Annotated in this window: 60 protein-coding genes (2 of these 60 cut by a window edge); 21 read left to right on the plus strand and 39 right to left on the minus strand. The window is 41.2% G+C overall.

The features are described from left to right. Together NYE63_RS25860 and NYE63_RS25865 are read right to left on the minus strand one after the other, a co-directional pair. A protein-coding gene (locus NYE63_RS25860; protein WP_063234126.1) for a cell wall hydrolase crosses the window boundary here: on the minus strand, nt 1-77 show its start. 352 nt of this gene lie to the left of the window's left edge; 77 of the gene's 429 nt are visible here — the first part of the coding sequence; the start codon lies at nt 75-77; its stop codon lies off the left edge, out of view. 223 nt (nt 78-300) lie between these two features. Further along, complete coding sequence (locus NYE63_RS25865) at nt 301-570, minus strand: DUF1292 domain-containing protein (protein ID WP_034310405.1); 270 nt, start codon at nt 568-570, stop codon at nt 301-303. Nucleotides 571-885: 315 nt separating this feature from the next. On the opposite strand from NYE63_RS25865, the gene NYE63_RS25870 reads away from it, so the two are divergent. Continuing rightward, complete coding sequence (locus NYE63_RS25870) at nt 886-1,272, plus strand: VOC family protein (RefSeq protein ID WP_342603315.1); 387 nt, start codon at nt 886-888, stop codon at nt 1,270-1,272. Between the two features lie 196 nt (nt 1,273-1,468). Next, nucleotides 1,469-3,112, plus strand: coding sequence for an alkaline phosphatase (locus tag NYE63_RS25875; protein WP_342605872.1), 1,644 nt, complete (start codon nt 1,469-1,471; stop codon nt 3,110-3,112). A 141-nt stretch (nt 3,113-3,253) separates the two neighbouring features. Here NYE63_RS25875 and rpsN read toward each other — a convergent pair whose 3' ends face one another. The 9 genes from rpsN to purT form a co-directional block, all read right to left on the minus strand. Further along, a complete protein-coding gene (rpsN, locus tag NYE63_RS25880; protein WP_342603316.1) occupies nt 3,254-3,523 on the minus strand; it encodes a 30S ribosomal protein S14 in 270 nt (89 codons plus the stop codon). 334 nt (nt 3,524-3,857) lie between these two features. After that, nucleotides 3,858-4,007: a 50S ribosomal protein L33 gene (rpmG, locus tag NYE63_RS25885; protein WP_034310390.1), complete on the minus strand. Its 150-nt coding sequence runs from the start codon at nt 4,005-4,007 to the stop codon at nt 3,858-3,860. 21 nt (nt 4,008-4,028) lie between these two features. Next, nucleotides 4,029-5,222: a GTP-binding protein gene (locus tag NYE63_RS25890; protein WP_342603317.1), complete on the minus strand. Its 1,194-nt coding sequence runs from the start codon at nt 5,220-5,222 to the stop codon at nt 4,029-4,031. A 430-nt stretch (nt 5,223-5,652) separates the two neighbouring features. Further along, complete coding sequence (locus NYE63_RS25895) at nt 5,653-5,823, minus strand: hypothetical protein (RefSeq protein ID WP_155726482.1); 171 nt, start codon at nt 5,821-5,823, stop codon at nt 5,653-5,655. A gap of 168 nt (nt 5,824-5,991) precedes the next feature. Next, entirely contained in the window at nt 5,992-6,372 is a 381-nt protein-coding gene (locus NYE63_RS25900; protein WP_170946990.1) for a nucleotide excision repair endonuclease, read from the minus strand. Between the two features lie 206 nt (nt 6,373-6,578). Further along, nucleotides 6,579-6,731 carry a YpzG family protein gene (locus NYE63_RS25905; protein ID WP_076368068.1) on the minus strand — a complete coding sequence of 51 codons (153 nt, stop codon included), beginning with the start codon at nt 6,729-6,731 and terminating at the stop codon, nt 6,579-6,581. A 106-nt stretch (nt 6,732-6,837) separates the two neighbouring features. After that, nucleotides 6,838-7,485: a DUF4352 domain-containing protein gene (locus tag NYE63_RS25910; RefSeq protein ID WP_342603318.1), complete on the minus strand. Its 648-nt coding sequence runs from the start codon at nt 7,483-7,485 to the stop codon at nt 6,838-6,840. A gap of 21 nt (nt 7,486-7,506) precedes the next feature. Further along, a complete protein-coding gene (locus NYE63_RS25915; protein WP_342603319.1) occupies nt 7,507-8,874 on the minus strand; it encodes an alkaline phosphatase in 1,368 nt (455 codons plus the stop codon). Nucleotides 8,875-9,553: 679 nt separating this feature from the next. After that, nucleotides 9,554-10,711: a phosphoribosylglycinamide formyltransferase 2 gene (gene purT, locus NYE63_RS25920; RefSeq protein WP_342603320.1), complete on the minus strand. Its 1,158-nt coding sequence runs from the start codon at nt 10,709-10,711 to the stop codon at nt 9,554-9,556. Between the two features lie 275 nt (nt 10,712-10,986). Between purT and NYE63_RS25925 the strand changes: the two genes are divergently transcribed. Next, nucleotides 10,987-11,313 (plus strand): hypothetical protein, encoded by a 327-nt coding sequence (locus NYE63_RS25925; protein ID WP_342603321.1) that lies wholly within the window; start codon nt 10,987-10,989, stop codon nt 11,311-11,313. A 443-nt stretch (nt 11,314-11,756) separates the two neighbouring features. Here NYE63_RS25925 and NYE63_RS25930 read toward each other — a convergent pair whose 3' ends face one another. Together NYE63_RS25930 and katA are read right to left on the minus strand one after the other, a co-directional pair. Beyond that, a complete protein-coding gene (locus tag NYE63_RS25930; RefSeq protein ID WP_342603322.1) occupies nt 11,757-12,950 on the minus strand; it encodes a M14 family zinc carboxypeptidase in 1,194 nt (397 codons plus the stop codon). Between the two features lie 774 nt (nt 12,951-13,724). Beyond that, a complete protein-coding gene (gene katA / locus NYE63_RS25935; RefSeq protein ID WP_342605873.1) occupies nt 13,725-15,182 on the minus strand; it encodes a catalase KatA in 1,458 nt (485 codons plus the stop codon). 595 nt (nt 15,183-15,777) lie between these two features. Between katA and NYE63_RS25940 the strand changes: the two genes are divergently transcribed. From NYE63_RS25940 to NYE63_RS25950, 3 genes are all read left to right on the plus strand, one after another. Next, nucleotides 15,778-16,668, plus strand: coding sequence for a helix-turn-helix domain-containing protein (locus NYE63_RS25940; protein ID WP_342603323.1), 891 nt, complete (start codon nt 15,778-15,780; stop codon nt 16,666-16,668). A gap of 248 nt (nt 16,669-16,916) precedes the next feature. Then, complete coding sequence (locus tag NYE63_RS25945) at nt 16,917-17,264, plus strand: phage holin family protein (RefSeq protein ID WP_048685276.1); 348 nt, start codon at nt 16,917-16,919, stop codon at nt 17,262-17,264. 635 nt (nt 17,265-17,899) lie between these two features. Next, nucleotides 17,900-19,267 (plus strand): amino acid permease, encoded by a 1,368-nt coding sequence (locus NYE63_RS25950; protein ID WP_342603324.1) that lies wholly within the window; start codon nt 17,900-17,902, stop codon nt 19,265-19,267. A gap of 45 nt (nt 19,268-19,312) precedes the next feature. On the opposite strand, the gene NYE63_RS25955 is transcribed toward NYE63_RS25950, so the two are convergent. Continuing rightward, nucleotides 19,313-20,176 (minus strand): DUF4349 domain-containing protein, encoded by an 864-nt coding sequence (locus NYE63_RS25955; RefSeq protein WP_342603325.1) that lies wholly within the window; start codon nt 20,174-20,176, stop codon nt 19,313-19,315. Between the two features lie 141 nt (nt 20,177-20,317). Here NYE63_RS25955 and NYE63_RS25960 point away from each other — a divergent pair, with 141 nt between their 5' ends. Then, nucleotides 20,318-20,776 carry a TspO/MBR family protein gene (locus tag NYE63_RS25960; RefSeq protein ID WP_318291902.1) on the plus strand — a complete coding sequence of 153 codons (459 nt, stop codon included), beginning with the start codon at nt 20,318-20,320 and terminating at the stop codon, nt 20,774-20,776. A 109-nt stretch (nt 20,777-20,885) separates the two neighbouring features. Here NYE63_RS25960 and NYE63_RS25965 read toward each other — a convergent pair whose 3' ends face one another. The 4 genes from NYE63_RS25965 to NYE63_RS25980 all read right to left on the minus strand — a co-directional run bounded on the left by NYE63_RS25965 (nt 20,886) and on the right by NYE63_RS25980 (nt 26,927). Further along, the gene (locus NYE63_RS25965) at nt 20,886-24,704 is read right to left on the minus strand and encodes a bifunctional 2',3'-cyclic-nucleotide 2'-phosphodiesterase/3'-nucleotidase (protein ID WP_342603326.1); all 3,819 of its coding nucleotides are present in this window, start codon (nt 24,702-24,704) and stop codon (nt 20,886-20,888) included. A 317-nt stretch (nt 24,705-25,021) separates the two neighbouring features. Then, nucleotides 25,022-25,480, minus strand: coding sequence for a DinB family protein (locus NYE63_RS25970; RefSeq protein ID WP_342603327.1), 459 nt, complete (start codon nt 25,478-25,480; stop codon nt 25,022-25,024). Between the two features lie 41 nt (nt 25,481-25,521). Beyond that, the gene (locus tag NYE63_RS25975) at nt 25,522-26,349 is read right to left on the minus strand and encodes a GNAT family N-acetyltransferase (protein WP_342603328.1); all 828 of its coding nucleotides are present in this window, start codon (nt 26,347-26,349) and stop codon (nt 25,522-25,524) included. A gap of 413 nt (nt 26,350-26,762) precedes the next feature. Further along, complete coding sequence (locus tag NYE63_RS25980) at nt 26,763-26,927, minus strand: YvrJ family protein (protein WP_081088496.1); 165 nt, start codon at nt 26,925-26,927, stop codon at nt 26,763-26,765. Between the two features lie 156 nt (nt 26,928-27,083). Here NYE63_RS25980 and NYE63_RS25985 point away from each other — a divergent pair, with 156 nt between their 5' ends. Next, nucleotides 27,084-27,707: a sigma-70 family RNA polymerase sigma factor gene (locus NYE63_RS25985; protein ID WP_342603329.1), complete on the plus strand. Its 624-nt coding sequence runs from the start codon at nt 27,084-27,086 to the stop codon at nt 27,705-27,707. Then, entirely contained in the window at nt 27,700-27,918 is a 219-nt protein-coding gene (locus NYE63_RS25990) for a hypothetical protein (RefSeq protein ID WP_063234103.1), read from the plus strand. The genes NYE63_RS25985 and NYE63_RS25990 overlap by 8 nt, the downstream gene beginning before the upstream one ends. 53 nt (nt 27,919-27,971) lie before the next feature. On the opposite strand, the gene NYE63_RS25995 is transcribed toward NYE63_RS25990, so the two are convergent. The 3 genes from NYE63_RS25995 to NYE63_RS26005 all read right to left on the minus strand — a co-directional run bounded on the left by NYE63_RS25995 (nt 27,972) and on the right by NYE63_RS26005 (nt 32,125). After that, entirely contained in the window at nt 27,972-30,341 is a 2,370-nt protein-coding gene (locus NYE63_RS25995) for a penicillin acylase family protein (protein WP_342603330.1), read from the minus strand. Nucleotides 30,342-30,644: 303 nt separating this feature from the next. After that, a complete protein-coding gene (locus tag NYE63_RS26000; RefSeq protein WP_342603331.1) occupies nt 30,645-31,082 on the minus strand; it encodes a hypothetical protein in 438 nt (145 codons plus the stop codon). A gap of 179 nt (nt 31,083-31,261) precedes the next feature. Next, the gene (locus NYE63_RS26005) at nt 31,262-32,125 is read right to left on the minus strand and encodes an STAS domain-containing protein (protein ID WP_342603332.1); all 864 of its coding nucleotides are present in this window, start codon (nt 32,123-32,125) and stop codon (nt 31,262-31,264) included. Between the two features lie 145 nt (nt 32,126-32,270). Here NYE63_RS26005 and NYE63_RS26010 point away from each other — a divergent pair, with 145 nt between their 5' ends. After that, a complete protein-coding gene (locus tag NYE63_RS26010; protein WP_342603333.1) occupies nt 32,271-32,414 on the plus strand; it encodes a hypothetical protein in 144 nt (47 codons plus the stop codon). A 107-nt stretch (nt 32,415-32,521) separates the two neighbouring features. On the opposite strand, the gene NYE63_RS26015 is transcribed toward NYE63_RS26010, so the two are convergent. From NYE63_RS26015 to NYE63_RS26030, 4 genes are all read right to left on the minus strand, one after another. Then, on the minus strand, nt 32,522-32,851 hold the full coding sequence (locus NYE63_RS26015; protein WP_061465409.1) for a hypothetical protein: 330 nt from the start codon (nt 32,849-32,851) through the stop codon (nt 32,522-32,524). Between the two features lie 99 nt (nt 32,852-32,950). Beyond that, on the minus strand, nt 32,951-34,144 hold the full coding sequence (locus NYE63_RS26020) for an MFS transporter (protein ID WP_328166191.1): 1,194 nt from the start codon (nt 34,142-34,144) through the stop codon (nt 32,951-32,953). 149 nt (nt 34,145-34,293) lie between these two features. After that, a complete protein-coding gene (locus NYE63_RS26025) occupies nt 34,294-35,616 on the minus strand; it encodes an amino acid permease (protein ID WP_342603334.1) in 1,323 nt (440 codons plus the stop codon). 365 nt (nt 35,617-35,981) lie between these two features. Continuing rightward, on the minus strand, nt 35,982-36,809 hold the full coding sequence (locus NYE63_RS26030; protein ID WP_342603335.1) for an undecaprenyl-diphosphate phosphatase: 828 nt from the start codon (nt 36,807-36,809) through the stop codon (nt 35,982-35,984). 153 nt (nt 36,810-36,962) lie between these two features. On the opposite strand from NYE63_RS26030, the gene NYE63_RS26035 reads away from it, so the two are divergent. Beyond that, the gene (locus NYE63_RS26035) at nt 36,963-37,706 is read left to right on the plus strand and encodes a glycerophosphodiester phosphodiesterase (RefSeq protein ID WP_342603336.1); all 744 of its coding nucleotides are present in this window, start codon (nt 36,963-36,965) and stop codon (nt 37,704-37,706) included. 60 nt (nt 37,707-37,766) lie between these two features. Here the strand turns inward: NYE63_RS26035 and NYE63_RS26040 are convergent, their stop codons facing one another. Then, a complete protein-coding gene (locus NYE63_RS26040) occupies nt 37,767-37,970 on the minus strand; it encodes an alpha/beta-type small acid-soluble spore protein (protein ID WP_063234094.1) in 204 nt (67 codons plus the stop codon). A 165-nt stretch (nt 37,971-38,135) separates the two neighbouring features. Between NYE63_RS26040 and NYE63_RS26045 the strand changes: the two genes are divergently transcribed. After that, nucleotides 38,136-39,422: a glycoside hydrolase family 18 protein gene (locus NYE63_RS26045; protein ID WP_342603337.1), complete on the plus strand. Its 1,287-nt coding sequence runs from the start codon at nt 38,136-38,138 to the stop codon at nt 39,420-39,422. A gap of 250 nt (nt 39,423-39,672) precedes the next feature. Continuing rightward, nucleotides 39,673-40,665: a potassium channel family protein gene (locus NYE63_RS26050; protein WP_342603338.1), complete on the plus strand. Its 993-nt coding sequence runs from the start codon at nt 39,673-39,675 to the stop codon at nt 40,663-40,665. Here the strand turns inward: NYE63_RS26050 and NYE63_RS26055 are convergent. The 3 genes from NYE63_RS26055 to NYE63_RS26065 form a co-directional block, all read right to left on the minus strand. Beyond that, on the minus strand, nt 40,662-41,066 hold the full coding sequence (locus NYE63_RS26055; RefSeq protein ID WP_342603339.1) for a YugN-like family protein: 405 nt from the start codon (nt 41,064-41,066) through the stop codon (nt 40,662-40,664). The genes NYE63_RS26050 and NYE63_RS26055 overlap by 4 nt on opposite strands. A gap of 243 nt (nt 41,067-41,309) precedes the next feature. Next, entirely contained in the window at nt 41,310-42,656 is a 1,347-nt protein-coding gene (locus NYE63_RS26060; protein WP_098371427.1) for a glucose-6-phosphate isomerase, read from the minus strand. A gap of 147 nt (nt 42,657-42,803) precedes the next feature. Continuing rightward, nucleotides 42,804-43,967, minus strand: a complete 1,164-nt coding sequence (locus tag NYE63_RS26065) for an iron-containing alcohol dehydrogenase (protein WP_342603340.1) — start codon at nt 43,965-43,967, stop codon at nt 42,804-42,806. A 205-nt stretch (nt 43,968-44,172) separates the two neighbouring features. On the opposite strand from NYE63_RS26065, the gene NYE63_RS26070 reads away from it, so the two are divergent. Then, nucleotides 44,173-44,406 carry a DUF378 domain-containing protein gene (locus NYE63_RS26070; RefSeq protein WP_063234087.1) on the plus strand — a complete coding sequence of 78 codons (234 nt, stop codon included), beginning with the start codon at nt 44,173-44,175 and terminating at the stop codon, nt 44,404-44,406. A gap of 136 nt (nt 44,407-44,542) precedes the next feature. Here NYE63_RS26070 and yugI read toward each other — a convergent pair whose 3' ends face one another. Beyond that, nucleotides 44,543-44,947 (minus strand): S1 domain-containing post-transcriptional regulator GSP13, encoded by a 405-nt coding sequence (gene yugI / locus NYE63_RS26075; protein ID WP_063234086.1) that lies wholly within the window; start codon nt 44,945-44,947, stop codon nt 44,543-44,545. Nucleotides 44,948-45,293: 346 nt separating this feature from the next. On the opposite strand from yugI, the gene NYE63_RS26080 reads away from it, so the two are divergent. Together NYE63_RS26080 and NYE63_RS26085 are read left to right on the plus strand one after the other, a co-directional pair. Beyond that, nucleotides 45,294-46,637, plus strand: coding sequence for a sodium-dependent transporter (locus NYE63_RS26080; RefSeq protein WP_342603341.1), 1,344 nt, complete (start codon nt 45,294-45,296; stop codon nt 46,635-46,637). A 140-nt stretch (nt 46,638-46,777) separates the two neighbouring features. Continuing rightward, a complete protein-coding gene (locus NYE63_RS26085; protein ID WP_063234084.1) occupies nt 46,778-47,131 on the plus strand; it encodes a helix-turn-helix transcriptional regulator in 354 nt (117 codons plus the stop codon). Nucleotides 47,132-47,292: 161 nt separating this feature from the next. Here the strand turns inward: NYE63_RS26085 and NYE63_RS26090 are convergent, their stop codons facing one another. Both NYE63_RS26090 and NYE63_RS26095 read right to left on the minus strand, forming a co-directional pair. Beyond that, nucleotides 47,293-48,462 (minus strand): aminotransferase, encoded by a 1,170-nt coding sequence (locus NYE63_RS26090; RefSeq protein ID WP_342603342.1) that lies wholly within the window; start codon nt 48,460-48,462, stop codon nt 47,293-47,295. Continuing rightward, the gene (locus NYE63_RS26095) at nt 48,459-48,959 is read right to left on the minus strand and encodes an Lrp/AsnC family transcriptional regulator (RefSeq protein ID WP_144478031.1); all 501 of its coding nucleotides are present in this window, start codon (nt 48,957-48,959) and stop codon (nt 48,459-48,461) included. Before NYE63_RS26095 ends, NYE63_RS26090 begins: the two co-directional genes overlap by 4 nt. Before the next feature lie 305 nt (nt 48,960-49,264). Here NYE63_RS26095 and NYE63_RS26100 point away from each other — a divergent pair, with 305 nt between their 5' ends. Then, nucleotides 49,265-50,107, plus strand: coding sequence for an alpha/beta hydrolase (locus NYE63_RS26100; protein WP_144478032.1), 843 nt, complete (start codon nt 49,265-49,267; stop codon nt 50,105-50,107). Between the two features lie 36 nt (nt 50,108-50,143). Here the strand turns inward: NYE63_RS26100 and NYE63_RS26105 are convergent, their stop codons facing one another. Further along, complete coding sequence (locus NYE63_RS26105; RefSeq protein ID WP_342603343.1) at nt 50,144-50,404, minus strand: DUF1871 family protein; 261 nt, start codon at nt 50,402-50,404, stop codon at nt 50,144-50,146. A gap of 93 nt (nt 50,405-50,497) precedes the next feature. Here NYE63_RS26105 and NYE63_RS26110 point away from each other — a divergent pair, with 93 nt between their 5' ends. Continuing rightward, nucleotides 50,498-51,682 (plus strand): PatB family C-S lyase, encoded by a 1,185-nt coding sequence (locus tag NYE63_RS26110; protein WP_342603344.1) that lies wholly within the window; start codon nt 50,498-50,500, stop codon nt 51,680-51,682. Nucleotides 51,683-51,723: 41 nt separating this feature from the next. Here NYE63_RS26110 and NYE63_RS26115 read toward each other — a convergent pair whose 3' ends face one another. Beyond that, complete coding sequence (locus NYE63_RS26115; protein WP_342603345.1) at nt 51,724-52,479, minus strand: TraR/DksA C4-type zinc finger protein; 756 nt, start codon at nt 52,477-52,479, stop codon at nt 51,724-51,726. A 142-nt stretch (nt 52,480-52,621) separates the two neighbouring features. Between NYE63_RS26115 and NYE63_RS26120 the strand changes: the two genes are divergently transcribed. Continuing rightward, nucleotides 52,622-53,479 carry a manganese catalase family protein gene (locus NYE63_RS26120; protein WP_342603346.1) on the plus strand — a complete coding sequence of 286 codons (858 nt, stop codon included), beginning with the start codon at nt 52,622-52,624 and terminating at the stop codon, nt 53,477-53,479. 40 nt (nt 53,480-53,519) lie between these two features. On the opposite strand, the gene NYE63_RS26125 is transcribed toward NYE63_RS26120, so the two are convergent. The 4 genes from NYE63_RS26125 to NYE63_RS26140 all read right to left on the minus strand — a co-directional run bounded on the left by NYE63_RS26125 (nt 53,520) and on the right by NYE63_RS26140 (nt 55,770). Next, nucleotides 53,520-54,134, minus strand: a complete 615-nt coding sequence (locus NYE63_RS26125; protein WP_342603347.1) for a PH domain-containing protein — start codon at nt 54,132-54,134, stop codon at nt 53,520-53,522. A gap of 40 nt (nt 54,135-54,174) precedes the next feature. Next, a complete protein-coding gene (locus NYE63_RS26130) occupies nt 54,175-54,651 on the minus strand; it encodes a GNAT family N-acetyltransferase (RefSeq protein WP_342605874.1) in 477 nt (158 codons plus the stop codon). A 169-nt stretch (nt 54,652-54,820) separates the two neighbouring features. After that, nucleotides 54,821-55,045 carry a hypothetical protein gene (locus NYE63_RS26135; protein ID WP_063234074.1) on the minus strand — a complete coding sequence of 75 codons (225 nt, stop codon included), beginning with the start codon at nt 55,043-55,045 and terminating at the stop codon, nt 54,821-54,823. Between the two features lie 134 nt (nt 55,046-55,179). Continuing rightward, nucleotides 55,180-55,770 (minus strand): peptidylprolyl isomerase, encoded by a 591-nt coding sequence (locus tag NYE63_RS26140; protein WP_342603348.1) that lies wholly within the window; start codon nt 55,768-55,770, stop codon nt 55,180-55,182. Between the two features lie 178 nt (nt 55,771-55,948). Here NYE63_RS26140 and NYE63_RS26145 point away from each other — a divergent pair, with 178 nt between their 5' ends. Continuing rightward, nucleotides 55,949-56,335, plus strand: a complete 387-nt coding sequence (locus NYE63_RS26145; RefSeq protein ID WP_342603349.1) for a kinase-associated lipoprotein B — start codon at nt 55,949-55,951, stop codon at nt 56,333-56,335. Between the two features lie 40 nt (nt 56,336-56,375). Here NYE63_RS26145 and kapD read toward each other — a convergent pair whose 3' ends face one another. Beyond that, nucleotides 56,376-56,999: a 3'-5' exonuclease KapD gene (gene kapD, locus NYE63_RS26150; RefSeq protein ID WP_342603350.1), complete on the minus strand. Its 624-nt coding sequence runs from the start codon at nt 56,997-56,999 to the stop codon at nt 56,376-56,378. 279 nt (nt 57,000-57,278) lie between these two features. Here kapD and NYE63_RS26155 point away from each other — a divergent pair, with 279 nt between their 5' ends. After that, nucleotides 57,279-57,671 carry the start of a transglycosylase domain-containing protein gene (locus NYE63_RS26155; RefSeq protein WP_342603351.1) on the plus strand. The gene runs 1,359 nt beyond the window's last position, so the window shows 393 of its 1,752 coding nt (coding positions 1-393); it begins with the start codon at nt 57,279-57,281; the stop codon falls past the right edge of the window.

Consider the following 57,671-nt stretch of genomic DNA (forward strand, 5'->3'; position numbering starts at 1 on the left):
CCTTCACCTTCGCCTTCCGCTCTAAGCAATCTTGCCAATAAGGCAATATCGGCATCAGTGTGTTTTACAACGGCCATCCCATCACCTCCACTTTTTTTATCCTATGCCTCGGGGATGGAAAAAAACTCCGTTTATTAACAAAATCTTCATATGGAGTACACGTCCTATCAATAAAACAACCCTATACTTAAGTAAGGCTGGATAGCACGCGTGGCTATCATGGTATTTGGCGAAGGCGGGGCCAATACTTTCTTTATACATATAAAAAAGGCGGCACAAATTGTGCCGTCTTTTATCTTGTCATTCTTTTGCTTCAAATGCCGCTTCAAACGCCAATGATACCTTTTCGAACTCTTCATCCGATTCGATATCGAGCAGTTCACCTTCGCCTTCGACCCTGAAAAAGAAAATATCGATATCTTCATCTGTATCCTCTTCAATATCTTCAAGCAAACCTACTGCAACGTATTCCGTTCCTTCTACATCCAATGATCCTAAAACCTCAACTTCATGGCCTTCATCACTGTCATCAGTAAGGGTGAAAACCTCACCTTCACGAATTTTTCCCATACTACCTCTCCTCTCATATCCATTAATAATGGAGTTGTTTCCATAGTATATCGACTATTCGATTTATAAACAAATTTTAGCCCTGGAAAATTATAATACCATTCTTTCCAAGAAAAGAATCAATCATTATGGAAGAAAAGTATTATCCCATAAGCCATTACTCGTTTTTTCATTATTTACCAATCCCTTCCCTTTTTTAACATCATTTAAAAAATTATCTAAAAACGGCTATAAAAATGTAATTTAATTCCGAATAATCTTATATATACTAATATTAGCGTATTGCACCTGGATATAATGAAGGAGGAAGATTTCTTGGCTGCGAAAAGGGTCGATCACATTGGCGTTGTTGTAAAAGATCTTGAAAAATCCATAGCCTTTTATCAAGATGTGCTGGATTTAAAATTAAAAGCACGCATGACTCATACTAATGGGGTAATCGAACTGGCATTCCTAGGTTACGAAGAATCGGATGAAACAGAAATAGAATTGATTCAGGGATATAGTGACACACTGCCATCTGAAGCAACGATCCACCATTTTGCCATTACCGTGGATGATATCGAAGAAGAATATGCCCGGATCAAAAGCTTGGATAACACCGAGCTGATTGATGAAGAGATAGTCACCCTTCCAAATGGTTATCGCTATTTCTACGTATATGGACCGGAAAAAGAGTGGATTGAATTTTTCCAAAGGTAAAAAGCATACTAAAAAAAGCAGAGTCTTAGAGACTTCTGCTTTTTTAACGTTCACTCTACAGGCCGCTTCTTCAATGTTCAACAAAATTTACAGATAAAAAACTTTTCTTTACTTAACTGAAGTAATTTCTTAATACACTACATTTATCCTAATATGTAATAATTATATTTTTTTGGAGGTATGCATTTTGGGGAAAATGAGCAAAAAGGTAGCAGGAATTACGTTAGCGGGCGCGGTAGCCATATCATCACTAGGTATTTCAACAATGAAGAAAGATGTTCAGGCAAAAGACAAGAAAAAAGAACCAACAAACGTCATCATGATGGTGATGGATGGGACAAGTACAGGAGCCACAACCCTTTCAAGGTGGTATAAAGGCGGTAATCTAGCCATGGACGAAATGCTGTCTGGCGGCATGCGTACATACTCAGCTGAATCGGCCATTACAGACTCAGCTCCTGCAGCAACAGCGCTTGCGACAGGAAATAAATCCAATGATAAATTTGTCGGTGTCCTGCCATCCATCGTTAATTCTCCAGGGCTCGATCTGGTCAATCCGAAAAATGCCCATAAACCAGTCGCTAACGTTTTGGAGGGTGCGAAACAAGCGGGAAAAGCTACTGGCATCATCTCTACATCTGAAATCCAGCATGCTACACCCGCAGGCTTTTCCGCTCACGTGACACATCGAAGCAATTACGGTGATATTGCGGAACAGCAGGTTTATCAGGGGATTGACGTGGTTTTGGGAGGAGGGAAAGAATCCCTTTTACCAGGTAAAACAAAAAATGCAAGAATTGATGGAGAAAACCTTTTGGAAGTGCTTGATGAAGACAAATATGATTTTGTTGAAACCCGTGACGAGCTGTTAAAATCTAAATCGAATAAAATTTGGGGAAGCTTTGCACCAAGTGCCCTAGCATATGATTTAGATCGTGAAACAACAAAGCCAAGTGAGCCCACTTTAGCCGAAATGACTAATAAAGCCCTTAAAACCTTGAAAAAAGATAAAGATGGCTTCTTCCTATTTGTTGAAGGAAGCAAGATTGACTGGGCTGCTCACGGAAACGACACGATCGGAATGATTAGTGATACTTTAGCTTTTGATGATGCCGTGAATGAAGCCCTTAAGTTTGCCAAAAATGACGGAAATACAATGGTCATTGCAGTAACGGACCATGGGAACAGTGGAATTACAATGGGTAACGTAAACACGAACTCCTCCTACCCGGAAACACCTGTATCAGCTTATATCGATCCATTAAAGAAAGCGAAGATGACTGTTGAAGGAGCTTTAAGTAAATTGAAATCGGATAAATCCAATCTAAAAGAAGTAGCAGCCCTTTATGGACTTGTTGATCTGACAGTTGAAGAATCAGCAAAACTTACCTCCTCTAAAAACATAGGTGCTGAAATGACAAAGATGCTTGCTAACCGTGCCAACATTGGCTTTACAACAGGCGGTCATACAGGGGAAGACGTATTCCTGTATTCCTATGGCCCATCAAAACCGACAGGATTAGTGGAGAATACAGATCTCGCTAAAAAGATGGCCCAATTCATGGGGTTTGATTTACAAAAATTATCGAATAAACTATACATGAATGCTAAAGATTCCTTTGAGAAAAAGGGATATTCAACCCGTATTGATGTGTCTGACCCGAATAACCCGGTTTTCGTAGCAAAAAAGGGTAAGCAAAAAGTGGAGTTGCCAGCAAATAAGAATATCGTTATCAGCAAGACTCCTACATCCACTCAGCAAAAGAAAATAAATGCAATCACCGTTTACAATGGAAAAGACTTCTATATATCTGAACAAGCATTAAAGGCAGTCAAGTAAGCATCACTTCTTTATAATGATGAGTGAATAGGAAGGAGCCCCTGTTTAACAAGGGCTCCTTTTCTTATGAATGATCTTTTTAGTACTTGATCTATTCTAATGAAAGACTTTAACCCTCAAATCACCTTTCATCACCACGCTTCACCAGCTTGCCTTTTTGACACCCGGCAGTTGCCCTTTATGAGCTAGTTCCCTAAAAACGATACGTGACATGTTGAATTTGCGCATATATCCACGGGGCCTCCCCGTTACTCCACAACGATTGTGGACCCTTGTCGGTGAGGAATCACGAGGGAGTTTGGCTAATGCGGCATAATCCCCTTTCTCCTTCAACTCCTTTCTAAGTTCTGCATACTTTTCGACCATTGCCAACTGTTTTTCCGCTTTTATCACCTTGGATTTTTTCGCCATTTTAATTCTCCTTTTTTAAAGTTCTTGATTTTATACATTCAATAAACTATTCACAATTCGTTCCGCTGAACCGGAGTGACTGGCGTTTGCCAATCCTTCCCTGGCATTGATGACTTAAAGCCGGCCTCTAAAAGGATTGTCCCTCATCAGCGCTTTATGTAAGTCAGGTGGGATGGAGCCCTTATTACGTGCCTGGATAAGACTTAAGTAAAAATGCACCCATCGTCATACCTTGAATGCCTCCGCCAATAATGATCCTGTCCAACCTGGACTTACCTCCTTTTACAACCATTCTTTTTAATAAAACATAATCATTACGATTTAAACCTCAAGATTACTTCGTTTCACGGTGAAGCGTGTGTTTCTTTAATCGCGGGCAGTACTTTTTCAATTCGATCCTGTCTGGATTATTCCGCTTATTTTTCGTCGTGATATAATTTCGGTCCCCTGATTCTGTGCATGCTAAAGTAATGTTTACTCTCATTTTTTTTCCTCCTAAAGTTTTTTAATGAACGATTTCCGTAAATGCAGGCAATCGATCTTCATACAGAGACCAATCCTGCTGCAACTCAATTTCCGTCAATAAGCATTGATCTAATTCATTTTCGATATCCTTTTGATTCATTTGGATGCCAATCATCACCAGCTCCGTCATCCTGTCACCGTATACTGCATTCCACCGTTCCAATAATTCAGGTGCTTCCTTTAAAATTTGGCGCTGTTCTTCCTCAGGGTATGCCGCAATCCATTTACCGGCTGCTTGTAAAGTTAATGACGGTCCTGCCTGCGATAGCAAGCCTGCCGTATCATTTCTCGATGCCAGCCAAAGGAAGCCCTTTGCCCGCACCACTTGTACGGGCCAGTTTTCTAACCACGCCATCAGCCTCTCGGGATGAAAGGGTATTTTTCTTCTATAAACGAAGGATGAAATCCCGTACTCTTGGGTTTCCGGGATATGCTCTTCATTCAATTCCTTTATCCAGCCAGCTCCTTGGCTTGCCTGTTCAAAATCAAATAAATGCGTATTCAACACTTCCGTTAGCGGCACCTTGGAACGATTCGTTTCGATGATCCTAGCACCCGCATTCATCTTATGAAGAACCGCTGTCAATTCCTCCACGGCGTCAGCATCCATTAGATCGATTTTATTTAACAAGATAACATTGGCGAACTCTATCTGATCTATTAATAGATCGACCACTTCCCTGCCATCCGCGGCATCGGTTGCCTGCATCCTGTCGATAAGTGTTTCTCCGGAAGTGTAGTCTTGCCAAAAGTTATACCCATCAACAACGGTAACCATCGTATCAAGCCGGCAATATTCCGATAAATCAATTCCCATGCTTTCATCAACATAGGTGAAGGTTTGGGCTACAGGTACCGGTTCGCTTATCCCAGTCGATTCAATTACGATGTAATCAATATCCCCTTGTTTCGTCAATTTCTCCACTTCAATCATCAAATCCTCACGAAGCGTACAGCAAATGCAGCCATTCTGCATTTCCACCAGTTTTTCATCCGTCCGGGTAAACCCTCCCTGTTTGACCAGCGAGGCATCAATATTGATCTCACTCATATCATTAACGATGACGGCAACCTTCAGATCATTGCGATTTTCAAGAATATGATTCAAAAGCGTCGTCTTTCCCGCACCAAGGTATCCACTCAATACCGTAACCGGAATTTTCTTCATCTCCATCCTTCCCACTCCTTTGCCTAATTTCTTTGCTGTATATAAATCCAAATCATTACGATTTAAATACCAAGGCTATCACCCATGCAAAAACACTCTCTAATAATAAAACGTAATCATTACTATTTGCAAGTTTTTTTCAAAATTAACTCCGAATACTTTTCCCGAACGTATGTAATCACGATTGCTCCAATACTGCTGCATGGGCAATCACGGATAAATGAAAGGTGCTGAAATTCTTCATAAAACTAAAAACAAAAATTAAATGGAAGCCCAATCACACATAACATCACGTGTAATGAACCTCCATTGCAGTTTTATCATTTATTGTACTTCCATATTGACAAGCTACTGTTCATCAACAACGTTTCATTATCCAATACATTTTTCTTTTTCTTTGTTGCAAATCGAGAAAAAAAATTATTGGTTACTGTGCTTATTCCGCCATTTCCCACCCAGAAGATTTTACTGTCTCTTGTTCAAAAGTTTCAATCTCTCTCTGTTTCGCCAATTTAGAAGCTTGTGACACGGACCACGTTAAATTCCCAAAGGCAATCACTGTCCCGATCGAGATAACTAACACCTTTTTACAAAGTATTTTCTTCAATAGCTTCCTCCTGAGAATGTATTGGAATACTCTTAATATAAACCAACATTGTTAACCTAACATGGAGCAGCTGTAAATGTACGAAATTATTTTTGTACATATGTAAACTTAAGTTTGCACACAAAAAAGCTGAGTGCACATATGCAGTCAGCTTTTCATAGGTACTTCTTATTTATAAAACACTTTGTCGACGTTATATTTAGCATGAAGTTTATTGATCATGTACGTTTCATAGATCTCACGTTCCATAGCGTCTTCGACTAAAAGAATGTCAATTTTCTTGACTTCATTACGATGCTCTTTAATCGGAGAAACATTATCCTCGAAATGCTTCTTGACCCTTGGTCTTAATTTACGAGCTTTACCAACAAAAATCAGCTCATCGTTTTCATTGTAAAACAAGATGATGCCGCCTTTATCACGGGGAATCAAATGAAAATCGATAAACCCGTAAATTTCAGGAATGACAGCTTCGTCTCCTTCTATAACTTGCTTTCTTTGTTTGATGCTTATATCCGCTGCAGGGATTTCAATTTTAATCATTACAATTCACGTCCTCTATTTGTATAAAGTGAAACTTTCAATCGGAATCGAAACTCCAGTTTCACGCCAAGCTCATCACTTCAATCTTAAAGGTAAATGGTATCATAATTATGAGTGAAAAGCCATGTATGCCTTGATCGGTTTAGATGATTTTGGATTAAATATAAAGAAGAAGACTCACTGGGAGCCTCCTTCTTTGTCTGAAATATCCTTTACCACCTGTGAGCCTTTGCATTGCTTCTTAGTATAATGTTTGTTTGTGATTCTTGCGTGTGGCCATTAACTTGAGAATTTGAACGCTTAGGTCTTGTCCAATTATGGTGAAACTTTTGAGAATGTGGATCTAATTGATCTTTATAGCTCATTCTGTGTCACCTCATCATTAGGATTTGGATATTCCGTTCAGTGATAGAAATCCCTATCACTTGTTCTAGTATTTGATTTTTATAAGGCATTCATACGCCATATCCTTTAAAAAGCGAATTCAGCTGACTTTCCTTTTGCAAGGACTTCCCCTTCTTCATCCAACGCATCACTTGTCATAAGGGATATGCCCTTTATGTCTCCATCATTTAGAATGAAACCAATGTTTCCGCTTTTTGAACCGTTTCCTTCTATTTCACCAGTAAGTTCTTCTAAGTAGATGTCATCTTCCCATGTCAGATGTTCTCCGCTGTCCGTTTCAAGAAAAGCAACTGGGGAAAACTTAATTTTTTCATCCGTATTATTTTTGATTTCCACGTTCACTTTTACGATATCGAAATCTTCATCATGCGTATAGCCGTGAAAGAAATCGATCATGCTGTAATCCGGAGTGGCATGCATTACTTTCATTTCTTTGACTTTAACCTCGATTGGGCCAACATTCAACGTTTCATTCACTTTTTTATAGGCCTTCAAAGTTAATTCGCCTTTTGCATCGGAAACGTTCTGACCGATCTGGTTCAAGTTTATATCATCAGGAAGCTGTGGATTCGGAACATAGACATCCTTTTTTACCAGTGGTCGTGCAACTTCCTCTGTTTTTTCTTTAGCTGTCGTTTCTTCTTCGTAAGCTGGTTGGGTATTAAGAGCACCAAATGCCGTCAATAACAGGGCACCAATCATCAGTCTGTTCATTGAATCCCTCCTGAAGTGTTATTACTTCTTTAATAGATCAAAGATGATTTTGGCATGATCCGTGTTATCGACCTGCCCGGCAAAGCGTTCTTTATATGGCCCGTATGCGTAGACCGGAACATCTTCACCCGTATGTCCCCCGGTAGTCCATGCAGTATTGGTCCGATTGTCGAATATGGCTTCAATGGCATTATCGACGTTTGTCACATTTTTTGATTTGGCAGATTCTGTTACCGTTTTGATTTCATCATCAGTTAGTTTCACTTCATTTTGGTTAATATATTGCTTTAAAGTCTTTTCAACATCGGCCCCTTTGACGATGGCATCCGCCATGAAGTCAGGGGTGCGTTTGGCTGCCTTGATCGGTTCACCATACCAGTTATATATTCCTTTGGCTCCGATCGAGAATCCTCCTGTAGAATGATCCGCAGTAGCCACCACTAAGGTATGTTTGTCTTTTTTCGCGAATTCCATAGCCGCTTTGTATGCTTTTTCAAAGTCTTCCATTTCACTCATTGCACCTACGATATCATTATCATGTCCTGCCCAATCAACCTGGCTTCCCTCGACCATAAGGAAGAATCCATCTTTGTCTTTATTCAAGCGCTGGATCGCCGAACTTGTCATGTCTGACAAAGAAGGCGTTTCACTTGGGCGGTCAATCATTTTCGGAAGTCCTTCAGAAGCGAATAAACCAAGGACCTGTTCATTTTTGTCCTTAAGCATTTGATTTTTATCAGTCACATAACTGTAACCATCTTTTTCGAAGGCTTTCGCCAAATTGACATCCGGTCGGACAAAATTGGATTTCCCACCGCCCAATAGGACGTCAATTTTATGTTTGCCCTTGATTAAGTCATTATAATAATCGTCTGCGATTGAATTCATGTTTTTCCGATTTTCATCATGGGCGCCAAAAGATGCAGGTGTAGCATGGGTGATTTCTGAAGTGGCAACCAATCCCGTCGCTTTTCCTTTTTCCTTTGCTGCTTCCAATACGGTTTTGACTTCAGATTTATCATTATCCACTGCAATGGCAGCATTATAAGTCTTCACCCCGGAAGACATTGCCGTTGCGGCCGAAGCTGAATCCGTTATATTTTGTGCAGAGTCTTCTGGGTAAGTCATCTGCTGGCCAACCAAGTATTTATCAAACTCAGTCCGTTCTGCCACCTTCGTACCAGGGTTATCTTTTAAATACCGGTAAGCGGAGGTATAGGAAACACCCATGCCGTCACCGATCAGAAAAATCACGTTCTTGATTTCTGGTTCTTTTTTTGAATTCCCCTTTGCCGAAACACGATCCGCAGCGGACCATGATAAACTTCCAAATGCTAATGCAGAAACGAGCGTGATGGGTAAAACCTTTTTACTCCATGTGCGATTCAAATGAATGACCTCCCATTAATGTTTTCTCTTTAATTAAACTATAGGTGAAGAAAATGAACCCAATGTCAAGGCTATGTAAAAATGCAGTAGGATAATTGTTAAGACCAGGTAAAGGCAGCATGCCTCGGAATTGTATGCCACTTTTATGAAGTTGTTGGTTATTCAGGAGAATCATCAGTAGTGGGTTCATTTTACAGGCTTTAGAGGAATGAAAAAGATTTGGTTAACACCAGCGGGGTAAGTGACCTTGAACAAAGTTCTTTTCATTTAACGTCTTCTAATCGGGGTGATTTGCTAGGAGTTTGAAAGTGCTAAAGAATTAATGGAGAAAAGAAAAAAAGTTCCGGTTGTTTTCAGAAATCCGCTCCCTTTCCGCCGACTGTCTGCCATGCCTCCTCGACGCAAGCGTCTGCGGGGTCTTGGCTAGCCAGTTATTCGGCAGGATTGTCACAAATTTCTTCAAACTATTGAGGGTTTCATAAAACAAGAAAAAACCATAAAGTCCACCCTAGTCTTAAACATGGTTCGGGATGCGACCCTTCCGAATCCCCTATTGTCGATAAACTGAAGCATTCAATCAGGATGCTTTATTTTCGCTTATAGAACTCTGTCGGGGGCCTGGTTATGGAGGTCATGCAATATGAAAAAGCGCTCCATTCAAGGAGCGCTTTTTTCACAATTATTTCTCTACAACTAAACATTCCAAGGCACGGGCCGCATTCACTCTCGCCAACTCGATTGAATCGGCAGTTGACAGGGCAACCGCGACCCTTCTACCTGCCTTTGTAACAGGCTTTCCGAAAAGACGCACTTGTGTATTCGGTAAAGCCAAAGCTTGTTCAACACCGACTATAGAATATTCCGATAACTCATCTTGCGCTTTTAATGGACGGCTGGCACCTGGGCTGATCAGCTTGATTTCCGGGATGGGAAATCCTAGAATCGCACGAATATGAAGGGCAAACTCGGACAAATTCTGAGTCACTAATGTCACTAGCCCCGTATCATGCGGACGTGGGGAAACTTCACTGAAATAGACTTTATCCCCTGAGAGGAAAAGCTCAACTCCGAATAATCCGTACCCTCCAAGTTCATCCGTAATGGCATGGGCAATTCTTTTCGCTTCCATTATTTGCGCTTCTGTCATATTATGAGGCTGCCAGGATTCAATATAATCCCCGCCCTGCTGAATGTGACCGATTGGGGCACAAAACATGGTACCATTTATGGCCCGGACAGTAAGCAGCGTGATTTCCGAATCAAAACGGATAAATTCTTCAATGATCACCCGTCCATTTTGAACCCGGCCGCCTTCCATCGCGACCCTCCAGCAATCCTCCAGGTCACCTTCCGTGCGGCACACACTTTGCCCTTTACCTGAGGAACTCATCAGCGGTTTTACGACATTGGGAAATCCAACTTCCTTGGCAGCTTGGACAAATTCTTCATATGTATCGGCGAATTTGTAGGCTGCGGTCGGAATCTCCAGGGTTTCAGAAGCCAACCTCCTGATTCCTTCACGATCCATAGTCAATTTAGCCGCTCTTGCCGTCGGAATGACATGAAAGCCTTCTTCTTCCAATTTGATTAATTCAGATGTAGCGATGGCTTCGATTTCCGGTACAATCAAATCGGGTTGTTCCTTTTCTACAATTCCCCTTAATTGTTCCGCATCCAGCATATCGATCACATAACTGCGATGAGCGACTTGCATAGCTGGGGCATGTTCATAGCGGTCTACAGCAACGGTCTCCACACCAAGTCGCTGTGCTTCAAGTATGACCTCTTTCCCCAATTCACCCGAGCCCAATAATAAAATCCTTTTCGATTTATACATTCAGTCTCTCCTCCTTAATACTTTAAAATCATTATATACGAACTATAAACGAATAAACATAAATATTTATTCGTATTTTCATTTAAAATCACACTGAAAACTGAAAATGAATATATTCATTTTAGTTTTCAAATACCAACTTGACAAATAGGATTAATATACTTTATACTGCTTTTATATAAAGAATATTTATAAGCTGACTAGTTCACTGGAGGCTCTCTATTCAACAAGAATAGGGGGTTTTTTCGTTTTTATCAATGAGGGAGGAGTTTACTATGCAAAAGGAATTGCTACGGACCATTTCCCCTGTCATGAATGAGAAGCAAAATGGGGGCTTAGAACATATGGAGTACCTTAATCTTCCTGACAGACTATTTTTCCACTGGTGCCAGCAGAAATATCGACTGAATAGAGGTGTTTACAACACAATCGATCATTGGTTCTATGAATATGGCATTGTCCATATTCTTCACCGCAGGATCAACCTTTTAGCCTTTTTGGATTTCGCTTCTACCTCGGAACAAGAAGCCGGAAAGACAAAGTTCATTAAATTCGGCAATGGTGGCCTAAGGCAAAAGTTACAGGAATTCATTGCAGATTAACCTGAATCTTATAGGGCCCTTATCAGTAATATGCCCATTCTCCACCTACTGGTAAGGGACACTTATACGAATGTCGAAATTTGCATTACGATTATTTTTGTAAATGTAAGCGCTTTCTATTATAATGAAATTAGGTTGGATGGCATGCGTGGCCGTCAAAGTATATGGCGTAGGTGGGGCCAATACTAGCGCTAAGGAAGTCAAAAAACTTCTTTACCGCAAAACTATTAGAATACCTTTTGGTAGGGGCTGCAACATTACTGGGACATGGAGAATGTCCGTTAATTTTAGGCTAAAAGGCGAGTTAATCATGCAATCGATAAGTAAAGCATAACTTTACTTATTTTTTGCAGCAGCCCTCATCGTTTCAAATCTAAGAGTTTATAAGACTAAAAAGCTCTTCCCCATGTAAACGGAGTCGAGCTTTTTCATTTGGTCAAATTTCACATATATAACCCTGCTAAGAAAATCCCCAGCGACTTCTGATAAATCTCATCGAACTGTGTTATAGGCAAGGGGTTCGTTCCTTTTCCTAGCTCCACGGTAAACCCCGGCCTTCGCCAATCCTGAATGAACCAATCCTTATACCCTGCGTAACTATTGGCGGATTTGACAGGCTCATATCCACTGACCCTCGCAAACTCATTGACTATCGTTTCCGACTCCGGCGGTTCCAAATCTTCAAACCCCCAATAAATGACCTCTCCTTGGGTATGGAAAGCAAGGACTTTTCCAAAATCACGTTTTTTTGTCAATTCTGACATTGCAATAGCTTCTGGCTGTGTAAGCGGCCCTTCCCCGGAATAATTTGCCGGACCTGGCTCCGTTACATTATTGCGTGCTTGTTCCAGTTCCCATTTGGCGGGAAATTGATCATTCAGATCCACCCCGTTAATATTGGCTTTCCAGCCAGAGAAGTCTTCGCTGCCATTATTCCAATCGACGAGCCGTCCTCTCAATGGCTCATCTGCAGGCGGGCCTTTCAGAACCAACTCTACTCCGTCCGGATTCACCATTGGGACGATCGACAGCATCGTCTGTTGATAAAAGGGAAACATAGATAGACCTCGGATGTCAGCCTGATTCGTTATTGCGAGTAAATAATCATTTAAAAAGGTCATAATCACAGGCGTCGTTATCCACTCATTCGCATGAAAGGAACCATTATAGTGTACTCGTTTGTTACCATTTCCAATCAGCACTTCAGGGATATCCCTTTCAAGCACCGAGTCCCCGATGGGGGAGGCTTTAATAAATGGATAGATATTTTTCAAACGTCTTACATCGGTCATCATTGTCTCATAATCATATTCCCGATTTCCTTGAATTAGCCTCCACGTAATCCTTAATGGCACAGAAATTGTCTGACCAATTTGCAGGGCATTCGGGTTGAGATTGGGATTAACCAAGAATAGGGTATCCAATGAAAGATTACGTGACCTGGCAATTGCCCATAACGAATCACCTTGCTTAATGCTATAACTGGTAGTCGTAAAGCCAGGAATTTTGATTTGTTGGCCAATCATAAGTGCAAGTGGATCTATCCCACTATTGGAATCAATGATAAGTTGGTAATTCACCTTGAATAATTGGCTATAATACCACAAGGAATCATTCTGACGCACAAAAACGTCCATACTGCACCTCCTCTTAACCAAATGTATGCTGAATCGATTTAATTATTGCCAAAGCACCCTGTTCTGGACTTCATGATTATTGAAAAGTCACTCCTCAAAATGAACCAACGTGGGAGCATCATCCAGAATGCTTAGATATGCTCAGTACTTCCATACTTACCCTCAGGGTCTAATTTTCGATATCTTTTAAATTTCGCCATCCGATCTTCTTCTTTGATCCAGCCCAGATGCTTCAACCGAATGTCGGATAACTTGTGAGGCAATTCAAGGATATTCTCTATAAATCTCCCACAATGCTGAGTCCTATCGTTCCATTTGCATTCATACCACCCATACCTGACCAGGAACGGCTGGTCATACCGGTGAGCGCACCAGCTCTCACCCTCCTGTAATGGGTTTCATTCCAAAAGTCATATAACCGGATTTTCTTGATCGCTCATCTTCATTTCATCAATAAAAAAATGCCCAGCTCATTCCCTACATCCAATCTTTTAAGAAATTTGATAAAGTATTTGGTTTCTCGTAAATTGGACTGCCAACTAAATCCCGATTCATTTTACCAGTCATTAATTCCAGCCTTTACCGATAACCTAAGTAACTGGCCCCCCATTAATCTGACAGCATGACTTCCTTTCAAACATTTATAACTATATATTCTTACCGAACTTGTCGGGTGTCATTTATATAACGGTGCCCTCCATGAACAAACAAAAACAGGCATCCATTCATGAATGGATGCCTGTTTGCATTTTAATAGATTGGGTGTCCCCTATTTTACGCTTCTTGCGGTACGGGCAAACCTAAACCTTCGGCTATACGCGTTCCATATTCTGGATCGGCTTTGTAAAAATGACCGATTTGACGAAGCTTGATTTCTTCCAATTCCACAGGTTTCATTGCGCCCACGATCGTGTTAACAAGGCGAGTTTTCTCTTCGGCACTCAATAGACGGTATAAGTCACCCGCTTGAGTGTAGTGATCATCACTATTATGACCAACTTGTGCAGCTTTCCCAGTCACCTCGAAAGGAGTAACCTTATTTTCCGTTGATTCGGCAGGGCCGCCAAAACTATTCGGCTCATAATAAACAGATCCCTTGCCATTGTCATCTGCACGCATGAAGCCATCACGCTGATAGTTGTTCGCTTCCACTTTCGGACGGTTCACCGGTAGCTGGTTATGATTCGAGCCCACACGGTAACGGTGTGCATCTCCATATGCGAATAGACGTCCTTGAAGCATCTTGTCTGGGGAAGCTTCAATTCCTGGTACGAATGTTCCCGGTGAGAACGTGGCTTGTTCTACTTCAGCAAAGTAGTTTTCAGGGTTTCTGTTCAATTCCATACGGCCAAGCTCGATCAGCGGATAATCTTTTTGAGACCATACCTTCGTCACATCAAATGGATCGAAACGGTATGTATCGGCATCTTCCAGAGGCATGATCTGAACATATAATTTCCATGCAGGGAAGTCCCCTTTTTCAATGGCATTGAAAAGATCTTCCGTATGGTAATCAGGGTTTTCACCTGCTAGTTTTGCAGCTAGTTCAACATCAAGGTTTTTGATGCCCTGTTCTGTTTTGAAGTGGTATTTCACCCAAACGCCTTTCCCTTCAGCATTCACCCATTTAAATGTGTGGCTTCCGAAACCATGTGTATGACGAAGTGTAGCAGGAATGCCCCGGTCGGACATCAGGATCGTTACTTGGTGCAAAGATTCCGGTGAATGTGACCAGAAATCCCAAACTGCCGTAGGGTTTTTCAAATGTGTTCTAGGATCTCTTTTTTGTGTATGGATGAAGTCGGGGAATTTAATCGCATCGCGAATAAAGAATACAGGCGTATTATTACCGACGATATCGTAGTTTCCTTCTTCCGTGTAGAATTTAACAGCAAATCCACGCGGGTCACGGACTGTATCAGCAGAACCCAATTCACCTGCAACAGTGGAGAAACGGATAAAAAGATCTGTCTTCTTGCCCACACCATTGAAAAGTTTAGCTTTCGTGTACTGAGAAAGGTCGTTCGTTACTTCGAAAGTTCCGAATGCACCGGCACCCTTCGCATGAACTACACGTTCTGGCACACGTTCACGGTTGAAGTGGGCTAGCTTTTCCAATAAGTGTACATCTTGAATGAGTACCGGGCCTCGTTCGCCGGCAGTGATCGAGTTTTGATTATCTCCAACTGGCGCTCCCCAGCTTGTAGTAAGGTTTTGCTTATTCGACATAATTGAACCACCTTTTCATTATTATTTATGTATATAATGATAAAGCTTCTCAGAAAAAAATCAATACTTAATTATAATAATTTTAATATAATAATGAATTCATTATTTTTTCGTTAATGATATAACTCATTATCAACCCATAATATGGTTAATTAAATAGATATAAACGTTTACGGAACAACATACCGGCATATTTTAATTCCTAATAATGGTATACGACCCTTATAACCAATATTCCTTCATGACAAGTGATTTTATCATTTCTCCTACCAATGGAATAGTAATCGAGAATGATTACGAATATCCATGGTTACTTTGCGCTACTTCACCTAATTCCTTCTATCTTATAACAAACCGAAGTGTTCTCCTGTGACTTTGTTCACTTCATCAGCCTTTATTTACCTGACGAATAGAAGGATGCATAGAAACTGAATTTTTCATTGCTTTTGTGAATAGACCTCTCCAGAAATTGACTGAAACAAAAGGCCTTCACCCTAATTTCGCTAGAGAAATTGTAAACATGCTGGTTTGTGTTCGTATAGAAAATAAGATACTATTACGTTAAAATGACCGTCCAATAAGAGTAAGGGTGATATATATGAATGAGCGCAAACAACTGGTAGTTAAATATGCACACCAATTATTTATTGAAAAGGGTTATCAAGCAACTTCCATTCAGGATATTTTAGATTATAGCGGCATTTCAAAAGGAACATTTTATAACTATTTTTCTTCTAAAAGCGAATTGCTTAAGGCAGTCTTCCTAACTTCGCAAGAAAAATTCGAAAAAGAGCGGAATGAATTGCTGATTGGGCAAAACCTTGCAGATATTGAAATATTCATCAAACAATCCGAATTACAAATGCACTCCAACAAAAATAATAAAATCTTTTTCTTATATGAAGAAGTAATGATTTCAAATGATACCGAACTTAAGAGCTTCATAACACATGCTAAATTCCAGCATATCCATTGGCTATCAAAACGGTTTCTGGACATTTTCGGTGCTGATAAAAAACCTTATATTTTGGACTGCGCCATCCTTTACTCGGGGATGATGCATCAAACGATTCATTTTAATGCCTTGGCTAAAGAGCCCGATTTCAACCCTACTGAAATTATCCGTTATTGTGTCGATAGGATTAAATCGATTTTCGAAGATGTCAGCAAGTCAAAAGCACAGCTTTTGGAACCCGATCTCATCAAGCAATGGCTGCCTGAGTGCTTCCATACCCAGCAGGATTTTCATACAGCACTCCTGCACTCTGCAAATGACCTAAAAAAAATGATCTTGAGGCTATGCCAAGATGATGAAGCGGAACGGGTTAAAAACTTAAAATTAATTCACTTTATCCAAGAGGAATTATTACAAAACGTTGAACCGCGAATCTTTCTCATCGAAAGTGCCTTGCTTTCCTTAAACTCCAATCCAAAATTGAAAAACACATTGGAATTAAGTGAATTCGAAAAGATCATTGCCAACAATTAAATAGAACCTAATGGGTCCCATTTGTAGACAAATGGGGTTCTTTCGGCGGAAAGGGAGCGAATTTCTGAAACTGGAACGTTTTTAATAGAAAAAAACTGCTCTGAGACCCTTAAATGGGTCTTTTCCAATCTGGGGGAATACATATTGCATTCCTCTTTTTTTTGTGACAATTCTGCAAACATATAACTGAAATTCATGAAACTTTAGTATAATGACTTGTAGTAAAGTGGCTGCAGGAGGAGTTATTCATGAACATAATAATGCGTTTTCTTATCAACGGGCTGGTATTGCTCGTTATTGACTGGCTTCTCGACTCCATCACGATTAAATCTTACGGAACTGCCCTGCTGGCGGTTTTTATATTATCGATCATGAACTTGCTGGTTAGACCCATTCTCCAACTTATCACATTGCCGATCACCATCCTGACGTTCGGGTTGTTTTCTTTCATTATAAATGCCTTCACATTCCAAATTACTTCCTATGTCGTCAGTGGCTTTGTAATAGATTCATTTTGGGGAGCATTAATCGGTTCATTGTTATTAAGTTTCATTCAAAGTCTTCTTATAAAACAGAGTAAAAAAAACCGTCAGTAGCATGCTGACGGTTTTTCGTATACATTTCATTTCCATAACACCATTCGATATTTCCCGGGCTATTCCCCTAAATTCCGCTAAGCTTCACTAGCTGTTTTCTCTCATTTTTGACATTACAGAAGGAGAAAGCGCCTAATATCCATAACTTTACATATACATGCCGATTTCTCTGGAAATGGGTATGAATCGATTTATGGAGGAATGACATGTTCACAAAACATGAACCAAGATTTTCCCTGTCCATTTTACTCGTGCTTATCAGCATAATCGCAACCCTTTCATAGATCATCCTGAATGGGCCTCCGCCATCTGGCGATGATAAAACGAAAAAGCTGTTCCTTTTTATGGGGACAGCTTTTCATTATTTAAAAGTCTAAATTTTTAGAAAAATCACATAATTATATTTTGTTTAAATAGCATTACATTTAGTTTTGGAAGATTATTATTTGATGAAAACAGATGGGATCACTTCCATAGTAAGCGTTTTCATTTTTTTCTTTACATTCTTCCTATTAAAATATATTATTTAGTTGTAATATTATGTGAAAAATCAATAAATAATATGTATTCTCCTCTACTAGTGATAAAATGCTAGATAGAGAAAATTAAACTCCAACATAGAAAAGGGGAAAATTATGCAAAACTCCAAAGAATCTCAACTACATAGGGGTTTGGAAGAAAGACATATCGCATTAATGTCTCTTGGCGCAGCCATTGGAGTCGGTTTATTTCTCGGCTCGGCCTCTGCGATAAAATTAGCCGGCCCAGCCATCATTATTTCCTACGCCATTGGCGGACTTATGATCTATCTTATCATGCGTGCACTAGGTGAAATGGCGATAAAAAATCCAGTCGCAGGCTCTTTCAGCCGCTATGCGAGCGAATTTGTCAGTCCTCTTGCCGGATATATAACCGGATGGAATTACTGGTTCGTTTGGATTGCCACCTGTATGGCTGAAATTACGGCAGTCGGAATCTATATGCAATTTTGGTTCCCTGATACTCCGCAATGGGCTTGGGCGTTAGCCGCACTTGCTATCATGACAACGATTAACTTTCTTGCAGTAAAAGCTTACGGTGAATTGGAGTTTTGGTTCGCCCTAATTAAAATCATTACGATCATCCTTATGATCGTCCTTGGCTTCGGAATGATCATCTTTGGTTTGGGGAACGGCGGAATCGCGGTCGGTTTCGGCAACCTTGTTGAACATGGAGGATTTTTCCCTAATGGGATTTCCGGTGTCATCCTATCGTTCCAAATGGTCATGTTCGCCTATTTGGGAATTGAAATGCTTGGAGTAACCGCTGGTGAAGTTAAAAATCCAGAAAAATCTTTAAAAAGAGCCATCGATACCGTTTTTTATCGGATTTTACTTTTTTATGTTTTAGCACTGACAGTCATTTTATCGATCACTCCATGGGATGAAATGAATGGAGAAAACAGCCCATTCGTTATGATGTTTGATAAAATCGGTATACCAGGCGCAGCAGGAATCATTCAGTTTGTCGTACTGACAGCAGCCCTTTCATCTTGTAACAGTGGGATCTTCAGTACAGGAAGAATGTTATTCAACCTAGCGCAGCAAGGTGAATCACCAAAAAGTTTCGAACGTACAACAAAGTCAGGCGTTCCTGGCGTTGCCATCATCGTTTCAGCTGTCGTGCTTCTTTTCGGTGTTTACCTTAACTACATGGAAGCTGATAAAGTTTTCACTTACGTTACAAGTGTCGCTACATTCGGTGCACTCTGGACATGGGGAACCATACTTGTCACACAGATTATGTCTAGACGGAAAATGAGTCAGGGAGAAAAACAAGGCTTATCTTACAAGATGCCTCTTTTCCCATTCACTTCTTATTTCACTTTAGCCTTTTTAGTATTCGTAATGGTAGTACTCGGTTTTTCAGCAGATACAAGAATCGCTCTAATCGTTGGTCCGATTTGGATCTTACTGTTGGTAGTCCTGTATTATGTGACCGGCTTGCATAAACGGAATAGATAAATGTTAGAGGGTGCCCAATCTAATTGGCACCCTCTAATTCTGCCTTCACCTTTTACCCCTTCTTTTGATCACCCAATGGACCACCGCACAAGCTCCGCTTAAAATAATGAGGATAGGCAAGTTGCCTATTATAAAAACAATGATTCCCGACCCCGCTTTAAGTATTAGATTCGCACTCGTTGCAAGTTGTTTCTTCGTTCTCTCCCATGTATTCAATTCCTTATTATCAATGCCCGGTACAACTATCTGGTCCTGTGTTAACGTGATGGTAACAGTTGAATATGAGGTCTGGTTTTCAAGATATTTCATTTGCCCGGTCAGCTGTTCTATTTCTTCTTGCACCACGGCAAGATCGGATGATATTTTCAGCAAATCTTCCGTCTTCTCAGCATCCTTCATGAATGCAAGTAACCTTTCCTCTACTGTCCTCTTTGACTTCAACCTTGCTTTTAAATCCACATATTGCTCCGTTACATCCTGTCCTGTCACATTCCTTCCGACCACTTCTGAAGCCTCGCCCTCGCTATCTGCTAGAAAATCCTGAAAATGGGCTTCAGGGACCCGAACAGTGATCGTTCCTTCCACCAGTTCTTCATCTTCCCTGTATACATTGGACTCGACAACATATCCGCCAAATTCAGCCACCTTATTCTCAATCTTCATTTGTGCCTTTTCAAGGTTCTTCACCTTCAACTCAAGCTGGGCTTGATGGATTACTTTTCTTTCATCCGTCATCCCTTCTTTTTCCGCTACTTCTTCCTGCACTTTATTCCCAGAAATTGAAGCGTCCATTTTACTGTCCGCCTTTTCATCCTGTACTTTAGATGCTGAATCATCCTTTTCATTACTGCTGCATCCAGCAAGTAAAAGGAACAAACTGAACATAAGCATCATTGTTTTACGGTTCATCGTATCCCCCCTTTTCTTAATAGTACCGACGTAAAGTTTAGAAGAAAGTTACACTTCTTGATTAAAGGGCATGTTTTATTTTCAGATGAAAAGGTAAAGGTATAAGAACATCCAAATCATGAAGAAAGAAGTGTATCCATAATGAACTACGGAAAATTAGCTAAAAGTGTATTGGTACCTGTGGTAGGAGGTTCACTTGTGGGGATATTCGCCACAAGGAATTCAAAAGAAATTTATGACAAACTCAAGAAACCTGCTTTTGCTCCTCCTTCCTGGACTTTCCCCGTTGCTTGGACAAGCCTTTATACGATTATGGGAATAGCGAAATATCGCATTGCATCCAAAGAAAAAGAATCGAAATCCGCTGAACTACTCTACGATACTCAACTAGGGTTGAATTTCTTATGGTCTTTTTTATTCTTCAAATGGGGCTTGCGCGGAACAGCATTTATTGAAATGGCTGCATTGCTGACTCTGATTACATTAACTGCATTCGAGTTTTATAAAATAGACCGTACATCAGGTTTAGCGATGGTTCCCTATATCGCATGGGTCACCTTTGCATTGGGGTTAAACTTTTCCATCTTCAGAAACAATTAATCACAAAAAGAAGCGCCCCTTGTACTAAGGAGCGCTCTCTTTTATAGTTTCAAGAGTAAAGGTTCTAATTTCACGAGTAAATCCGCTTAACTCACGAGTAAATGCTCAATTAATTATTGATATTCGTAATTCTGCCTTCAATTTCTGCCGTGATCTTTCCGCCTTTAAAGGTTTCTTTCACATAGTTAACGAAAGCTTCCAGGTCAGCATGCCCAAACACGCGCTCTTTTCCTTTCAGGACGGTATAGTTATCACCGCCGCTAGCCATGAAATCATTGACGGCCACCGTATATGTTTCGGTATCCTTGATCGGTGTTCCGTCTGCTTTCTTCAATAAAGTGACACGTTCCGTGACAGGTTTACTGAAGTCGGCTGTATAGCTCAGTCCAGAAATTTGCAAAGTTTTCGGAGATCCTTCAACGATCCATTGCTGTTGCAGCAGCGTTTTCACTTCGGCTCCAGTCAGTTCCACCTTAACTAATACGTTTCCGAACGGCTGGATTTTCGCTAAATCGGAAAAAGTGACTTCTCCCTTTGGAATATCTGCCCGAATTCCACCTGGATTCATGAAGGCAAAATCGGAATTCAAATCTGCCTTCATCGAATCGGCAATTAAATTCCCAAGGCCCGTTTCCTGTGTATAGGCATTGGTTCTTAAAATTTTCTCATCCGTTGTCCCAAGCGGGGCCTTCAACTCGGGGAACATGTCTAGGTAGTCGTTAATGAATTTCGTCGTCCCGGCATCCGGTGTGATGCCATCTTGTGTAACCGTGACAATCTCAGCTGAACTTTTGACAATATCCTTTGTGTTTGGATCGATTTCCAAATCCACATCTTCAAAAGCCGTTCCATAAGAGTAAGCTTGTACAATCAATTTATTATCCACATAGTTGTTGACCTTTGCATGATTATCTCCAGCTAAGATCACATCTACTTCATCATCCACGGCATTAGCAAGATCAGCCACTTCGCCTGTGATGACCCCTTCCTTTTCAGTTCCTGGGTCATGTGAGATGATCACAATCGATTTGACACCTTTTTCTTTCAACTCATTAACCGCCTTATTTACGGCAGGTGCCTGTTCTATGAATTCCACATTCTTAATGCCATCCGGACTTACTTTTTGAGGTGTGGCATTCGTGACTACACCTATGAACCCAATATCAACCCCGCCGACCTTTTTTATGACGTAAGGGTCCAAAATCGGTTTTTTCGTGTCTTTATATACGACATTGGCTACTACATACGGAAAGTTCAATTTATCGAATACCACATCGGATGTTGGCGACTTTCCGCCATTGATTTGAGCCATCAGGGTTTCTACCCCTTTGTCGAATTCATGGTTCCCGACAGTTCCAACATCGAACTTCATATTATTCAAAAACTGAAGCGTCGGTTTGTCCTGAATCAAAGAAGAAACGGGAGCACTTGCCCCAACAGCATCCCCTGCCGAAAGTAAAAGTGTATTTTCAGGATTTTCAGCTTTACGCTGCTTCAAGTGCGCAGCTAAATAATCAGCACGCCCTTGTTTGATACCGCCAAAATCGGAAGTGGTATCAAGCTGGCCGTGAAGATCATTGATTCCGAGCAGTTGCACCTTAACGTTTTCTTTCCCCAAATTGAATTTGTAAATACCAAAGCCTTTATCATCCTTATTGCCTGTATAGGAAATCGGGCTGTCTTCATTTAAATACTCCGCACCTTTTGGTGATGAGGTGAAAGTAACGTTCACCTTGCCTGAAATCGGGGCGATCGACCAGTTATTATCGGCGGTTGGATTGATCTCACCCTCTTGTGTGATGTAATCCATCAAGATCTGGCGATTTTCATCCGCAGAGTCAACTACATATTCGCTGCCCTTGACTCCCGGGAAGTTCCCCCCGCCCGAAGCACGGTAATTATTTGTCACGACGATGAAATCTTGATTCTGGTCCACTGGTTCACCATTATATTTCAAATCTGCAATCCTGCTTGAATCCGACACTTTTATCCCTTTTTCATCATAGCGCGGAGCCTTGGTGACATCGATTTGGTACGTGACGCCGTCAATCACATCAAAATTATAGACGGCAAATTTCCCATTAAGCAGCTCCTGTTCCTCAGGCTTTGCAGGATCGATTGTATTATATTTCCCAGCAGACATCTCAAGCCACTCTTTAACCACAGACCCTTTGATCTTGATTGCCTTCAAGGTATTATCGTATAAATATAAATCACCTGCGCTGCGAATGGTCAGTCCGCCTTCCTTGATTTCGGTGAATTCCTCGACTCCATTGCGACCCGCTTTGAAAGGGGCTCCTACAGAGAGAATGGGCAAGTCTTTGTATTCAGGGCGGTTGCTTTGGATGTATTTCTCTACATACCATTTCTGTGCGCTCGTCACGACCTGTACGGAAGGATCGTCTTTCACAAGGGCGAAATAACTATGGATTGGAGCTGTAGTCGTTCCAATTGGCGTGTTAACATACTTGATCGTTCCTTCGTGATCCTTCTTCACGGCTTTGACGACAGACGCATCTTCAGCTGCTTTTTTTCCTGTTATTTTGTCGTTGATTGCCCGTGTTGATGAAGCGGAATTGACGACTTTCCATTTTCCCTTGATATTTTGGATATCAAGATCGATGATCCCGAGATTACTGCCGCCATATCCTGCTTGAACGGCTGGTACACCATTGATGGTACCCTTTTTATTATCCACGCCTTTAAGGATTTTTCCTTGGCCATCTTTGAATAGGCTGTCTAAAGAAGCCTCATCTTGTGCCGGAAAGACTTTATGCGTATGGGAGAACGTGATGGCATCGATGCCGGATACCTTGCTTAATGAATAGATGACATCCTCGGTATTCTTGGTATCGCCATTAAATCCGGAATGTGTGAGCGCCACGATGACATCCGCACCCTTTTTCTTCATTTCAGGTACATATTTATTCGCTGTCGTGACAATTTCCTTTGTAATGACCTTACCGTCAAGATTCGCTTTATCCCAATCCATGATTTGCGGAGGGGCAAATCCAATGTAGCCTATTTTTACTGATTTTTCTTTTCCATTGATGTCCTTTACTTTCTTCGTGACGATTTTATAAGGAGTATATTTGTTTTTATCATTCTTTGGATTATTGTCTTTATCCTTTTTATAAACATTGGCATTGACATAAGGGAAGTTCGCACCGTTGATGGCCTCGTCCAAATAAGATAAACCATAATTGAATTCATGATTTCCGAAAGTGGCCACATCATAGTCAAGTAAGTTCATCGCTTTATAAACGGGATGGACTTCACCTTTTTTCAGAGGCGCTATTTTCGCTTTATACGTACCTAGGGGGGTCCCTTGAATAAGGTCGCCGTTATCCACTAAAACGCTATTTTTCACTTCTTTTCGTGCCTGTTTGATTAAAGATGCCGTGCGAGAAAAACCGACGGAGTCCGAAACGGCATCCTTATAATAATCATAGCTCACCAGATTAGTGTGTATATCTGTCGTTTCCATGATTCTTAGTTCAAATGGTGCATCCGAAACAGAGGCTGCCAGACTGTTGCCGAAGTTACTCGTATTGCCGTTATACTTGGAGACAACCGATACTTTTACCCAATAACCAGATTTGTAAGTGTTAAAGTACGCAGAGAACTTTTGGGTCGATTTAATATCCGCCTCAACGGCCGATTGTGAAATGACCTTCGTCCCATTCATTAATTGGAAGACAACGGTTTCATTTCCTTTGTTCCCTTTTTTCGGTGTGACCGTTACAGTCGCTTTGGTTCCTTTTGTGTAATTAACAGTAGGAGCTGAAATGATAAATGGTTTAGTCGTGACCGGTTTCTTATTCGCCTCTTTGGCGAATGTCTCCTCCGGTACGGTAAATGGGACTGTAATCAAACTCACAGCAAGAATCGGGGCGAGCATCTTATTAACATGCATCTTGAAAGACATACTTCACAACCCTTCTATTTTTGTAAAATGCTAGAATAATATATCATGATTTTGTCGAATAATCCCCAATATTTACCGTAATGTTACGAATTTTGAATAAATGGTACTTTTTATACATTTTCATTCAGTACCCATAGCTCGATATACCTTCAATTATGTATATAATCATTATCTAATCCCATTGAATCCTTAGAGAGAAAGTTTAATATAAAAAAAGCTGGCCCATTTAAATGAACCAACCTGCTAACATCGTATGGATCTCAAAGATCGTTCCTTACGCTCTTTATTTCAAGGAAACCTTTTTGAAAACTGTAAATCTATAAATCCCGATCTATTAAACTCGCGGATACCGGTTCGATGCCCATCTCCCTCGACCAGATGGACAGCTGGCCTATATGGTGAATTTCGTGCGCTATCAGATGGCGCAGTATCCTGCCTTTTTCGTATGTTCCCTCCATCCAAGATGGCTGAATCATTTCATTCTCATCATCAATGGAATTCGAGTTCAAATAGTCCATGACCTCAGAATGATAACGGTTAGATAAATCTTCCACTTTTTCGATCGTATCATAAGCGTCCAAATCGATTGCGACATCAGGTTTCCCTTGTATGGCCCGGATCCAGCTGCATTCGACATCGATAATATGGGCAAGTGTCTTCAATATATTGCCCATCCCTCCTGAGCGCTCCCTTTTCAGCTCCTCACTCTTTAAGGATCGGCACCACTTGAACCACTCACTTCGCACCTGCCAGTTATAATTGAATAATGTCAACATCCATCGCAGCCCCCTAACACTCAATGTCGTCGAAGTATCCTTCAGCCCTGCCCCCCTTTGTATTGATAATAATCTTGTCTTTGAATGGTTTTGAATCCACAAGATTCATAGAGTCTTAAAGCATGATCATTAGTCGCCTCGACCTCGAGAAAAATATCATATCCCAGCTGGCATTGTTCGGCTACAATCTTTTTCAATGCCTTTCTGCCAAGTCCTTTTCCCTGGTATTTTGGCAAAATGGAAAATCCATAAATCCACGATTCCCGGTCTGAGTGATCAACACGGATCTTACCGACCGCGCGGCCATCCTTTTCAATCATCATGGTTTTCAGAGTATCCTCATATAGGATGCGCTGATAATAATCCTTCGCCTCTTGTTTCGTAAATTGGAAACATTGAATATCCAGCTGAATTTCCGTTTCCTCATCATCTCTCCGTGAAGGGCGAACGACTGCATCACCATAATCATCTAGCTCCGTTTCGGACCATTTCATTTGAAACTCAGAAAAAGCAAACTCACATGGGAGCTGTTTCAAAAACTCTGTCCCTGAATGCGATTGAGCAGGTGAGTTCAAGAGAATCAACTTAAAGTTACGCTCCACGGCACTCCTTATAGCCTCTTCAAGCAGTTTTGTAAAAATACCTTGCCTCCGGTAATCAGGATGCACCATTCCGCACATCTCCACTTTGTTTCCAAAATCGTAAAGACCAAGAAAACCAACAAGTTTTAATCCATCATAGTGAAGAAAGTCATTCTTATTCACACCGTTTCGACTGCGAAGCGTTTCCCAGTTCAGCTTTAAAGTAAATCCTTCCCGTTCACATTCTTGCTGTAGGATCCGAATATCTTCTAGCTGTTTATCCTTCAAATTCGCCACCCCTTTTCCATATTATCAGTTTATTACCAAAAAATAAGAAAAGCAGCACCCTTTTATTCGGATGCCGCATACTATTCATAAGTTTATTAATGTATGTTGTTTTTTTAAAAGTATTTTCACTTTAATCCATAAACCTAAAATCGTACGAGGGGAGGATTTCCTATCTAATTCCATTGACGGATGAATTATAGTAGTAAAATGATTCCAAATGACGATTATTTTTTACCTATTTTGTGCTATATTCCAAATAATGGTTTACCATTATTTTACTTGAGTTTAAGGGAGGGATTTAACAAAGTCTTGATTTTCAGTTAGTACCCATTTCTTTATACCCGAATTCCGGACCCTTTTTAGAATAGAATCCGAAATTCGGTGTTTAACACCTGGCACATTACGTCCTGAGGTTATCGTTTTTTCGTTTTATGAGCGGACTTTTTTAAGTTCTCTACGTCCGTTGTCAGTTCTTTTAATTGTTTACCGAAGCGGAAGAGCAAAAACATAGAAACGACGAATGGATAGCCAAATTCGCTAACTAATGAAACCCACATAGTAGCATCCTCAATCATCATCCTCTTCACCCCTTTTCTTGTATCTGATATCTAAAGTGAAACTTGTTTAAAAAAATCAATCTAGCACTATTGATTTATGGAAAAAAGAACGAATGTTCCTATATAATTGATTTATTCCCCTTGTCTATCACTTTATTAATTAAAGGAGGGATAACAATGAACCAATTAACTTCTCATTTTTTTTCTCATTCATTGGAGTTTCTGCAGCAACAGTACTCATCTTTCTTTGAGCAACCGATCATTCAAGTATTTTTACAGAACCCAGAGCATTTAAAGATTTTCACTGAAACTCTTGATTCCCCTTCTCCCCACAACATTTGTCATCTCAACGAGACTTTCAAAATTTTCTATTACCGGGCTAAAGTATACAAATACATGTGCTCCTTAATTTACTTTTTCTCTGTTGACTTTGATAAAAGGGCACGGAAGCAGCGGGAACGCTATCGAATGGTACTTGATGCGACACCAAGGGATACAGGCGGATTGATCGATCGAATCGGCACATTGGACGTTCACCTTGAAAAGATGGGGGAAACGAATGAGCTCGCTTCACACATAAGTGATGAAGAGATGATAAAAGCCTTGAAGAAGTTAACAACCAAACAAAACCTGGTGCTGACCATGAACTTTTCCTACGGCCTATCCAACAAGGAAATTGCTGCCTATTTCCATGAGTCGCCACAGAATATCTCAAGCATCCGTAAACAAGCTCTAAAAAAACTTCGAAAGCACTATATGGATGAGGTATATGTTAGAAAGGAGAAAAGCCATTGTGGATAAAAAACTGTCAAAAGAAGAATTAATGGATCTAATCGACTCTTTGAATCCTAAAATAAAAAAATCGTTAAAAAACACGAACTATCAAGACCGGAATGATCTGGAGCAAGAAATTAAACTCAAGATCATTGAATCATATGAAAAAATCGCAGCAATCGAGGCCCCTAATTTCGAGGAGTTCCTTGCAGAATTCTTTACTAAACAAAAACAATGAAAAAGTACCAAGTCCAGAGCAAGGATGCTGGACTTGGTACTTTTTTCTGAATATCAGTATGATGGTTTCAATGTCAACTTATCACCTTTTGGATCGTCCAATGTGGTTTTGTGATAAGTACCTTCTGCCCAATCATCAAGCTGATCATGGTACCACTCACTTTTAACGTTACCTGATTGACCCGGTCCAACGAGGTGATACCCTTGATTCATGTCGGCTAGGTCGATGACAAATCTCCAGGAGCCACCATGATTAACGGTTCCATCATCTAAAAATGCCGCCGCTTGTACGGTGACACTGCTACCGCCTACCGGCATTCCGCCGCCGCTGTTAAATAAATAATTTAACGGGGTGACACTCGATAGCGGGTGGTTAAACCTGACCTGATGAAAGTCTCCCCATTCCCAATCAGCTATATCGTTACCTTGTGATTCTTCAAGTTCCGTTAACGTCTCCTGTAACGACTTGGCAAGCACCTGCTCAAGTCCGCCTGCCTCTTCAATCCAAGGGCCGGGCTTACCGTCCAGTGCCCGCCTTAGTAGTTCATCAACGGCCGAACGCCTTCCATTAAAGAGGTTGAGGGTTTCCTCCGGTATTTCTTCTGTAAGCAGAACATCCCCTATCTTTCGCATCCAGACATTAAAAATCATCGGTGCCGCTTCATCAACGGAATCAATATGATTCCATTTCTTCAGAATCGTCAGTGCCTGGTCTTCCCGTTTCCCGGATGGACCTTTCAATACATCCACGAATTGAGGAACAAACTCCTTAGCTTGCAAATTCACTTTATCCATCTGCAGGCTTTGCATATCCTCGGCCGTAAGCTTTTTATTGGCTTTTAAAAACTCCTGTATCCTCATCTGACGATACGGCTGGGCCCAGTTATTGCTGATGTGGTAAGGATAATCATCTGAGATGACTTTATTATTCGCTGTCGAAATGAACCCCTCTTCCGGATTCACCGTTTTCGGAAGTTCATCATAGGGAATATAGCCTTTCCACTCAAATTCATCCGTCCAGCCAGGTACAGGCAGCATACTATCGCCTTTTTTCCGGATTGGGATTTTTCCATTCGCCTTATAAGCAATGGTCCCGTCGACTGAGGCAAAGACGAAATTCTGTGCCGGCGTTTCGAATTTCAAGAGGGCCTTTTCGAATTCTTTCCAGCTTCCCGCTTTATTCATATTCAGTACCGCTTCAAGCTCGGCAGATGGATCAAGCGCTGTCCACCTTAATGCAAGCACGGTATCTTTTCCGCTTTTCCCGGCAAATTCGGAGACAACAGGTCCATGGCGGGTAACCGTCACTTGATAATCAAGTTTTTTACCATCCTTCACCTTGATAGGTTCGTCCAGGATATCGGCTTTTTCCCATTTACCTTTGTAGTAGAATTCTTTCTCGTTTTCCGGGTTCCTCCTCTCAATATAAAGATCTTGAACATCCGGACCGGTATTGGTCACACCCCAAGCGACCTTTTCGTTATGACCTAGTATGATTCCCGGAATCCCGGCAAAAATAACACCGCTCACATTGACTGACGGGGCCTCCAAATGCATTTGATACCAAACGGACGGTGTAGCTAATCCCAGATGGGGATCATCCGCCAATAACGGCTGTCCGGAATCCGTTTTCTTGCCTGAAACGACCCAATTATTGCTGCCGTTGAATTCATAAGGAATAACGGCGCCGGCAAAACTTTTTTCAATATCCAGTTCTTCCTTGCTGATGATATATGGAGCGCTCTTTGGATAATTAGGAAATAAATCATATGCTTTTTCCTTTGGGAACGTTTGCAGCAAATACTGCCTAAACGCCTGATCTTCCCAGTTCCCGCCTAAATCAAAGGCCATATATTTACCGATGGTCAGCGAATCGATGGGTGTCCACGGCTCTGGTTCGTATCCAAGCAGAGTGAACTCCGCCGGCCATTTCCCATTCTCCTTCAATTCATCGATATAAAGATTTACCCCCTCAGCAAACACATCCAAGGCTTCTTTCCCGTCACTTGTATATGCTGCATAAGAGGCTTCCGCCGCCCGCCTCAACCCAAGTGTGCGGAAATACTTATCGTTTTTGACGGTTTTCTCACCAATCACTTCACTCAATCTTCCAGACGCCTGACGCCTGCTTAAATCCATTTGAAATAAACGGTCCTGTGCTTGGATATACCCTTGAGCTAAATACAAATCATGTTCATTCGCTGCGTTGATATGTGGGACTCCACTTGAATCTCTCACAACCGTAACCGTTTTCAAAAGACCTGGAAGCGATATTTCCCCCTTTGTTTCCGGCAAGGTTCTTGAAAGAAATACATTTGCAGCAATCAAGATAGACAGCAAAAGTATAATCAGGATTCCAAAACTCCATAGAGCACGCTTTCTCCACTTCCGTTTTGGCTTTTGCTGAGGTACGGCCACTTCCATCGATTCATCTTCCTCTCCCCTTAAATCTCTCTTTCTCGTTCTCTTTCTATTTAAGATATTCCGCGTTTCTCCCCATCTTTCCTACCACCTTCCGTACATTCTCTCTTTTTATTTCAAGAAGGTAGAAAGGCGCAAGGATCGATTTTACTCGCACAAGGTCGGATTATTTCGAGCAAGGTCGAATTATTACCGCGTAAGGTCGAATTACAACGCACAAGGTCGAATTATTTCTGCGAAATTGCTTCGATAAACATTAAATCAAATGCAAAACACCGATACAATGTATCGGTGTGGCAAGGGATACTAGCTATTTGCAATAATGTATTCAATCACTTTATCTGCATCATCTGTATAAAAGAGAGCTTTATCAAAGTCATGGGCCGCCTTCGTCTCGGCTTCCATGTATTCAATCGGGGAGAGGAGACCAAAGAGCCTCTTCCATTTATGCGTTTTCTCCAGAAGTTTTCTTTCCTTTTTTATATCCTCTGGTATGAATTCATTAATGATAAAACATGGGTCGGAAGATGAAGGGGTCTGAAAACGTTCGTTCAAGGCTCGCAATTTATCCCGATCCCATTCCACCCTTACCAAGTCCGATATGACTGATACATTTTGGACCGAGTCGAGGATGCGTTTGGACAAAATATCATATTCTTCATCCTCCAGCCCATTATCCGTCATGATTCCTACACAATACCATTTTTCGTTATGATCAAGTTCTTCATTTTTCTTGAAAAACACTCTTCATCCACCTTCCTTACACGCTTTACATGTCCTATTTAATTTAATTGAAAGTCAACATGTCCGCCCACGTCATTTCACTATAACATGGAGAAATATCGATGGGCGATAAATTACGAAAGTTGCAGGAATGGTAGGCAGACATAGAAAAAAAGATACCCTGAAAAAGGATACCTCCATCATACTGGCTGAATAGCCAGCCCTCTTTGTTTAAACAGATATTCCAGGGCCTGCCTGAACGATAGAAAGGCTTTTACCTGATTTGCGAAATCAAGTTTGACGATCTCTTTCACGACATCAGGGGTAAAACCGACAAACATCGTTTCCGTTCCCATTAGGGCAAGTGCCCCCACTAATTGATCCAATAGGGAGAACGTATTGCTTTCCTTTGTAAAGGTAATTCCAGAGAAATCCATGATCAATACTTCCCCATGCAGATCTGCACATTTTTGCAGTACCGTCGATTGCATCGACTCCATTCTCCAATCGTCAATGCGTCCAATCAATGGTAAGAGCAGCACATCCTTTAATACGGTCTGAACAATCGGGGTGGACAATTCTTCCATGACTTCTTGGTTTTCTTTTATCTTCTGCAAAGAATCGTTTGCCATTTTCGCCATTTCTTTATAATGATTCACGTAACTGATACTCACACAGTGTATGAACTGGTCCAGGATTGCATCAATTATCGAACTTGCCTTTAGCAGAATTTCAATGGAGTAATATCGATTACTTACCTCTTCTTCAATGAAACTCCAGAAAAGGTTACGCACAAGCTGTGCTTCCTCGATATTCTTATCTAAAGGAATGCCCATATCCACGATGCGCTTACCTATTTCCATACCCGTTATTTTCATACTTTCCATCGCTTGTGCCTTTCCATGAATCAAGGCATCTGCATGAATTTGAATAAGCTTTGACCGTACCTCTTTACTGGTTTCAAAATCATAGAGCGGTTCCTCTTCTTCAAACAATTCGATATGCTCCACTAAGATATATTTAAATTTTTCAATTTTTTCACCGATCATTCTTAATTCTTCCATATGGACCTCCCATACAGGGCTTTTATCATATTTTATCAAAAAATGAATGGTTAAGGATATGAAATCCTTCTATTACCAATATGATAATCTACGTTTACCCTTTTCAATATAAGGGTATTATGATATATGACTTGGAGGGATTACCATGAAAAAGAATCAACAAGACTTCGAATCTGAAAACATGAGCGATTTAGTCGAACTCATAAACAGTAAAAATAACAGCCGCAGAATCTTGGATGTACTTCGGCGTAATAAAAAGGATAAAAGTAAAAGCAAAGATAAAAAATGAAAAAAACCAGTCCAAAACGGCCTGGTTTTTTTGTATGGATAAAATAAAAGAGCTGAGTTTGTTTATTAAGCAAACTCAGCTCTTTTGTCATTAAATATTGATTGCCACTACCTTTTTCTCCGGATTTCCTTCACATGGTTCCCTTCAGTAGTAATATAGACTGTTTCATCAATTTTGTATGTTAAATAACGGTCACAATCAATTTCCAACGTTTTCCCATTGTTGAATTTCATTGCGCAATTGGACCCCTCTTCGGTTTCCGTCACATCAATGACTTCGTTCGTCTTAAAACCGACTGCCTTGCCATCGGAGAAATGAGGATAGTATTTTTCAACAATCTCCACCTTTTCCAATCTGCCCGGACTTGTTAAGTATACAACGAATAATATAATTAAAACGGCTATTAACCCAATGAGAATTACTGCTTTTCGTTTCACTCTATCTAATACCCTCTTCTCTTATCAATCTATTATTCAATCTCCATTTTCACTAGATTATATTCACGATTCCTGAAAAACATGATAGAAAAGATCATTTTATTTAACGATTTTCACTTTTTCAACCATCATCGCACAAGCGGCAGCCAGGAGGATGAGAATGGATACAGCCGAGATGACCCCTCCCCAGCCGAACTTCATCAGGAATAAACCGCCTGATGCCCCCACTACGCTTGATCCAGCATAGTAAAACAGGAGATATAATGCGGATGCTTGAGCCTTTTCACTCTTATCAGCCAACCTTCCGACCCAGCTGCTCGCAATTGAATGGGCTCCAAAAAAGCCAAATGTAAACAAGGCAAGCCCCATTATTTTCAGCAAAAGCGGATCCAATAAGGTCAAGAGGGCGCCCATCAGCATGATTGCGATTCCGATAAGAAGTACAAGCCTCCGACTATATTGATCGGCAAGCTTCCCCATCCATGTAGAACTAAATGTCCCCACAAGATAGATAATGAAAATGAAGCCAATCAATGTTTGTGATAAATGATAGGGCGGTCCCATTAAAGGTATACCCACAAAGTTATAAACGGTAACAAACGAGCCCATTAATAGGAAGGCCATACCGAATAAGAGTACTAGTCTGCCATTCCTAAAGTTATTGATAAGGGAGGTTTTGATTCTCGACAATGAGACTCCTACGCGGACAGTATGCTGTGAAGCCGGAAGCATCCACCAAAAAGCCAGACTGATGATCAAACTTAGAGCCCCAAGGCTTCCAATCGCTATGTTCCATGAGAAATGGTCGGTCAGCACCCCGACAATCAGCCTGCCAGCCAATCCGCCGATACTCGAACCACTCACATAGATCCCCATCACATAGCCCAGGCTTTTCGGATGAAATTCTTCATTGATATAAGCCATCGCAATTGCCGGGAAACCTGCAAGCACCGCTCCTTGAATCGCCCGTATTGCAATAAGGATGTACAGATCATCCTGGATGAAGCTGACACATATGGATAACAATGCAGACAGAGTGAGCGCCGTCCCCATTATTTTTTTCCTATCGATATTTTCTGAGAAAAAGGAAACAAGCAATAAACAGATGGCAAGCGTTCCAGTTGCGAAAGATAATGTAAGACTTGCCATTGCAGGAGAGACTCCGAATTGCTTTGCGAAAACCGGAATGACCGGTTGGGTACTATACAGATCCGCAAACGTTACAAAGCTACCAAGAAATAAAGCCAAGATTGTTTTCCTGAATGATTTACCAGCAGGCTCGATATAATTCACTTTTGTTCAGACCCTTCACTATTTAACTTTCCCCCTATGTTAATACGAACTTCCCGAGTTGTCTATTTCGCTACTTTTGTCCAAAGGTAAATCTTGTTCCAGCAATTTATAAAAAAAACCCTTCACTGCATGCAGTGAAGGATTTTTCATTAATATGAACGTTTATCATCCCGCTCACTTTTTTTAAGGAGCCAGTATACTGGCATACCTATAATGAGGATGATCAAAGAGTACAAGGCATTTAAAGGTGTATCGATTAATGTGCTTACAACAATGTATATTGCGCCAGCAATCGCGACGATGGGGATGAATGGGTAAAACGGCACTTTATAAGTCTTCGCATCCGGATCTTTTCTGCGTAAGATGAAGACCGCAAAGAAGGCCAATCCATAAAAACAGAAGACAGAGAATACAGCCATATTGGTAAGTTTGTCAGGGTCTGTTGCAACCATCATGATGATTGCAATGACCACTTGCAATATCGTCGCATTTATTGGCGTTTTAAACTTAGGTGATATTTTCCCGATTTGTTTATGGCCTGGCATCATTTTATCAGTCGCCATTGCCAAGGTAATGCGCGGAAAGGTCAGAAGCTTTCCGTTCAAGCAACCGAAGATTGAAATCGCTATTCCGATTGAAATCAATTTCCCGCCCAATTCACCGAATAGCATCGTTGCCGCAACATTCGCTGCATTCGTACCGTGGGCTATGACTCCCTCCGCCCCCAATACATGAAGCATGGCAAGGTTCACAGCCAAGTAAGCGACCATGACCACGACTAATCCCGTTATGATTGCTCGCGGCAACGTTTTCTGCGGGTTTTTCATTTCCCCTGCCATGAAGCCGACATTCATCCAGCCATCATACGCCCAGAGCGTAGCCAAAATCGCACCGGCCATACTGATTTTCATTGAACTTTCACTTTGGATATTGAATACAGGCATATCACCTTGTGCAATACCGAAAACCGCTATGAAAATGATGGGGATCAATTTAGCAACGGTCGATAAGGTTTGGATGATACCGCCGTATTTTGTCCCCAGAAGATTCATGACTGCTATAAATACGATCGTAAGAATCCCTATCGCCAAAGTGTAGCCTGAAGGGATATTAAATATTCCTGCAACTAATAACCCGAAGTATAAACTGAGTGCGCCCATGACTGCAGGCCCATATACCAATGTCTGAACCCAGCCGCATAGGAATCCCCATGCTTTTCCGTACACTTCTTCCATATAGACATATAAGCCTCCAGTTTTAGGAATCCGTGTACTCACTTCCGCAATCGTCAACCCGCTTGCAAGGGTAATCAGACCACCTATCAGCCAAGCTAACAAGGCCATGGTTGAATTACCGCTTAATTCAAGCACGTCCCCAGGTCTCATGAAAATTCCAGAACCGATAACTGTACCAACTACAATAGATGTTCCAACCCAAAAGCCAATCGTTTTCTTCAATTGGTCATTTCCCATGTTGTCCTCCCCAGGTGTACACATGTACTTTATTTATACTAAAATTATATCATATAAATTATACGAGAATAGTTTATGTAATCATTTGAATATTTAAATAACTATCCAAACACGTTGGTATCACTACGCTCATGGAGCTTTATTACATTTATATTTTTTTTACTAATTTTGTCTGGAACTACACTAAAAACCGAATATTTTTTTATTATAGAAAGATTTATTGATAATTTACTCTATAATAACGAATTAAAAACTATAAAAACATATAATCATTCGTCATATATTTTCTGTTTTTTTCATACACAAAAAAAAACCACCCCTAATCAACGGGGTGGTTCCTCTCCTCTTTCAAGCTTCATTTCGTATTACCAAATAATGAATAGAAGCACAACCGCCAAGACAATCCGGTAAATGGCAAAAGGAGTCAATTTAACTTTATTGATTAAAATCAGGAAAAAGCGGATACAGAATAATGCAAAGATAAATGCACTGATGAAACCTGCAATAAAGAATGGCAGAACTTCAGGTGTGAAGAATTCCCAGTATTTCACAATTTTCAACAGACTGGCACCAGCCATGATCGGCACTGCCATGATGAACGTGAAATCGGAAGCAGCCCGATAGCTCATTCCCAATAGCACTCCACCTGAAATGGTCGAGCCTGAACGCGAGAATCCCGGCCACAGTGACAAACATTGAATCAACCCTACACCGAAAGCTTGTTTATAGGTGATTTGGTCAACCGTTTCTGCAGTCAGCTTTGGACGGAATTTATCCGCAGCAATCATCAGAAATGCGCCCAAGAACAATCCGACGATAACTGTCTTCATCGTAAATAAATGATCATCAATGTAATCTTCGAATAATAGACCTAAAACGCCAGCCGGTAACAATCCGACAAAGATCTGCAATAGGTTAAGCTTTGGGCCCTTCACAGCGGATGTGCCTTTCAGCTTCCTTAAACCAAGCAAGTCCATGAATCGTCCCCAGAAGAGCACGACAACGGCGAGTATCGAACCAAGCTGGATGACCACCTTAAAGGCATTGGCCACTTCACTCCCGAAAAGCTCAGTTGATTTCAGCCATAAATCATCGACGATAATCATATGCCCTGTAGACGATACAGGAGCAAATTCAGTTAATCCCTCTACAAGACCAAGGATAACTGCAACAAAAATTTCCCACATATTCATTTTATTCACCTCATAATTCGAACACCTATTTATGGAAATATCATATGTATTTTACTCGTTGTTTAAAATATTGTCTATTAAACATTGCTGAAACAATTCAAGCGTACATGTATGATAGGGTTCAAGATAAAGTTTAAAGGGGAAGTGATGATTTTGCAAAACATACTGATTTTCGCTCATAGGGGGTCCAAGGGGACGCATCCTGAAAATACCATGGCAGCATTTCAAAAGGCGGCAGAAATCGGGGCCGAGGGCATCGAGTTCGATGTCCATCTCAGTTCTGATGGGGAATTGGTCATCATACATGACGAAACACTCGATCGAACGACCACCCTTACTGGTTATGTAAAAGATCATTCTTCACAAAAACTGAAAACGGCTGATGCCGGGAGCAAATTTTCCAAGGAATTCCTTGGTGAGCGGATTCCTTTTTTAAATGAAGTTTTCGACTGGGCTAAGGGAAATACTTTATTGATGAATATCGAAATCAAAACGGATAAACTCGCTTACGAAGGAATCGAACAGAAGATCATTGATTTAATTCGTCAATATCAAATGGAAAATCGGGTGATCCTCTCTTCCTTCAATCATCAATCCATTGAAAAAGTGAAGATTCTTGCCCCAGACCTTGAACGTGCATTATTGTTCGAGGGACTTCCTGAAAACTTCGAAGAAATCTTACGTGATAAAAAAGAAGCGGGTTTTCATCCAGATAAAAACAGCCTGACTCCAGAAGTCAATGAAAAAGCGAAAGAACTTGGATATAAAATCCGGCCTTGGGTCGCCAATGATGAAGCCGATATCGTCAAGCTGGCTAAGTTGGGAGTCGACGTTATCATGACCGATTTCCCTGAAAAAGCAATAAAGATTTTAAAGGCATGGCAGGCAACTAACTGAACAATGCGAAAGAGAAGGAGCGATGCTCCTTCTCTTTCTAATCCATTTTTATTCAGTTAATTAACGAGCATACCCGCCTAATTGTTGCTCAGCCATTTGCACTAAACGTTTTGTGATTTCCCCACCAACAGATCCGTTAGCGCGAGAAGTAGTGTCAGCACCTAGATTTACACCAAATTCACTAGCGATTTCATTCTTCATTTGTTGTAGAGCTTGCTCTGCACCAGCTACTACTAGTTGATTGCTGTTATTGTTGTTTGCCATGTGTTTTCACCTCCTACTAATATTAATTAGCATTTTAGGCTTAAATTATTATTGCCAATTTATTGAATTTTTTTGTTTGGGGTTCTCTTAATCCTAAGCTCTTTATCATGAAATTCTTTTTATGCTCATAAACTGTTAGGAAACTTTCAGTAGGAGGGAAAAGAATTGCAAATTCATGTGGTTAGGCCAGGCCAGACGTTATATGGCATCGCCCAGACGTACAGCGTAACCGTTGACAGGCTCGTGGAATCAAATAAGATCCCTAACCCAAATAATCTTGTTTCTGGGCAGGCCCTTGTCATTCCAATCGTCGGCAGTTATTATTTCGTTCAACCGGGTGATAGTCTTTATTCCATTTCCCAAAGGGTTAATGTCCCTGTTCAAGAATTGGCAAAAATAAATGGCATTTCCGAAAATCAAAACCTATCCGTTGGATACCGGCTCTATATTCCGGCACGGAAGAAAAGGACCGCCGAATTCAACGGTTATGTCGAGCCGAGGGGTACGACGGTTGCACCGGCCCTTGAAACGGCTGCCAGGGAAGCTGCGCCCTATTTAACCTACTTAGCCCCTTTCAGCTTCCAGGCGCAACGAGACGGCTCCTTAAAAGAGCCATTACTCAATGAATTCCCTGCCATCGCCAGAGAAAATAAAAATGTCCTGATGATGGTGATCACGAATCAGGAAAATGACCAATTCAGCGATGAGCTCGGGCAAATCATCTTAACGAATACTTCCGTACAGAATAAGTTCCTGAACAATATCGTTACAACGGCAAAGAAATATGGATTCCGGGATATCCACTTTGACTTTGAGTTTTTAAGGCCGGCAGATAAAGAAGCCTATAATCAATTTCTCCGAAAAGCCAGGGACCGTTTCAAGAAAGAAGGATGGTTCATTTCCACGGCACTTGCCCCTAAAACAAGTGCTGAGCAAAAAGGCCGTTGGTATGAGGCACATGACTATAAAGCACATGGTGAAATCGTCGACTTCGTTATCATCATGACTTATGAATGGGGATATAGCGGAGGGCCGGCAATGGCTGTGTCTCCTATTGGACCTGTTCGGGAAGTTCTCGAATATGCCATCACCGATATTCCCTCCAATAAGATCCTGATGGGGCAGAATCTATATGGCTATGATTGGACCCTTCCTTTTGTACAGGGATCCATTGCCAAGGCCGTGAGCCCGCAGCAGGCCATCCAGATTGCAGCGGCCAATAATGCTTCCATCGAGTATGATGAAACCGCACAGGCCCCGCACTTCAACTATACCGATATAGAAGATAGGGAGCATGAGGTGTGGTTTGAGGATGCCAGATCCATTCAGGCAAAATTCGATTTAATCAAAGAACTGAATCTAAGGGGTATGAGTTATTGGAAGCTCGGCTTAGCCTTCCCTCAAAACTGGCTGCTTATCAGTGATAATTTTAACGTACGGAGAAGGGTCTAAGAAAAGATGGAGGCATACCGAAACGCAAACGGGCATATAATCAATTATCGAGCATGAAGTCCAGTTCAGGATACGTGACTCAGCACTAAAAGCCTTCCGACATCATCCGGAAGGCTTTTTATCATTTACATCGAATGGTACTTTCCAGATAAGATGCCGATATCCTATTCAAAGTTTGTCTGTCGAAACCCTTATGAGCCAAACCTTTTTTGAACATACTAAAAGGAACAGCTTAAGGGGTGTGAGAAACATGATACGAATCAGTCCATTTATCAGCACCGTTCCCAGATTTCCGCGTTTCATCAGATTGCTTTCTATCATCGCATTATTTTTACTCTCATTCGGGGTCTTGATCCACATTGTGGAGCCGAAGAGATTCCCTACTTTACTTGATGGCATTTGGTGGGCAATCGTCACTATGTCAACGGTGGGTTACGGAGATTTCACTCCCGTTACGAATCTTGGAAAAATCATTGGGATGGTCCTCATTTTGTCGGGAGCCGGTTTGATTACTTCTTATTTTGCGCACATTGCTAAAATTTCCATTTCCAATGAACAGCAATTTATAACAGGAAAGAAAGTATTCGGCGGCGGCGGTCATATTATCATTGTAGGCTGGAATGGCCGATCCAAGAGAATCATCCAAAACATTCATGATCGTAAACATCATCAATCGATTGTCCTTATAGATGATACGCTGCAAAAGCACCCGCTTCCAAGAACGAATATCCACTTTGTCCAAGGAAAAGCTACATTGGATTCCGTTTTGCAGAAAGCCAATATTAAACAAGCCGTGCGCGTCCTTATTACAGCTGACCTTAAGCAAGACGAGCTGCAAACGGATATGTTCTCGATATTAACGTTACTGGCCGTCAAAGGGCTGAATCCGCATGTATATTGTCTTGTGGAAATATTAACGCATGAACAAAAGGAAAATGCTTTACGGGCTGGAGCGGATGGTATAGTGGAAACGAATAAATTTGCAAGTGAATATATGCAGGATTGCTTATCGAAGGGGATCCTTGCGGAAGTCGAAGAGCAAAAAGAGCAGAATGGATTGAACATGAAACAGCTTCCCATCCAGGATGACTGGGTTGAATTGACGTTTAAACAGTTGAGCGTTAAGCTATTCGATCAAGACATTTTATTGGTCGGCATCATTTCAGGAGGCAAGACATTAATCAAGCCCCCTGGAGATGTAATCATACATCGTGATGACACCTTGCTCATCATTGAAGATTAATGTAATAAAAGCTTTTCCAAATCACGGACAAGCGTTTTTCCATATGAAATATAGTTTTCCGGAAATTCGGCATCCGGATTTTCAGGCTCAGCAAACTGATTGAAGGAAGCGGAGAGGTTTCCGACATTTCCTTCATCGTCATTCCCGTCCTCGTACTTATGAGATAACAAAAATGGTTGCAAAAGTTCGACCACTACCCCATCCTTATCCAGTGAACCATCAACGGCCTTAAAAGGGACTCTCAAGAATTGGTATCCATCACTGTCATCTATCTTATAATCAAAAGAACCATGGTCATAATCCCATCCCCCGCCTATCACATAGCCTTCCGGTTTTAACTTCGTCTCCAGATCGAACAAACCGAACGTTTTCCCTTCCAACTGAGAAGAAATTTTAATCATTGTATAAAACCTCTTTCGCTAATTTTTCTATTAGCTTAACCAAAGTGCCTAAAAAAAAACCTGGAATGACTCTATTGTTCCCTCGATTGGCAAAAGGAATTTGGCTTCCGCACAGTTTTCCAAGCTATCCCTTACGTTTTTGTGAAGTTTCTTTCTCTTCGCGGCTTACTTGATGGCACTACTTTAGCTTTCAACAAAAAAAAGCATCAAGCTGGATGTTATTCCAGCTTGATGCCTTTAATATTATAAGCGCTGTTCGAGCTCCGCTTTTTTCTTTTCATAACCTGGCTTGCCTAAAAGAGCAAACATGTTCACCTTATAGGCTTCCACTCCAGGCTGATCAAATGGATTTACACCCAGTAAGTATCCGCTCATTGCACAAGCTTTCTCGAAGAAATATACAAGATAGCCAAAAGTATAAGCATCGAGCTGAGGAACCGTTACGATCAGGTTGGGAACGCCACCGTCCGTATGGGCTAACAGCGTACCCTCAAATGCTTTATTATTCACGAATTGCACTGTTTCACCTGATAGGTAATTCAGGCCATCCAAGTCATTGGCCGCTTCTTCAATCAAGATTTCATGACGGGCCTTTTCCACTTTGATGACTGTTTCAAAAAGATCACGCCGCCCTTCCTGAACATACTGCCCTAATGAATGCAGGTCAGTCGAGAAGTTAGCCGATGAAGGGAATATCCCTTTTTGATCCTTTCCTTCACTTTCTCCAAATAATTGTTTCCACCACTCAGAGAAGTATTGAAGTCCAGGCTCATAGTTTATCAGCATTTCAATCGTTTTCCCTTTATTGTAAAGGATATTCCGAACCGCCGCATATTGGTATGCCTGATTCTCACCTAGCTCGGAAGAACTGAAGTCCACCCTAGCACGCTCGGCTCCCTCCATAATTTGATCGATATCCGCCCCGCTGACAGCAATCGGAAGCAACCCTACAGCCGTTAAGACCGAGTAACGTCCGCCAACATCATCAGGAATGACGAAAGTTTGGAAACCTTCCTCCGTCGCTACCGTTTTTAATGCGCCTTTCTCTTTATCAGTGGTGGCATAAATGCGGCCCTTAGCTTCTTCAACGCCGTATTTTTGTTCCAGCAGCTTCCTGAAAATCCTGAAGGCCAGTGCAGGCTCCGTGGTCGTACCGGATTTAGAGATGACATTGATCGAGAAATCCCTATTTTCCAATAGGTCCATTACGTCCTGCATATATGTAGAGCTTATATTATTACCCACAAATAAAATTTGCGGTGCATTTCTTTTATCCGACGGTAAAATGTTATAAAAACTATGTTGAAGCATCTCAACTGCTGCTCGTGCTCCCAGATATGATCCACCGATTCCGATAACCAGCAGCACTTCTGAATCTTCTTTTATTTTCGCGGCCGCTTTTTTGATTCTTGAGAACTCTTCTTTATCATAATTGGCCGGTAAATCAAGCCAACCAAGATATTCATTGCCTGCCCCTGTCTGCTCATGCAGGGAATGGTGTGCCACTTTTACAGCATCCTGTAAATAGGTAATTTCATGCTCCCCGAAAAACGGCAGGGCTTTTGAATAATCGAAACGAATATGGGCCATTCAAATTCCTCCTTGAATACTTTAGTATCCCTTTCACTTTATCTGATGTAATTCTTATAATCAAGAATTCGATCAAGTAAATAACGAATTATGCATATAAAGTAATCTCCCACCTGACATGGTGGGAGAACGGATCATATCACTTGTTTATAATGAAGCCCGTAAAATGGCGAGGACATCTTCACGGTTCAGGACTTTGAACCTTCCAAATTCCCCTCTGCTCATCGCTTTATCAGCCATGACTTCCAATTGTGAGTCATCGATGCCATAATCCGAAAGATTGGTCGGCGCCCCTAAGCTGCTCCAAAATGACCTAAGTCTTTCAATGCCTTCAAGGGCCGCTTCCTCATCCGTTTTACCTTCCGGATCTACATGGAATACACGGACTGCAACTTGTTTAAAGCGTGCGACATTTTCCTGGAGCACATGCTTCATCCAATTTGGGAATAAGATGGCCAATCCTCCTGCATGCGGGATGTCATAAACAGCTGAAACGGCATGTTCAATGTTATGCGTTGCCCAATCTCCGCTGTAACCGACCCCAAGCGACCCATTCAAGGCTAGGTTCCCGGCATACAGGATAGTAGCCCGGTGCTCATAATCTTCCAGGTCTTCCAATAGTTTAGGTGCCGTTTCAATTACCGTCAATAACAGCGATTCACAAAAACGGTCTTGAAGCGGCGCATGCGTTTCCGGATGGAAGTACGTTTCGAACACATGTGACATCATATCGACCATTCCATATACCGTTTGGTCTTTTGGTACTGAAAAAGTATTTTCAGGATCCAAAATGGAGAATTGCGGAAATACCAATGGACTTCCCCATCCATATTTCTCTTTCGTTTCCCAGTTTGTTATGACAGATCCGGAATTCGCCTCAGAGCCGGTTGCAGCTAAAGTCAGCACCGTTCCGAATGGAAGGGCCACTTCGACTGGTGCCTTCTTAATGACAAGATCCCATGGATCTCCCTCATATTTAGCACCCGCAACGATGGCCTTTGTAGCGTCTATAACGCTTCCTCCTCCAACAGCAAGGACAAAGTCGATACCATGTTCTTTACAAAGATCAACACCTTTTCGGACTGTTGAGATGCGTGGATTCGGTTCAACTCCGGAAAGTTCGTGCACCTCTGCATCGATATCTTTCAAGGCATTGACCACTTTTTCATATAAGCCATTTTTCTTTATGCTTCCTCCACCGTATACAAGTAAAACTTTATCGCCATACGCAGGAATTTCAGCTTTTAAGCTTTCGAGCTGATTTTTCCCGAAAATTACTTTTGTAGGATTTTTATAAGTGAAATTCTCCAATGGATATCTCTCCTTTAATGCCAAATTGACTCCGTTTTTGGAAATGTCCACAGTGCCAATGGATAGTTTTTCTTTTATTCATTATGACCAATGTTCCATTTAAATACAAAGTATCCGCCCGGAACTTTTGTAGTCATGTATATTTACATGATGAAAAAGCATGATAAGTAAGGAACTGATTTTTTCAAAAAAAGGAGGCTTCACAATGAGTGGAATACAAAGAACTGCACTCGTTCTTACAATAATCGGGGCAATCAACTGGGGGTTAATAGGTTTTTTCCAATTTGACTTGGTCGCTTCGATTTTCGGAGGGCAAGATGCCGGATTGGCCCGTATCGTTTATGGATTGGTCGGAATTGCCGGTCTCATTAATCTTGGTCTTCTCTTTAAACCAAGTCCTGAAATTTCCAGAGAGCCTGAAACCAAACCGACTCGTTGATGTCATGCTAATGACATTGTTTATGTTCTATAAAATAAAGCCGGACCATGGATAAACACATGACCCGGCTTTATTTCATTCATATGCCCCTAAACAAAAAAAACCGGCTGATCAAAGGATCTGCCGGTTTCCAAAATTATTTTTTGATTAAGTCTTCGCGTTGAGATTGTTCAATCCACTCTTGAAGTTTGTCTTTCAATGTGTTGAAACCTTCAGTAGATTCGATGTGAGATGTCGCTTTAACAGATGCTTGGCGTTTTTTCGGAGCTTTTTTCGGAGCTTCAGTACGCTCAGGAGCTTCTTCTGTAGCGCGGATCGATAAGCCGATTTTTCCAGCAGCTGAATCGATGGAAAGCACTTTAACTTTCACTTCATCGCCCACTTTTAAATGTTCGTTGATATCTTTAACGAAGCCGTGAGTAATTTCAGAAATATGAACTAAACCTTGAGTTGAATCATCTAGAGCAACAAATGCACCGTATGGTTGAATACCAGTTACTTTACCAGCAACTACCGCACCAATTTCGAATTTTTCAGACATGGTAACACTCCTATTTTATATATATTTTTTCGTCTTTTCACGCAATAAAAAATTATATCACATAATTGGAAAATAATCAAAGTTAAGTATACCATACTTTTTGGGATTTTACTCATAAAAAATGTTTGTTTTTTGGAAATAATAATTATTATAAGATCTTTATTTATAACTTATCCTAAAAATTTGCAAATAACCTCTATTCCCCTTAAAATATTCACTCATTTTTCTAAAGATTGTAATATTAAAACACTATCCAATCCCTCATAATCATAGTAAGATGTGAAAATGTTTTAACAAAAGTAATATACAGCTAGATATTCTTTACATCTAAAGGAGTTTTACCATCATGTCAAAACAAGATCAATGGACTTCAAAACTTGGGTTCATACTGGCAGCCGCGGGATCCGCTATTGGATTGGGTGCCATCTGGAAGCTCCCATATATGACTGGAGCAAATGGCGGAGGGGCCTTTTTCCTGCTTTTCATTTTATTCACCCTACTTATCGGTGCACCGATATTAATAGCGGAATTCACGATTGGCCGCAATGCACAGAAAGATGCCATTAGCGCATATAAACATATCGCCCCGGGAAAACCTTGGGCATTAATTGGATATGGCGGTGTCGTCGCTTCAATCATTCTGCTTTCCTTCTTCAGTGTTGTTGGAGGCTGGATCATCTCTTATTTAGCAAGAAGCTTTACAGGTTCCCTTTCAAACTTGACTCAAGAAGAATATGGGAACTTCTTCAATACGATAATCAGTAATCCTTATGAAACGGTTATCGCTCAGTTATTTTTCATGATCTTTACCATTTGGGTCGTGCAAGGCGGTGTTTCCAAGGGAATTGAAAAGGCGAATAAATATATGATGCCTTCCTTGTTCATACTTTTCATCATTCTTCTTATCCGTTCCTTGACTCTGGATGGGGCAATCGAGGGTGTTACATTCTTCTTGAAGCCGGACTTTTCCGCATTAACAGGGGAAACGATCCTATTGGCACTGGGCCAATCCTTCTTTGCGCTAAGTGTCGGTGTTTCCGTGATGGTAACCTACGCATCCTATTTAAGTAAAAAAGAAGATATTACAAAATCGGCCTTTTCGGTAGTTGGACTGAATATCTTCATTTCCTTGCTGGCAGGTTTGGTCATCTTCCCAGCTGTTTTCGCACTAGGTTTCAGCCCTTCAAGCGGGCCTGGACTAGTATTTGTCGTGTTGCCTGCCGTCTTCAATGAAATGGCGCTCGGCGGGATCTTCATGTTCATTTTCTTCATATTATTATTATTTGCCACCCTTACAACGGCATTCTCCATTCTCGAAATCGTCGTTGCGGCCATGATCAAGGGTAATGCTGCAAAGCGGAAGAAGGCTTCTTGGATAGCTGGTATCACCGTTTTCCTGATTGGAATTCCAAGCGCATTATCCTTTGGGGTGCTTTCGGATGTGAAGATTTTCAATTTATCGATATTTGATTTCGCTGATTATCTGACAAGCAATATCGCGCTGCCCGTCGGCGCCTTGTTCATATCGCTTTTCATCGGCTATCAAATGAAAAGGATCGAGGTACAAAAGGAGTTCGAATCTGGCGCTGATTCCGGCCGATCACTTTTTAAACTTTGGTACTTCCTGATTCGCTACATCGTGCCGATCATGATCATACTCGTATTCCTTAAGTCAACTAATCTCATTTAACATTCAACATGCCGTTTCGATATTTCTCGATGCGGCATTTTTTTCACAAAACCTACATATTCCGTTACTTTCATTAAGTAATAATATGGTAAAATAATTACATAAAGAAAATATATTTCCTGAAAAAGGAGTGTCTGACTATGTCAAATATCGCGAAGAATATCCGGCAATACCGAGAAAATCACAACCTCACTCAGCAGGAACTGGCTTTGAAATTACGAATCGGCACGAAGAAAATTGAAAAGTATGAATCGGGTGAATCGGTTCCTGATACACAAACCATTTTACGGCTTTCCACCGTTCTTGACATTCCAGCTTCAGAATTCCTGAAGGATGCCCAAACTGGGAACGCCGCTGGTATCGACGAGGACATAAAAAAATTGATTGAAGAAATCGGAACCAAAAAAGCGGAGCTCATTCTAAGAACAGCTAAGGATTTTAGCGAAGAACAAATTCTGAATGTTATGCATACTTTATATAATACACAAGCTTAATTCAAAAAATGGGTCGTAGTATGTGTATTTTTTTTCATGTTACTGGATATACTATGATTAACACTTTCTATGTTAATCCATTAGATTAACTCTTTTTTCTAATTCCCCCTATGGAAAGGGATCCGGCTGCTTAAAACGGCCGGATCCCTATTTTTTTGCTTTTATTTGCAATGATTCTTCATGAAACGTTCCATCCTTCTAAGCGCTTCTTGAAGCTGTTCCATAGAGGATGCATAGGAACATCGGATATGACCTTCACCGCTTTCCCCGAACACATCTCCCGGTACAACGGCTACAAGTTCTTCCGTCAGAAGTTTTTCAGCAAATTCCATCGAAGTCATCCCCGTTTTCTCGATTGAAGGAAAAGCATAAAAAGCCCCGCCAGGATTATGACAATCAAGACCCATCTCATTAAATGATTTCACGATATAATTTCGCCTTCTCCGATAACTCCGACGCATTTCTTCCACATCCTGCATACCGTGCTTTAAAGCTTCCAATGCAGCATGTTGCGCAACGGTCGGCGCACACATCATCGCATATTGATGAAGTTTAAGCATCGCTTCGGAAATTTCCTTAGGTGCACAAACGAACCCAAGACGCCATCCAGTCATCGCAAACCCTTTCGAAAACCCATTGATGACAATTGTCCGCTCAAGCATGCCGTCAATGGCAGCAAAAGAAGTGAATTTCTCATCATAAGCAAGTTCTGCATAGATTTCATCGGAAATCACCAGCAAGTCATGCTTTTTAACGATGTCAGCAAGCATCACTAATTCTTCATGCCCAAGCTGTGTTCCCGTTGGGTTATTCGGTGAACAGATTAAAACGGCCTTCGTTTTAGGCGTGATCGCCGCTTCAAGCTGTTGGGGGGTCAACTTAAAGTCATCTTCCTTGGATGTTTGGACCGTGACCGGTATTCCCCCTGCCATGGTCACAAGCGGTGCATAGGCGACGAAACAAGGTTCGACGACAATGACTTCCTCACCTGGATTCAAGATGGTCCTCAGGGCAATATCGAGGGCCTGGCTTGCTCCGACCGTGACAATGATTTGATCCTCTGGTCTATACGAAACATGAAACTGCTTCTCCATATACCCACTGATTTCCGACCTCAATTCATATAAGCCGGCATTGGCAGTATAAGAGGTATATCCTTCCTCCAAGGAGTTGATCGCCGCTTCCCTTACTGCCCAAGATGTAACGAAATCCGGTTCACCCACACCAAGAGAGACGACCCCTTCCAAATTGGCTGCCAAGTCGAAAAAGCGGCGGATGCCTGATGGTTTAAGCTCTGCAATCGTTTTTGAAACATAACTCGTTTTAATCATGGTGACACCACTATCCGCTTATCTTCTTCAGTTTGTTCAAAAATGGTGCCATCATGCTTATATTTTTTCATAATGAAGTGAGTCGTCGTAGAAATGACGGAATCCAGTGTCGAAAGCTTCTCCGAAACAAAACTTGCTACTTCGTTCATCGAACGTCCTTCGACAATGACTGAAAGATCATACGCCCCAGACATTAAATAAACGGACTCGACTTCTTTGAATTTGTAAATCCTTTTTGCGACCTCATCGAAACCGACGCCGCGTTTTGGAGTGACTTTTACATCAATCATCGCTGTGACACCATGGTATTCATCCACTTTTGCCCAGTTAATGACTGTTAAGTAACGTACAATAACCCGCATATCTTCTAATTTCTTCAATGTTATTTCAATGTCCGAATCTGATTGATCGGTCATTTTAGCCAAATCCTTCAGATCAATCCGGCTGTTATTTTCAATGATTCTCAAGACTTCCAATTCCTCTTCATTCAAGTGCATTGGAAAACCCCCCTTTTGGAATTCACTAATTTAGATGTGATGGTTTGGCTGGCAGATAGTCTCACGAATTACCTTATTAGACTTTTAAAAAAAACCTATATGACAATATAATTTAATAAGTCCTATTCTGTCAGGATAAACTTACACTATTATATCAAAATTGGTCGGTGACCTGTTATAGTAATTGTGTTTTTTCATCGTTATTATTACAATTACTGTTATGCAACAGTATTAAAGGACCTTTTTTGGAATATTCAGGGTAACATGGGTTTTTATCATTGACCAATAACGGAGGAGGAGCTTTTATGGAAAGTCATACAATCAAAGGTGTCGAACGGGTGGGTAATATGGAAATCTATTTTGAATATGACCGAATCGATGATTCCCTCCCCACCCTTGTCCTGCTTCATGGATTTTTGTCATCGAGCTTCAGTTTCCGTAAATTAGTGCCCTATTTAATCAAGGAGTTCAATGTGATCTCAGTAGACCTCCCCCCATTCGGGCAAAGCGGAAAAGATTATCGATATACATATTCATTCCGGAACATCGCGAAATCCGTCGTTATGTTCTTAGAAGGAAAAGGCATCAGGAAATTCAGTACCATCGGCCATTCCATGGGCGGACAGATTTCCCTGCAGCTCATCAAATCATATCCTGATCTTGTCGACCATGCCATTCTTCTTGCCGGTTCAGGCTATCAGCCCGGCTATTCGGAAAAAATGAAGATGGTCAGTTACCTGCCTTTCTTTTCATTCGGGATAAAGCGGTATCTACAAAAATCAGGTATCGAAAAGAACTTAAAAAATGTCGTCCATGACCCAGCCATGATTGACGATGAAATGCGGCAGGGATATCTAGGACCATTCATAAAGAAGCATGATATTTTCCGGGCATTGGGGAGGATGCTTCGAGATAAGGAAGTCGATTTGTTGAAGGAGGACCTTAGTGATATTCATACACCATGCCTGCTTATTTGGGGAAGGCATGACCGAGTGGTGCCATTGAATATTGGCCAAAGGCTCCATGAAGACCTGCCTAATTCCGAGCTTGTTGTCATTGAGGATTCCGGGCACCTTCTTCCAGAGGAGAAACCGGCAGAAGTGTATCAATTAATCAAGGGGTTTATTGGAGTAGCCACCCCAACGTAAAAAAGGTGCCCCTGATGGATACACCCTTTTTCACCTTTAGATCGAACAGCTGGCATCATTTTTAATGATGAGCAGCTTTTGTGCAACTTCCAGGCACTTTTCCATCTGAACGGATTCATCGAAAGCGAACTCGTAAATGGATTTTATTTTTTCCGCCAGTTCCTTTGGTTCATCTAGATCCCGGATTGCTACGACAGTATCTGCAATTTCCGGCTCATAAAGATCCCATCCTATCTTGAATGGGTCCCATTCTTGCAAAACGGCAACCAACGCTAAATTCATTTGCTGTGTATCCATATAATCATCACCTGCTCAATATTTTCAAAGAACATGATTTCATAGTATCATAACAACAGGCTTTTCGCGAAGACGACAAATTTTTATTCGGCGGTGGATATTTTGAACAAGTCAATATTTGAAGAACAAATAAACAGGGAAAATTCAGGGTCTGCAAAATGGGATAAAAACTCGCTCACATCATTGTATGGGCGCGAAGATGTTCTGCCAATGTGGGTTGCCGATATGGACTTCCCATCTCCTGAGGGCATTCAAAAGGCGTTGATGGAACGCTTGAACCACCCAATTTTCGGCTATACCGTCCCTTCTGAAACGGTTTTCACCGAAATTCAAGGCTGGCTTAGAGACCGGCACTCCTGGCAAATCGAAAAAGAGTGGATCTCATTCAGCTCCGGCGTCGTTTCCGCAATCGGTACAACGATCCAAGCATTCACGAACCCGGGCGATAAAATATTGTTACAATCTCCAGTCTATACTCCATTTTTTGATATGATCAAAAATAATGACCGGGAAGTGGTCAATAGTCCCCTTATCATGGAAAAGGACCGCTTTGAGATTGATTTCACCGATTTTGAGGACAAACTGAAAAGCGGAGTGAAACTATTCCTTTTTTGCAGTCCGCATAACCCTGGCGGACGCGTTTGGACAAAGGACGAACTCTTGCGAATCGGTGAGCTATGTGAAAAATATGATGTAGTCATCGTCAGTGATGAGATACATGCTGACTTATTCCATATAACATCAAGGCATTATCCGATCGGCTCGCTTTCAAAAAATTTAGCGGACATAACCGTTACATTGATGGCGCCAAGCAAAACATTCAATATTGCCGGCCTTCAGGCTTCATTCCTGATCGCCAGTAATGAAAAATTACAGAAGCAACTGCAAAAAGCACAAACGAAACTGGCCTTCCATGGTCTTAATATCTTTGCCTTAACAGCAATGGAGGCCGCATATCGAGAGGGCTTGGAATGGCTTGAAGACATGATTGGCTACATTGAGGAAAATATAAAAGTGGCAGAGGAATTCATTGCAGCTGAAATTCCCTCACTGCATGTCATGCATCCGGAAGCCTCTTACCTTTTATGGATTGACTGTCGAGATCTTGGATTGACCGACAAGGAAATTAAGGATCGACTGATCCATCAAGGAAAGCTCGCATTGGAGCCTGGTTCAAAATATGGACCCGGCGGAGAAGGCTTCGTTCGAATGAATCTCGGTTGTCCACGCAACGTCCTGATGGAAGGGCTAAACCGTTTGAAGTTGGCTTTTTCCTAAATAAAAAGAAGAACCAGGCTTAGAATCCTGGTTCTTCTTTTTCAATCTTTCTCTTCATCGACATAAGGATCATGCTCATATCGTGGCAAATCCCCAAACGAGGTTTGAATATTTTCTTCAAAAAGCTCTTCCTTCAATTCTTCATATTGGGAATTCGGATAAACCGTTATCTCTTTACCGTATATATCCACACCAACGAAATTTTCATAATCTTCGACATATCCGATATTTTCTTCGGACTCGACATACATATCTTCGTAATCGTTTGGCGGATTTACAAAATCGGAAGGCGATTCAGATGTTCCATAACTGGCAACATCCTGCCAAGAATCCTCCGCATCGTATGCAACTGATTCGTGCCGATCATCATAATCAAACTTTCCAAATGGGGGTCCCAGCACTTCCTCTTCCACCGGCCGATTGTCCGAAGTTTCCTGTGATGGGGTATGCTCGACACAATAAGTCGTGGTAGGGATAGCTTTCAAACGTTCAAGAGTTATTTCCTTTGAACAAACCTCGCACTTTCCATACTCACCTGCCTCGATGGCAGAAAGCGCTCGTTCAATATCCCTTATTTCATCCCGATCATGTTCGGAAAGGGCCAAATCCTTTTCCCGTTCATATAACTCGGTTCCTTCATCTCCGGGATGATTATCGTAACTCGATAACTCACCTGTCGAATCCTCCAAGCTTCTTCTTAAATCATGGTTGCCTGAATCATTTAATCGCTCTTCCAACTCTTGCTTCGTTTGCTGCAATTGCTGTTGAAATTCTTTAAGCTGCTGATTGGATAGCATGTGCAACATCCTTTCAAAATCGTTCTTCCCTCTAGTATTTCTCTCATCCCGCCATTCCATAAAGGTACTTTTTACCTTAGGAATAAATTAATTCAGACAACAGAAGATAACTTAGAAATAATAATCTAAGGAGGGATTCCATTTGTATTTCTATAAAGAAGACTTAATCAATATGATCGTTCCCGATAATCCTGATCCGAGTGCGGCAAAAGTACTTCAAGAAGCTCTTGGAGGGCAATTCGGTGAAATGCGGACGATGATGCAGTATTCTTTCCAAAGTGCCAACTTCCGCGGCAAGGCTAAACAATATCGTGATTTAATTCGTGGAGTTTTCTTGGAGGAGCTTAGTCACGTTGAACTTGTCCAATCAACCATCAACCAGCTGTTGAATGGTGCTGGCGGGAATATGCCTGGAGATTCCGCTATCGATGGCGCCCCATTGGATGAAGTCATCAAAGGCGGCGCAAACCCCCATCACTTCATCATCGGTGCGAAAGCATCCCTGCCCGTCGACGCTGGAGGCAATCCCTGGAATGGATCATGGGTTTATGATCAAGGTAATCTTGTGGCGAACCTTTTGAACAATGTCGTGCTTGAATCTACGGGAGTCCTGCAAAAGTCCAGGATTTATGAAATGAGTTCCAATAAATCAATGCGCGAAACACTGGCATTTTTAATGGTTCGCGACAATGCCCATCAAAATGCATTTGCCAAGGCATTGGAAACTCTTGGGGTTGACTGGGGGAAAATCTTCCCTGTACCTAATTATGATTTGAACAAATATCCTGAATGCCGCAAATATGTGGATTTAGGCTACCATAATGCCCAATTCAATTTCAGGTTGGATCAAACTCAAATCGGCGAGGTTTTCCAAGGGGAGACACCGAGCCGTAATGGCGGAAACCTTGCTGTTACCGAGCCGCCAAAAGGATTCCCTGTCCCTGAAATGCCGGATATGCCAAATGAACATAGCCCTGGCCTGAGTGATTTGAACAATTAAAAAAGAAGGCGGACACATCCTTCTGTGTACGCCTCCTTTTTTAATTATTGATATATTTCTCAAAAACATAGCCAAAATCTTTAACATGGTACTTTTTCCGGCTTTCCATCAACCATTCGAAAGCTGCAGAATTAATTTCCTTGAAACTTGCAGCCATTTGGCTTCCGTCAGTGCGAACCTGGTTCAAAGTGGAAGAAGCAAGGTTTACGCTTTGCTGGGCATATTGAAGGGCATACTCATTCTCATGGCAAATTTCCGATATTTTCACGAGTGATTTGAACAAGTCCTTTAATTCTTCAATGAATTTCTTATGGACATCAATGGAGAAAGTCTTTGCACCGATCGAAAATTTAATTTCCGCATCCAAGTCCACGGTCCCCGCGGTTTCAAGCGTGGCGTTGGAAATAGTATACTGGCTGTAGCTATATCTTGTAAGTGTACGCTTTTTACTTATGGCACTTGTACCGTCCAAATGTATGAATGCTTGATTCGTGAAACAGTACTCATCGGTTTTCGATTTAATCAGGAAATAAATTTTTTCCCCATCCTCATGCATGATATAGTCATCTGCATCCACCTTGTCATAATCGGCAGGACTAATCACACTTCCAATATCACTAAGACCAAGGGCATCAGCCGCAATTTTCTTGAACATCTCTATTCCCCCTATCAAAATTCAGGTGTATTACACCTTATTATAAGTATTTTTCCAATATTATCTCGTCTCGGATCGGAATTCCATCAAAACTGTAAAATGGTATTTCAGGCTTGATTTTCCGTGATTCTTCCACGGCGTTTTTAACGATTTCCGAAATGACATAACCACGCTTTTGAAAAAATTTCATTGCCTGTAAATTATCGTTCGTTGTAATCGCTTTAATTGTATGGCAATTTTTTTCCTTAGCAAAATTCTCCATTACATAAAGCAATGATGAGCCCACCCCTTGATTCTCATGCTCACTATTCAAAGAGATGATCTGACATACATGGTCGGATATTTTGTATGTTCCCAGCCCCGTGATTTTTTCATTCTCGTCCATCACCCCAAAACCTTCAAGTTCCGCATAATGAAACAAGCCTCTTGAAAAAACGACTTGAGACGTCTCCCAGTGCTGAATGAAAAACTCCTTAACCGTATCTGCCGCAATCATTCTTTTCGCTACGATTTGCATAACCAATTACGCCCCCAAAGTTTCTATCTCTATGCTTATAGTATAAAATGCTTATGCTGATAAGGGAACATTTTATTCTTTACGACCTTCTAACAAAACATAATACCATTCATATTCAGATAATCAATATCAAAAAAATAGGGTCTCGTGATGCACGGCATCTTCCGGGTCAAGAAATAGTATCATCCTTTATGCGCTGGTTCCTTTTGGTGACCTCATCTTCGAATTGCTTGGTTTTCATTTCTTCCTTCTTTGAATATCTTATAATTGCCCTCATCGTAAAAACGGCTGCCACTAAAAAAATGAAGCAAGTTATACCAGCCGAGATATATTCAGTCTTGTCTTCTGGAAAGTAAAGAAACAAACCCAGTAAAGCATGATTGAGAAAGTCCATCCGATACATCCTTCCTGATAGGGAATTAAACTGCATTATCCCATTATATCAATTACCAGAACAATCCACTAGTGGGCCTAATCGACTAAAACCTAAAAAAACGAGAGGCACTGAGCCCCTCGCTTCTCTTTTATTTATAAAATGGTGATCCCTTTAATGACCACGTCCACTGCAGGTTTGTCTCCCGCAACTGTCTCTACGTTAGCAATCGTATCGACAACGTCCATGCCTTCGACCACTTGTCCAAAAACAGAGTGTTTATGATCCAGCCATGGTGTGCCTCCTTGTTCCATATAAGCACTGATGATTTCTTCCGGATAACCGGCTTGCTTCATTTGCTCACCCATCCTGCTGTCCACATGTTGGGATTGTACAACGAAGAATTGGCTCCCGTTTGTTCCCGGTCCTGCATTTGCCATGGAAAGAGCTCCGCGCAAATTGAATAATTGCATGGAGAACTCGTCCTCAAATGGAGTTCCCCAGATACTTTCTCCACCCATTCCAGTCCCTGTCGGATCTCCGCCTTGAAGCATGAAATCCTTGATGACACGGTGGAAGATGATTCCTTCGTAGTAACCGTTCTCAGCATGTGTCAAGAAATTTTCCACTGTCTTTGGAGCCAGTTCAGGGAAAAGTTTAATTTTAATATCGCCCATCGTCGTCTGCATGATGACCGCTTTTTCATTTTCCAAAACTTCACTTGTTAATTGTGGAAAGTTTGTCATTGTACATAACCTCTTTCTTTCTAAAATAAAATGGCATGAAACACCATTTTCCATCTTCATTTGTACACTTTACACGATTTTCTAAAAAAAAGCATCTTTACGGAATTGAACAAATTCGCTGTGAAAAATCGTTGTTCTTATGTATCATGAAGGAAGTTAAAAGAAAGGTGGTAGGGAAATGTCAGAACAGGATTTTAAAATCGGCGATAAGGTTACCGCCATATATAAAACTGGAAAATACATCGGGGAAGTCACCGATATCAGACCTGCTGCATATCTTGTTAAAGTGTTGGCTGTCTTGAAGCATCCCATGCAGGGAGATCTTCATAACCCGAAGCAAACGGAAGTGTCCATGTTCCATCAGCGGCGTGCTCTTGCATTCCGGGAGCAAACCAATGTACCAAAGAATATGGTAAGGACCTTTGATGAGGAGATTCCTGAGTATAAGGAATCCTTAAGAGAAGCTGTTGAGAAAATGAAAGGCACTTTAAGCGAAGCCCAAACAGAGTGGAATGACAAAAGCTTACAGTTGCTTGAAGATCTAGCGACGGATTATTTCAAATAAAGCATGATAAAAGCCAAATCAGTAGTATATGATTTGGCTTTTATAACGCTAAATGATTCAATACCTTTGATAAATCAATGCGATCGCCAATTGTCGTCGGTTCATGGTTTTTCATATAACTTTTATCTTTCTCTACTAACTTAAAGATATTATATGTCGTAATCGCATCATCCAGTGCCCTGTGATGCTTACCTGTCCCTTCTTTGCCATAGGCCTGTACAGCTTTCCAAAGCCCGGTTTGATTTTGATCCCCGAAAAAGCGTTTATACTCCAGGCAAAGATCACTTTGTTTCCCTGAAAAAGGGAAATCCAATCCTGCTTTCTGACAGTTTTGGCGAAGCACCTTCATGTCCATATTTCCCCAGGTAACAATCGTCGTCGGGTGCTGCTCATCTATTTTCTTCAATATAGTAACCAGCTCTTCAAATGAAATCCCCCGGTCAACCTGATCCTGGGTAATGTTCAAGAACTTCTTGCATCTTCCCGTTAAAACTTGAAATTTCGATGGGTTAACAAAAGATGAGAATTGTTCCTGAATGGTCTCATTAATGACGGTGACTAAACCAACCTCTATGATTTCCGGATAGAAACCAACTGGATTGGCTTTTCCTTCCGGCATCGTAAATTCAAAATCAATGAATACATATTGCTGTTGTTCCTCCATTTTTATGACCCCCTTCATATTCCTGACATCAACATATAAACAAAAAATGGTTTTTTTCTCACGAGAATATTATAACAGAAGATTTAGAAAGTTTTTCTTAGGATCGTCACACACCATTTGGATACGGCTCCTGCCGTCATACCTAATTTATCCAAAACTATTTATTGTCTACCTTATTTGGATTATGATGGATGAATGAATGAATGAACCAAAAGTACCATTTTTTCATCCCTTCATTCCAAGGACATACTAAAAATATATTAGTTAGGAAGTTGAACTATGCGCACGTATCTTGGCTATATCACGATTTTCCTCTTAGTTCCCTTATTGATCCTTTTCATTTTCCTTTCCTATCAGGAGTGGTCCTTAGCGCAATCTCCCTATCATGTACTCGACGAGCGAATTCCCATTGAATCGATAGAACTGGCTCAGAATAGTTACATGAAGGCCGCAAATGGAAAGGTCATCAGTGAAATTTCCACTGGTGAGAAACGGACTTACCTAAAACTTGAAGACATCCCCCTTTTCCTGGAAAATCTGTTCATCGTTACAGAGGATCAGAAATTTTATGATCATGCAGGCGTTGACCTATCCGGCATAAGCAGGGCGCTTCTTATCAATTCACAAAATAAAACAATCGAACAAGGCGGCAGTACCATAACCCAACAACTG

Source organism: Peribacillus sp. FSL E2-0159, assembly GCF_038643155.1.
In the GTDB taxonomy this organism is placed as follows: Bacteria; Bacillota; Bacilli; order Bacillales; family DSM-1321; genus Peribacillus; species Peribacillus simplex.

What these genes read in the sequence shown, in the direction of transcription:
- NYE63_RS25865 (WP_034310405.1), bottom strand. Translation starts at nt 570, where the DNA reads ATGGGAAAAATTCGTGAAGGTGAGGTTTTCACCCTTACTGATGACAGT.
- NYE63_RS25875 (WP_342605872.1), top strand. Translation starts at nt 1,469, where the DNA reads ATGAGCAAAAAGGTAGCAGGAATTACGTTAGCGGGCGCGGTAGCCATA.
- rpsN (WP_342603316.1), bottom strand. Translation starts at nt 3,523, where the DNA reads ATGGCGAAAAAATCCAAGGTGATAAAAGCGGAAAAACAGTTGGCAATG.
- rpmG (WP_034310390.1), bottom strand. Translation starts at nt 4,007, where the DNA reads ATGAGAGTAAACATTACTTTAGCATGCACAGAATCAGGGGACCGAAAT.
- NYE63_RS25890 (WP_342603317.1), bottom strand. Translation starts at nt 5,222, where the DNA reads ATGGAGATGAAGAAAATTCCGGTTACGGTATTGAGTGGATACCTTGGT.
- NYE63_RS25905 (WP_076368068.1), bottom strand. Translation starts at nt 6,731, where the DNA reads ATGAGCTATAAAGATCAATTAGATCCACATTCTCAAAAGTTTCACCAT.
- NYE63_RS25910 (WP_342603318.1), bottom strand. Translation starts at nt 7,485, where the DNA reads ATGAACAGACTGATGATTGGTGCCCTGTTATTGACGGCATTTGGTGCT.
- purT (WP_342603320.1), bottom strand. Translation starts at nt 10,711, where the DNA reads ATGTATAAATCGAAAAGGATTTTATTATTGGGCTCGGGTGAATTGGGG.
- NYE63_RS25925 (WP_342603321.1), top strand. Translation starts at nt 10,987, where the DNA reads ATGCAAAAGGAATTGCTACGGACCATTTCCCCTGTCATGAATGAGAAG.
- NYE63_RS25930 (WP_342603322.1), bottom strand. Translation starts at nt 12,950, where the DNA reads ATGGACGTTTTTGTGCGTCAGAATGATTCCTTGTGGTATTATAGCCAA.
- NYE63_RS25940 (WP_342603323.1), top strand. Translation starts at nt 15,778, where the DNA reads ATGAATGAGCGCAAACAACTGGTAGTTAAATATGCACACCAATTATTT.
- NYE63_RS25945 (WP_048685276.1), top strand. Translation starts at nt 16,917, where the DNA reads ATGAACATAATAATGCGTTTTCTTATCAACGGGCTGGTATTGCTCGTT.
- NYE63_RS25950 (WP_342603324.1), top strand. Translation starts at nt 17,900, where the DNA reads ATGCAAAACTCCAAAGAATCTCAACTACATAGGGGTTTGGAAGAAAGA.
- NYE63_RS25955 (WP_342603325.1), bottom strand. Translation starts at nt 20,176, where the DNA reads ATGAACCGTAAAACAATGATGCTTATGTTCAGTTTGTTCCTTTTACTT.
- NYE63_RS25960 (WP_318291902.1), top strand. Translation starts at nt 20,318, where the DNA reads ATGAACTACGGAAAATTAGCTAAAAGTGTATTGGTACCTGTGGTAGGA.
- NYE63_RS25965 (WP_342603326.1), bottom strand. Translation starts at nt 24,704, where the DNA reads ATGTCTTTCAAGATGCATGTTAATAAGATGCTCGCCCCGATTCTTGCT.
- NYE63_RS25970 (WP_342603327.1), bottom strand. Translation starts at nt 25,480, where the DNA reads ATGTTGACATTATTCAATTATAACTGGCAGGTGCGAAGTGAGTGGTTC.
- NYE63_RS25980 (WP_081088496.1), bottom strand. Translation starts at nt 26,927, where the DNA reads ATGATGATTGAGGATGCTACTATGTGGGTTTCATTAGTTAGCGAATTT.
- NYE63_RS25985 (WP_342603329.1), top strand. Translation starts at nt 27,084, where the DNA reads ATGAACCAATTAACTTCTCATTTTTTTTCTCATTCATTGGAGTTTCTG.
- NYE63_RS25995 (WP_342603330.1), bottom strand. Translation starts at nt 30,341, where the DNA reads ATGGAAGTGGCCGTACCTCAGCAAAAGCCAAAACGGAAGTGGAGAAAG.
- NYE63_RS26005 (WP_342603332.1), bottom strand. Translation starts at nt 32,125, where the DNA reads ATGGAAGAATTAAGAATGATCGGTGAAAAAATTGAAAAATTTAAATAT.
- NYE63_RS26010 (WP_342603333.1), top strand. Translation starts at nt 32,271, where the DNA reads ATGAAAAAGAATCAACAAGACTTCGAATCTGAAAACATGAGCGATTTA.
- NYE63_RS26025 (WP_342603334.1), bottom strand. Translation starts at nt 35,616, where the DNA reads ATGGGAAATGACCAATTGAAGAAAACGATTGGCTTTTGGGTTGGAACA.
- NYE63_RS26030 (WP_342603335.1), bottom strand. Translation starts at nt 36,809, where the DNA reads ATGAATATGTGGGAAATTTTTGTTGCAGTTATCCTTGGTCTTGTAGAG.
- NYE63_RS26040 (WP_063234094.1), bottom strand. Translation starts at nt 37,970, where the DNA reads ATGGCAAACAACAATAACAGCAATCAACTAGTAGTAGCTGGTGCAGAG.
- NYE63_RS26050 (WP_342603338.1), top strand. Translation starts at nt 39,673, where the DNA reads ATGATACGAATCAGTCCATTTATCAGCACCGTTCCCAGATTTCCGCGT.
- NYE63_RS26055 (WP_342603339.1), bottom strand. Translation starts at nt 41,066, where the DNA reads ATGATTAAAATTTCTTCTCAGTTGGAAGGGAAAACGTTCGGTTTGTTC.
- NYE63_RS26060 (WP_098371427.1), bottom strand. Translation starts at nt 42,656, where the DNA reads ATGGCCCATATTCGTTTCGATTATTCAAAAGCCCTGCCGTTTTTCGGG.
- NYE63_RS26070 (WP_063234087.1), top strand. Translation starts at nt 44,173, where the DNA reads ATGAGTGGAATACAAAGAACTGCACTCGTTCTTACAATAATCGGGGCA.
- yugI (WP_063234086.1), bottom strand. Translation starts at nt 44,947, where the DNA reads ATGTCTGAAAAATTCGAAATTGGTGCGGTAGTTGCTGGTAAAGTAACT.
- NYE63_RS26080 (WP_342603341.1), top strand. Translation starts at nt 45,294, where the DNA reads ATGTCAAAACAAGATCAATGGACTTCAAAACTTGGGTTCATACTGGCA.
- NYE63_RS26085 (WP_063234084.1), top strand. Translation starts at nt 46,778, where the DNA reads ATGTCAAATATCGCGAAGAATATCCGGCAATACCGAGAAAATCACAAC.
- NYE63_RS26090 (WP_342603342.1), bottom strand. Translation starts at nt 48,462, where the DNA reads ATGATTAAAACGAGTTATGTTTCAAAAACGATTGCAGAGCTTAAACCA.
- NYE63_RS26095 (WP_144478031.1), bottom strand. Translation starts at nt 48,959, where the DNA reads ATGCACTTGAATGAAGAGGAATTGGAAGTCTTGAGAATCATTGAAAAT.
- NYE63_RS26100 (WP_144478032.1), top strand. Translation starts at nt 49,265, where the DNA reads ATGGAAAGTCATACAATCAAAGGTGTCGAACGGGTGGGTAATATGGAA.
- NYE63_RS26105 (WP_342603343.1), bottom strand. Translation starts at nt 50,404, where the DNA reads ATGGATACACAGCAAATGAATTTAGCGTTGGTTGCCGTTTTGCAAGAA.
- NYE63_RS26115 (WP_342603345.1), bottom strand. Translation starts at nt 52,479, where the DNA reads ATGCTATCCAATCAGCAGCTTAAAGAATTTCAACAGCAATTGCAGCAA.
- NYE63_RS26125 (WP_342603347.1), bottom strand. Translation starts at nt 54,134, where the DNA reads ATGTTCAAGAAAATTGCGGCTGATGCCCTTGGTCTTAGTGATATTGGA.
- NYE63_RS26130 (WP_342605874.1), bottom strand. Translation starts at nt 54,651, where the DNA reads ATGCAAATCGTAGCGAAAAGAATGATTGCGGCAGATACGGTTAAGGAG.
- NYE63_RS26135 (WP_063234074.1), bottom strand. Translation starts at nt 55,045, where the DNA reads ATGGACTTTCTCAATCATGCTTTACTGGGTTTGTTTCTTTACTTTCCA.
- NYE63_RS26140 (WP_342603348.1), bottom strand. Translation starts at nt 55,770, where the DNA reads ATGACAAACTTTCCACAATTAACAAGTGAAGTTTTGGAAAATGAAAAA.
- NYE63_RS26145 (WP_342603349.1), top strand. Translation starts at nt 55,949, where the DNA reads ATGTCAGAACAGGATTTTAAAATCGGCGATAAGGTTACCGCCATATAT.
- kapD (WP_342603350.1), bottom strand. Translation starts at nt 56,999, where the DNA reads ATGGAGGAACAACAGCAATATGTATTCATTGATTTTGAATTTACGATG.